At 39.1% G+C, this 57,671-nt stretch carries 36 protein-coding genes (2 of these 36 only partly in view); 14 read left to right on the plus strand and 22 right to left on the minus strand.

Features of this window, described 5'->3' with window-relative positions:
* From LH29_RS23750 to LH29_RS09650, 3 genes are all read right to left on the minus strand, one after another.
* Positions 1–446: the 5' portion of an alpha/beta fold hydrolase gene (locus LH29_RS23750; RefSeq protein ID WP_052670713.1), read on the minus strand. Its footprint begins 424 nt before the window's first position; the window shows 446 of its 870 coding nt (coding positions 1–446); the start codon lies at positions 444–446; the stop codon falls past the left edge of the window.
* 298 nt (positions 447–744) lie between these two features.
* Positions 745–1,755 (minus strand): aldo/keto reductase, encoded by a 1,011-nt coding sequence (locus tag LH29_RS09645; protein ID WP_045029109.1) that lies wholly within the window; start codon positions 1,753–1,755, stop codon positions 745–747.
* A gap of 371 nt (positions 1,756–2,126) precedes the next feature.
* Positions 2,127–6,149: a hybrid sensor histidine kinase/response regulator transcription factor gene (locus LH29_RS09650; protein ID WP_045028192.1), complete on the minus strand. Its 4,023-nt coding sequence runs from the start codon at positions 6,147–6,149 to the stop codon at positions 2,127–2,129.
* 220 nt (positions 6,150–6,369) lie between these two features.
* Between LH29_RS09650 and LH29_RS09655 the strand changes: the two genes are divergently transcribed.
* The 7 genes from LH29_RS09655 (at position 6,370) to LH29_RS09685 (ending at position 17,460) form a co-directional block, all read left to right on the plus strand.
* The gene (locus LH29_RS09655; protein WP_082063517.1) at positions 6,370–8,031 is read left to right on the plus strand and encodes a carboxylesterase/lipase family protein; all 1,662 of its coding nucleotides are present in this window, start codon (positions 6,370–6,372) and stop codon (positions 8,029–8,031) included.
* Between the two features lie 40 nt (positions 8,032–8,071).
* Entirely contained in the window at positions 8,072–11,194 is a 3,123-nt protein-coding gene (locus tag LH29_RS09660) for a SusC/RagA family TonB-linked outer membrane protein (RefSeq protein WP_198152391.1), read from the plus strand.
* Between the two features lie 24 nt (positions 11,195–11,218).
* Positions 11,219–12,778: a RagB/SusD family nutrient uptake outer membrane protein gene (locus tag LH29_RS09665; RefSeq protein WP_045028196.1), complete on the plus strand. Its 1,560-nt coding sequence runs from the start codon at positions 11,219–11,221 to the stop codon at positions 12,776–12,778.
* A 41-nt stretch (positions 12,779–12,819) separates the two neighbouring features.
* A complete protein-coding gene (locus LH29_RS09670) occupies positions 12,820–13,761 on the plus strand; it encodes a hypothetical protein (RefSeq protein ID WP_157493627.1) in 942 nt (313 codons plus the stop codon).
* Positions 13,762–13,819: 58 nt separating this feature from the next.
* On the plus strand, positions 13,820–15,016 hold the full coding sequence (locus LH29_RS09675) for an esterase (protein ID WP_045029115.1): 1,197 nt from the start codon (positions 13,820–13,822) through the stop codon (positions 15,014–15,016).
* 72 nt (positions 15,017–15,088) lie between these two features.
* Positions 15,089–16,258, plus strand: a complete 1,170-nt coding sequence (locus LH29_RS09680) for an esterase (protein ID WP_045028199.1) — start codon at positions 15,089–15,091, stop codon at positions 16,256–16,258.
* A 167-nt stretch (positions 16,259–16,425) separates the two neighbouring features.
* Positions 16,426–17,460: an alpha/beta hydrolase gene (locus tag LH29_RS09685; protein WP_045028200.1), complete on the plus strand. Its 1,035-nt coding sequence runs from the start codon at positions 16,426–16,428 to the stop codon at positions 17,458–17,460.
* A 170-nt stretch (positions 17,461–17,630) separates the two neighbouring features.
* Here the strand turns inward: LH29_RS09685 and LH29_RS09690 are convergent, their stop codons facing one another.
* The 19 genes from LH29_RS09690 to LH29_RS09780 all read right to left on the minus strand — a co-directional run bounded on the left by LH29_RS09690 (position 17,631) and on the right by LH29_RS09780 (position 45,299).
* A complete protein-coding gene (locus LH29_RS09690; RefSeq protein WP_045028201.1) occupies positions 17,631–20,768 on the minus strand; it encodes an efflux RND transporter permease subunit in 3,138 nt (1,045 codons plus the stop codon).
* Positions 20,769–20,927: 159 nt separating this feature from the next.
* Entirely contained in the window at positions 20,928–21,440 is a 513-nt protein-coding gene (locus tag LH29_RS09695; protein ID WP_045028202.1) for a hypothetical protein, read from the minus strand.
* Between the two features lie 2 nt (positions 21,441–21,442).
* A complete protein-coding gene (locus LH29_RS09700; protein ID WP_045028204.1) occupies positions 21,443–22,489 on the minus strand; it encodes a 6-bladed beta-propeller in 1,047 nt (348 codons plus the stop codon).
* Positions 22,490–22,565: 76 nt separating this feature from the next.
* On the minus strand, positions 22,566–23,612 hold the full coding sequence (locus LH29_RS09705) for a 6-bladed beta-propeller (RefSeq protein ID WP_045028206.1): 1,047 nt from the start codon (positions 23,610–23,612) through the stop codon (positions 22,566–22,568).
* Between the two features lie 22 nt (positions 23,613–23,634).
* On the minus strand, positions 23,635–24,864 hold the full coding sequence (locus tag LH29_RS09710) for a 6-bladed beta-propeller (RefSeq protein WP_045028208.1): 1,230 nt from the start codon (positions 24,862–24,864) through the stop codon (positions 23,635–23,637).
* The gene (locus LH29_RS09715; RefSeq protein WP_045028210.1) at positions 24,861–26,135 is read right to left on the minus strand and encodes a 6-bladed beta-propeller; all 1,275 of its coding nucleotides are present in this window, start codon (positions 26,133–26,135) and stop codon (positions 24,861–24,863) included. The genes LH29_RS09710 and LH29_RS09715 overlap by 4 nt, the downstream gene beginning before the upstream one ends.
* A gap of 14 nt (positions 26,136–26,149) precedes the next feature.
* The gene (locus LH29_RS09720) at positions 26,150–27,319 is read right to left on the minus strand and encodes a 6-bladed beta-propeller (protein WP_082063519.1); all 1,170 of its coding nucleotides are present in this window, start codon (positions 27,317–27,319) and stop codon (positions 26,150–26,152) included.
* 188 nt (positions 27,320–27,507) lie between these two features.
* On the minus strand, positions 27,508–28,647 hold the full coding sequence (locus LH29_RS09725; RefSeq protein ID WP_045028214.1) for a 6-bladed beta-propeller: 1,140 nt from the start codon (positions 28,645–28,647) through the stop codon (positions 27,508–27,510).
* 13 nt (positions 28,648–28,660) lie between these two features.
* Positions 28,661–29,914: a 6-bladed beta-propeller gene (locus tag LH29_RS09730; protein ID WP_045028216.1), complete on the minus strand. Its 1,254-nt coding sequence runs from the start codon at positions 29,912–29,914 to the stop codon at positions 28,661–28,663.
* 89 nt (positions 29,915–30,003) lie between these two features.
* Positions 30,004–31,215 carry a 6-bladed beta-propeller gene (locus LH29_RS09735; protein ID WP_045028218.1) on the minus strand — a complete coding sequence of 404 codons (1,212 nt, stop codon included), beginning with the start codon at positions 31,213–31,215 and terminating at the stop codon, positions 30,004–30,006.
* 66 nt (positions 31,216–31,281) lie between these two features.
* Positions 31,282–32,094: a carboxypeptidase-like regulatory domain-containing protein gene (locus LH29_RS09740; protein WP_082063520.1), complete on the minus strand. Its 813-nt coding sequence runs from the start codon at positions 32,092–32,094 to the stop codon at positions 31,282–31,284.
* Positions 32,095–32,149: 55 nt separating this feature from the next.
* On the minus strand, positions 32,150–33,319 hold the full coding sequence (locus tag LH29_RS09745) for a 6-bladed beta-propeller (protein ID WP_045028221.1): 1,170 nt from the start codon (positions 33,317–33,319) through the stop codon (positions 32,150–32,152).
* The gene (locus tag LH29_RS09750; protein ID WP_045028223.1) at positions 33,316–36,351 is read right to left on the minus strand and encodes an efflux RND transporter permease subunit; all 3,036 of its coding nucleotides are present in this window, start codon (positions 36,349–36,351) and stop codon (positions 33,316–33,318) included. Before LH29_RS09750 ends, LH29_RS09745 begins: the two co-directional genes overlap by 4 nt.
* A 54-nt stretch (positions 36,352–36,405) precedes the next feature.
* Positions 36,406–37,545 (minus strand): 6-bladed beta-propeller, encoded by a 1,140-nt coding sequence (locus LH29_RS09755; RefSeq protein WP_045028225.1) that lies wholly within the window; start codon positions 37,543–37,545, stop codon positions 36,406–36,408.
* A 125-nt stretch (positions 37,546–37,670) separates the two neighbouring features.
* On the minus strand, positions 37,671–38,759 hold the full coding sequence (locus LH29_RS09760; RefSeq protein ID WP_198152393.1) for an efflux RND transporter periplasmic adaptor subunit: 1,089 nt from the start codon (positions 38,757–38,759) through the stop codon (positions 37,671–37,673).
* A gap of 343 nt (positions 38,760–39,102) precedes the next feature.
* Positions 39,103–40,305 carry a 6-bladed beta-propeller gene (locus LH29_RS09765; RefSeq protein WP_045028229.1) on the minus strand — a complete coding sequence of 401 codons (1,203 nt, stop codon included), beginning with the start codon at positions 40,303–40,305 and terminating at the stop codon, positions 39,103–39,105.
* A gap of 45 nt (positions 40,306–40,350) precedes the next feature.
* Positions 40,351–41,643, minus strand: a complete 1,293-nt coding sequence (locus LH29_RS09770; protein ID WP_045028230.1) for a DUF4934 domain-containing protein — start codon at positions 41,641–41,643, stop codon at positions 40,351–40,353.
* 203 nt (positions 41,644–41,846) lie between these two features.
* Complete coding sequence (locus tag LH29_RS09775; RefSeq protein WP_198152394.1) at positions 41,847–42,407, minus strand: CHRD domain-containing protein; 561 nt, start codon at positions 42,405–42,407, stop codon at positions 41,847–41,849.
* Between the two features lie 390 nt (positions 42,408–42,797).
* On the minus strand, positions 42,798–45,299 hold the full coding sequence (locus LH29_RS09780; RefSeq protein ID WP_157493628.1) for a Kelch repeat-containing protein: 2,502 nt from the start codon (positions 45,297–45,299) through the stop codon (positions 42,798–42,800).
* Between the two features lie 317 nt (positions 45,300–45,616).
* On the opposite strand from LH29_RS09780, the gene LH29_RS09785 reads away from it, so the two are divergent.
* The 7 genes from LH29_RS09785 to LH29_RS09815 all read left to right on the plus strand — a co-directional run.
* Positions 45,617–47,134: a glycoside hydrolase family 76 protein gene (locus LH29_RS09785; protein WP_052670717.1), complete on the plus strand. Its 1,518-nt coding sequence runs from the start codon at positions 45,617–45,619 to the stop codon at positions 47,132–47,134.
* 308 nt (positions 47,135–47,442) lie between these two features.
* Positions 47,443–49,953, plus strand: coding sequence for a glutaminase domain-containing protein (locus LH29_RS09790; protein ID WP_045028232.1), 2,511 nt, complete (start codon positions 47,443–47,445; stop codon positions 49,951–49,953).
* A 183-nt stretch (positions 49,954–50,136) separates the two neighbouring features.
* Positions 50,137–50,730, plus strand: a complete 594-nt coding sequence (locus LH29_RS09795; protein WP_045028234.1) for an RNA polymerase sigma-70 factor — start codon at positions 50,137–50,139, stop codon at positions 50,728–50,730.
* 134 nt (positions 50,731–50,864) lie between these two features.
* The gene (locus tag LH29_RS09800; protein ID WP_045028236.1) at positions 50,865–51,842 is read left to right on the plus strand and encodes a FecR family protein; all 978 of its coding nucleotides are present in this window, start codon (positions 50,865–50,867) and stop codon (positions 51,840–51,842) included.
* Between the two features lie 239 nt (positions 51,843–52,081).
* The gene (locus LH29_RS09805; protein WP_232302830.1) at positions 52,082–55,396 is read left to right on the plus strand and encodes a SusC/RagA family TonB-linked outer membrane protein; all 3,315 of its coding nucleotides are present in this window, start codon (positions 52,082–52,084) and stop codon (positions 55,394–55,396) included.
* A 17-nt stretch (positions 55,397–55,413) separates the two neighbouring features.
* Entirely contained in the window at positions 55,414–56,889 is a 1,476-nt protein-coding gene (locus tag LH29_RS09810) for a RagB/SusD family nutrient uptake outer membrane protein (RefSeq protein WP_045028239.1), read from the plus strand.
* 104 nt (positions 56,890–56,993) lie between these two features.
* Positions 56,994–57,671, plus strand: the start of a protein-coding gene (locus LH29_RS09815; RefSeq protein WP_082063525.1) for a sulfatase. 792 nt of this gene lie beyond the right edge of the window; 678 of the gene's 1,470 nt are visible here — the first part of the coding sequence; the start codon lies at positions 56,994–56,996; the stop codon falls past the right edge of the window.

Raw genomic sequence — 57,671 nt, forward strand, 5'->3', positions numbered from 1 at the left:
GGATTCTGCATATTGTCAACAATTACCACTCCTTTTACTTTTTCCGGAATTTGATTGGCCGTTTCAACAACAACGGCAGCTCCCATCGAAAATCCTACAAGCACAACCTCATCCAGTTTTAATTTGTCGATTACCGCAATTACATCGTTTGAAAATGCATTCATTGTCCATTCAGAACGGTTATTGCCCGATTCGCCGGAGCCGGCCAAATCAATGGCAACAGCCCTGTATTTTGCAGAGAACTGTTCCATTTGATCGTCCCAAATCGTTCGGGGATTTGTCCATCCATGAACGAAAATAATGGCGGGTTTTCCTTTTCCCTTACTGCTAAAAGCTATTGAAACGCCATCGTCTGATGTTGCGATTTTTGGTGTTTCATTCCCGCAACTGATTACCAGAAAAATTGCCGGAAGGAGAATGGTGAAAATGAAGAATCTGTTTTTCATAGTTGTAGTTTAGTCAGAAACAATTGAGTATTGTGTCTAATTCGTTAGATTTCAATGGTAACAAGATAATAAATTCAGTTCAATTTATAGTCTTTAAGAAATAAACCAACATCAGGGAATGAAGGAGAAATACTTTTGTTTGCTTCTAAATTGATGGGTCGATAATTTTGAAAATGCTGCGGGGGAGGAAATAAAAAGAGGACTTGGCAGCCCTCTTTTTTTATTTTTCTGAAGTATTATCTATTCTGCAACTACACTACTAAACACTATGTTGCGAAAGTAGCTTATCTAAAAAAGTTTACCTGCCGCTGCCCTGACGTTCGATCATCCAACCCGGGTATTCAGGAGCCAGCTTACTTACTTCGTTTAATTGGTCGAGTTCTTCGGCTTCCAGTTTTACATCTACGGAACTTAAGTTATCGGCAAGTTGTTCGGATTTATTGGCGCCAATAATTACCGACGTAACAGCAGGTTGATGCAATAGCCACGACAAAGCGATTTGAGCCACAGTAACGCCTTTGTTGTCAGCAATTTTTCGTATAACATCCACAATGTCAAAAGCTTTTTCTTTGTTCACGGGCGGAAAGTCGAAATTTACCCGCCGGCCTTCTTTTGTTTCTGCATCGCGGCTGTATTTGCCACTTAATAATCCTCCTGCCAGCGGACTCCAAACCATCAGGCCCACTTTTTGGTCGAGAAGCAGCGGAACCAGTTCGCGTTCCAAATCGCGTCCGGCAATGGTGTAATAAGCTTGCAACGATACAAATTTGCTCAGGTGTTGCTGTGCCGAAATGCCCAGTGCTTTCATCAGTTGCCAGGCGGCCAGGTTGCTGCAGCCAATGTACCTTACTTTTCCGCTTTTAACCAGCGAATCGAGTGCTTCTAGCGTTTCTTCCAAAGGCGTGAGTCTGTCGAAGCCATGAATCTGGTAGAGGTCGATATAGTCCATGTTTAAACGCTTTAAACTTTCGTCGGCTTGTTGCAGAATATGTTTTTTACTCAGCCCCACTTCATTGGGGCCTTCGCCCATTTGTCCGCGTACTTTTGTGGCAATTACCAGGTTGTCGCGTTTTAGGCCGAGGTCGCGGATGGCCTGTCCGGTCATCTGTTCGCTCAGGCCCTCACTGTAAATATTAGCGGTATCAATAAAATTTATTCCGCCGTCAACCGATTGTTTTACTAAGTTGTTTACCTGGTCTTGTGGCAGTGTTCCAATAGCTGTCCACATGCCGCGGCCACCAAAAGTCATGGTGCCTAAACAAAGTTCTGACACGTATAATCCTGTGTTTCCTAATAAATTGTACTTCATGATATATGTTTTTTGTATTAGCAAAATTGTCATCCTCTATCGAAGGCTTTCATTTTTGTATGAGCATTAAATAAAGAGTGACAATGATAGCAGATTTCGACTTCATGATTTGTTGGTTTTAGTTCTACTGCAAACAGGCCTATGTCTGTTCTGATTCATCTTGCAATTTTCACTGCTTTTTGAATTTAAATTCCGAAAACAAAGAATTGCATTTGCAAAGAATTTTTGAGTAATAAACTCTATACCTGTAATTTAATACTTTGCCTTCTTTTTTGCAAGGGATAGTGGGGAATCCTTTAAAATTGACTTTTCCACGGGGCGATGTTGAATAAAATCATCCTCGGGTTTAATGATGTAAAGTCTATTATTTGCTAACCGTGATAATTTTTAGGCGACACACCAAAATGTTTTTTAAAACTAACCGAAAAGTGAGATGGTGTGCTAAATCCTGTAATATCTGCAATCTCCGAAATATTCATGTTGCCTTCCAGAATTAGCTCGGCAGCGCGGTTTAACTTGTAAGTTTTAAACAGCACACCCGGATTTTCGCCAGTCAATCCTTTAACTTTATAGTAAAATTTTGTTCGCGAAATCTTCAATACATCAGTCATCATGTTGATATTCAATTCCGAATTTGAAAGTTCATTCTCCATCAGCTTATACAATTCGCTCATAAAGTTTTTGTCTTGTGGAGTTAGAATATCCTGTTCAATTTTTTCGGTTTTTGTAACACCAACCAACATGCGTTGCGTTTTCTTTCGGTTGCTTAGTTGAGAGTTGATAAGTGCCAGCAAGTAATTCGGATCAAAAGGTTTGGTCACATAAGCATCGGCGCCGCTGTTAAGTCCTTCAACCTGGTTTTCTACTGTGGCTTTTGCCGTAACCAGAATAATCGGAATATGGCAAAACGAAAGACTCTCTTTAACTTTTCGGCTAAATGTAAAACCATCGGTTCCCGGCATCACTACGTCGCAGAGAATAAGGTCAGGCTCGGTTTCATTCAGTTCCTTAAATGCCGAATCGGCATCAAACTTATAATTAACATCGTAATAGGGTGATAACAATGCTTTCAGGTAATGAATAATTTCCGATTCGTCATCAATAATCAGCAGCTTTTGTTTTTGCTTGCTATCATTGGCAGACTCAAACTTATATTCTCTCTCAGCCGGATAGGGTATATATTCACTTTGCGGACTTTCCGTCTCGGGTTGTCTTTCTTCGGGAGAATATGCCTGTTTTGATACCGGAAGAACAAATGTAAATGTTGCTCCTCCTTCATCGTTGTTATGGGCCTTAATAAAACCGTGATGTATTTCAACCAAACGACGCGAATAGTAGAGCCCGATGCCGGTTCCCCAGTTGTAATATCCTTTTGTTTGATTATTGAGTTGATAATAACGTTCGAATATTTTCTCCATTTTATCTTCCGGAATACCTTTACCTGTGTCGCTGATGGCAACCTTTACCCATTGTGTGCTGGCATCCTGCACCGTTAGCGGGAAAATATCTGCTATTTTCTCTCGCGAAACAACATCGAATGCGATATTTATTTTTCCCTTTGATCCACTGAATTTTATAGCGTTGATAAGAAGGTTATTTACAATCTTTTCCAGTTTATCCAGATCAAGCCACATCACAAACCGGTCTTCCAAACCATAGGTGTTTATATCAATCTCTTTTTCTTTTGCGTTCAGTTTAAAAATATCGATGGTACGATTGAGTTCCGCTATAATATCAATGGTTTTTACCTTCAGTTTAAGGGTATCGTTCTCCAGTTTATTAAAATCCATTAACTGATTTACCAGCCGCAACATTCGGTTTACACTGCGTTGTACAATGTATATCATTTGTTTCGATTCATCTTTCAAATGGTCATCGTTGCTCAAAATGGATATCGGCCCGCTTATCATTGTTAATGGTGTTCTGAATTCATGAGATAAATTGGCGAAGAAACTCATGTTCATTTTATTCACCTTATGTTCCTGTTCAATTTCTATCTGGGCTTTTAAAGCTTTGTCTTTATTTGTTTTAATACGACGTTGCATGCGAACAACAAGTACTACAATAAATAAAAACAGGATGGTATAAAGCGACAGGGCCGGCCAGCTCAACCAAGGTGCCGGTTTAATCCTTACAAAAATCTCGTTCTGGGTTTCGTTAATGGTATTTTCGTTATTAAATACCTTTACCCGAAAGGTATATTTTCCGGCCGGCAAGTTGGAATAATAGGCCTGTCGGCTGCTGTTGGCTTCTATCCAAACATTGTCGTAACCGTCCATTTTATAGGCATATTTCAGGCGTTCGTATTCTCCGTAATCAATAGCAGAAAACGAAATGGCAAAACTATTCTGGTTATGATTCAAAGTTATATCGGGGTTGTACGACAGGTGTTTATCAATACTTTTGCTTTTGGCCGGCTGTTCAATTTTGTTGTGTATTTTAAGGTTTTCGAAGACCAGGGGAATATTTTGTTTGTAATTAATATCAATGGGGTTGAAAAAAGTTAATCCGTGCGTTCCTCCAAAAACCAGCGTATTATCCGAAAGCCGGCAAACACTCTTTTCGTTGAACTGATTTCCTCCAATTCCGTCGGTAGCATAATAATTAATAAAGTGTTGGGTAGTTCTGTCGAATTTACTTAACCCAAACAAAGTACCAACCCATATATTACCGGCTACATCTTCAGTAATACTGCTGATATCGGTACATCCAATACCAGTCACCTGTTCAATGGTGTTTGTAGTAGTTGAAAGTCGGTAAACGCCATTGCTAATTGTGCCAATCCAAACATCGCCAATAGCGTCTTCAAAAAGACACACCGGAACAAAGGCTGTTTTTTTATTTAGATGTTTGATGGGGATGGGGGTAACTTCTCTTGAAGCTGCATCAATTAATTGTAATTCGTGATTAAAGGATGCAACCAAAATATTTCCCGACGACAGCGTTAACAAAGCCGGGGTAAAACTATATTCTTTTCCATATAAGTGAAATGGCTCGAATTGCTCTTCGCCTTTGTTGAGAACGAATATAGATTGGTCCTTGCCGCCCAGCCAGACAGCACCTTTGGCATCTTCGGTAATCGATATTAAACCCGTGGGGAAATAGTAATATTTTTTAAGCGTCAACTTATGGTTTTCGAGGCGCATTTTTAGCAACATCCAATCTGATAGTACCCAAATGGTATTGTCGCTGCCAATATAAATGCTACTGGCCGTATGTTGAAACGAATCCCAGAATGAATACAATTCCTGGTTCGAGAAATGTTGGATTTCGTTGTTGTCGTGTCGGTACAACATAATACCATCTGAGCGGGTGACAATCCATAAATTTTTGTCGTGGTCGGTTGCCACCGACAGTACGGATTTGCCTTTTAATCTCGACTGCAGGAACTGGTTGTTGTTAAATCGTTCTTTATAGTGGTAGATCACTTTATATCCCTGATCGTAAGATCCCAGCCACAGGTTTTTTTGCGAATCGGTAAAAATGGAAATGATATCGAAGTCGGGCACGATAAAGGGAAATCCACTTTCCGATTGGTGAATTATGGTTTCAGTAAATTTGTTGTAGATGAAAACCCCGTCTTTTTGGGTTAGAATTAATACCGATGAGTTATTATAAAGATGCATTCGGTAAATAATGGCGTCTTTTAATACCGGATGCTGAGCAATAGCTTGCGGAGCTTCCTCATATTTTCCGGTTCGGGTATCATAAATCTCCAAATTTTGCCAGGAGGCGAGCCAAAGTTTTCCATTTTCTTCGAGGTACGAAAACGTAGTGTACTTATCGCGTTTCAACTCTTTTTTTAACTGGTAATTATGACTGTTATAACATTTTACCTGCCAGGGAGTAACCACCCATATATTGTTTGATTTATCGACGAGACAGGAGGTTACCAAATTCTGCGGATCCAGCTCCCTGATCACCGGTTCAAACTTATTCTGCTCTTCGTTGTAAACACAAATTTCAAAATTCATGTTCAAAAAAAGCTTGCCGTCATTGTCTTCAAAAAAATACAGGGCATTGCTACTTACACTTTCAATCGGAATACGGTCAAAACAATCCTGGTCGTTATACCTGCAAACACCATCAACCGTTGCTATCCATAGTCGTTTTTTCGAGTCGGTATAAATTTGCTGTATTCGGTTGTTCGAAATGCTTAATGAATCATCAGTATTAAAATATTGATGATACTCGTTAATATTGTATTTGTTCAGTCCCCGAATTGTGGCAATCCAAATATGCCCGAAACCATCTTCCGCAAATGAGCTTACCTGCTGATTGGAAATTTCGTTTGAGATAACCAAATTCATTTCAGTCTGACTAAGCTCGTTTGAATTTCCCCAAACAAAAACCGCGATAAAAATACTTAGTATAAAAAGGCTTGTCTTCTTCATTCGAATTCAATCTGGAGGTTCAAAAATAGCAATAATCGCCACCTACCTTCATGATTTATGTTCAGTGCTGCCGGGATTGAATAAATAGATAAGAATTTGAACAAATAGAAAAGTGGAATTGAACAGATACTAAAGCACTTAGTACAAAACGGAAAATTGCTTGCCACGGTAATGCCTAGCATTGTAAAGTCAAATTTTAACGACGTTGAACCAATAACTTATGGGACCAGTAAAACTAATCAGTCGAACTTTTTTAGTTCTGATTCTTTGGTCGTGTACTACGACTAAGGATAATGTGAAAGTTGCTTTCAATAATCATGAAATTACAACATCGACCAATTCCACAGTTGTTTCAACCGAAGCAGGTGAGGTTGCCGGGTATATTGAAGATGGCATTTATATATATAAGGGAATTCCTTATGCCGAAGCCGATCGTTTTATGCCTCCACATTCGCCTGTTCCCTGGGAAGGAGTCAGGAGTAGCCGCGCTTATGGTCCGGTTTGCCCGCAAGGAAAACGAATGGGTTGGTATTCGGATGAACAGTCTTTTGCTTTTGACTGGGACGATGGTTACGCCGATGAGAACTGTCTTCGTGTAAATGTTTGGACACAAGGGATTAATGACAGGAAAAAACGCCCGGTAATGGTTTGGTTGCATGGTGGTGGATATTCTGCCGGATCGGGGCAGGAGTTGCCGGCCTACGATGGAGCAGCACTGTGTAAAAAGGGCGATGTGGTTCTGGTTTCGTTAAATCATCGGTTAAATGTTCTGGGTTTTCTTGATTTATCAGCTTTTGGCGAGAAATATGCAAAATCAGGAAATGTTGGTTTGCTCGATCTTGTAGAAGCTTTAAAGTGGGTAAAAAACAATATTGAACAATTTGGTGGCGATCCGCAGAATGTTACCATTTTCGGCCAATCGGGTGGAGGAGGAAAAGTTAGTACACTAATGGCTACCCCGGCTGCCGCTGGTTTATTCGATAAAGCAATTGTACAAAGCGGTTCTTTATTAAATGTCATGGAAGCCAAATATTCCCGAAAAATCGGTTTGGCCACGATGCAGGAGTTGGGTTTAAAAGCCTCGCAAATCAATGAATTGGCAAAAGTACCTTATGAAAAATTGCTTGAAGCTGGAACCAATGCGGTTTCAAAAATACGGGAAGAGGCAGGAGCAGAAGGGCTTGATGCTTTACTTTTTGGCTGGGAACCAACGGTTGATGGAAATGTATTGCCCTGGCAGCCTGCTGATTTAAAAGCTATTGAACAATCAAAAGACATCCCTTTGCTGTTGGGAACTACCCTACATGAGTTTACGGCAAGTACCTATAATCCTGCATTGCGAAATATTGATCAAACAGGAGCAGTAAACGAACTAAAACAACGATATGGTGAAAAAACGGATGAATTTATATCTGTTTTTGAAAAGGCCTATCCAAATTATGAACCTAAAGATTTACTTGATGTAGATTTTCTGTTCAGGCCAAAGGCCTTAGAACAAGCATCATTGAGGTACAATACGCAGGGTGCACCAGTATATACCTATCTGTTCTCCTGGGAATCGCCGGTGTTGGATGGTATGTTCCGCTCCACACATTGTATGGAACTTCCCTTCGTATTCAATAATATTTCGCGTTGCCGGGAATTAACCGGTGGCGGAGAGGAGGCCCGCAATCTTGCCGATAAAATGAGCTCGGCCTGGATAAATTTTGCAAAAACAGGAAACCCAAACACAAGCAATCTTCCCGAGTGGGAACCATTTACTACCGACAATGGCGCTACCATGCTTTTTGATAACAAATGCGAACTAAAATACAACCATGATAAGGAATTAATTGAAATGGTGAATTCATTTCAATATCAGCTGACTAATTCAATAAACTAATATGATCTATTCAAATTTAATAGTAACTAAAATTTAAACTATGAAGTACTACAATTTAAGCCAAAAGCGGTATCGATTTATATCGCAACGGCTTTTCTCAAAAATGCTGATCGTTATGTTTTTAATGATCTCCTCGTTGGCATTTTCGCAAACAAATATTGAAGTAACAGGAACTGTCGCTGGCAGTGATGGGGAGTTGCTACCCGGAGTTACGGTTGTTGTAAAGGGCACAACAAACGGAACAATTACCGACATTGATGGAAACTATACACTTAAAAATGTTCCTTCGGATGCAACTTTGCAGTTTTCATTTATCGGAATGAAATCAACAGAAGTTGCAGTTGGTGGGCAAAGCATTATTAATGTAACACTGGAAAGTGAAAACATCGCTCTTGAAGAGGTGGTTGCTATTGGTTATGGTGTTCAGAAAAAAAGCTCGGTTACCGGTGCTATTTCGCAGGTAAAGGCGGAAGATATGGAGAACCGTACCATTACAAATCCACTTCAGGCAATAGCCGGTAAAACTGCAGGTACACAGGTTTATTCCAACTCGGCAGCGCCAGGTAGTTCACCAACAATCCGAATCAGGGGGATTAACTCCAATAACTCAATCTCGCCATTGTATGTGGTTGACGGACGTATTGCCGCGTCAATTGCAGGTATCGAACCTAACGATATCGAGAGCATGGAAATTTTGAAAGATGCTGCATCGGCAGCAATTTATGGTGCTCAAGCCGGTAACGGAGTAGTTTTAATAACCACGAAAAAAGGTAAAAAGGGAATGGGTACCCTTTCTTACGATTTTCAATACACCATACAAAGTTTAGGCAAAACCCCTCAGGTAATGAACTCGGAACAATTTATCGATTATTGGACCGAAGCCGGCAAATTCAGCATGGACCGTGTTTACCAGTATTGGGATTTTGAGCAAAATACCGATTGGGTGAACGAGATTTTTGAATCGTCCATTATGCAGCGTCACAACATCAGTTTCCAGGGAGGAAACGAAAAAGGAAGTTATTATTTGTCGGGCAGTATATTGGATAACGACGGTATGGTTGTTGGCGATGCCGATTTTTACAAACGGTATACAGGTATGATAAATACCAATTACAACATTAAGCCCTGGTTAGAAGTTGGTACGAACAATCAGTTGGAATACTACGAAAGAAGATCGGTTTCGGAAGGATCGGAATACGGTTCGCTAATTCTGAGTACGTTACAGCTCGATCCGATGACGGCAGTAACCTACACCGAACAAAATATGCCGGATAATATGGCAACAGCACTAGCCAATTACCGGGCTAATGGTGTTGGCGAACTGTTGAGCGACGGAAACGGCAACTACTACAGCGTTTCGCCATTTCTTACCAGCGAAAACCTCAATCCGCTAATTATGCGTGATAATTCATACTCGAAAAGTTCAGGTTTTAATATTAACGGAACAGCCTTTTTAAACCTGAAACCTATTGAAGGGCTTGTAGCAACAACGCGTTTTTCGTACCTGCTTAGTGCCGGTGAAAGTTATGGCTATTCGCAGGATTATTACGCGAACTCCATGTCGTATCAGAATTACATGGGGTTAAACGCATCCAGTTCGAATAACATTCGGGTTCAGTGGGAAAACTTCGCCACTTACAACCGTTCCTTCGACAAACACAACCTGACGGCGATGGTGGGTACTTCGTTTACAAAAGTTCGTTCATTTGGCGTTTCAGGAAGTAAAACCGGTACCGATGACGATTTTGGTGTACAACGCGACGATCCGCGTTACTACTATTTTGCTTATGCCACTTCAGAAGCCATTAAAGATGTTTCGGGTGGTGAACCTACTTTGCGTACTCAAAACGCTTTTTTTGGCCGTTTCGGGTATAACTACGACGAAAAGTACCTGGCGGAAATTGTAATGCGTGCTGATGCTTTCGACTCGGCTTACCTGCCGTTTGATAACCGTTGGGGTTACTTCCCCGGAGGATCTGTTGGCTGGGTAGTTTCTAAAGAATCATTTATGCAGGATGCGTCATCCTGGATCGACTTTTTAAAGTTGCGTGCCAGCTGGGGACAAAACGGTTCACTGGCCGGCTTGGGCAGTTATGCCTACCGTACATCGGTAACAAGCACAGGCAGTTATCCGTTTAGCACTTCGCCGGTATACAGCATTGGTTACAAACCTTCAACAACCGGTAACGAAGAACTAAAATGGGAAACCAACGAACAAACCGACATAGGTATTGATGCCCGATTCCTGGACAGCCGGTTATCTATGACTTTTGACTATTTCGTTAAAAAAACCAAAGACCTGATTGTAACCGGAATTACTCCTTCTACCATTGTGGGTAACACAGCTTCGCCTATTAATGCGGGTAATATCGAAAACTCTGGTTTTGAGCTGGAACTTGGATGGAAAGACATGAAAGGTGATTTTTCTTACGATGTGAGAGGAAATATCTCATCAATTAAAAACAAAGTAACCAATATTCACGAATCGCTGGACTATATCCCCGGAGCAAGTTTCCATACCACCAGTGGTATTACCCGTTTTGAAGTTGGTAAACCAGCCTGGTATTTTTATGGTTACGAGTTTGAAGGCATCGATGCAGCTACCGGAGATCCTGTTTTTGTGGATCAAAATTCAGATGATATCATTAACGATGATGATAAGGTTGACCTCGGAAAAGGTATCCCTGATCTGACTTACGGTATTACTTTAAATGCAGCCTATAAAGGATTTGATGCTATTGTGTTTGGTCAGGGATCGTATGGAAATGATATTTACTCTTGTTTGAACCGTACTGATTATGCCGTAAACAGTTTAACCTATTTTACCGAAAACAGATGGACTGCAGATAACACGAATGGAATCAGACCCCGCGCAGGAGCTAATGATATGGATAAATATTATACCTCTTCGGCCGCCGTTTTTGATGGTTCGTATTTCAAAATCAAACAAATTCAGTTGGGATACACTCTGCCTGGTTCAGTGCTCAATAAAGTGGGAATGAAAAGACTGAGGGTTTATGCATCGCTCGAAGATTACTTCACCTTTACAAAATATAAAGGGTTCGACCCGGAAGTTACAGGAGTTGGAAACGCTTTGGGAGTTGATAAAGGAAGTTATCCTAACTCAAAGAAAATCATATTTGGTTTTAACGTGTCATTCTAATCTTAACCAAAAAATCGAATAAAAATGAAACGAATAACAATAATATATTTAGCCGCCATAGCAATGGTTTTTACCATGCTTTCGTGCGAAGATGAATTGGAGATAGAACAAAAAGGTGCTATTAGTTTGGAAGAATATTATGGCAGCGACGAAAGTGCTGAAGGAGCAGTAACCGCAATTTACGGCGAATTGCGCGGAATGATGTACAATTACAAATTCCTGAAAAATATTTGTTCAGATGATGTTTGGGCTGGTGGCGCTGACCGTGGCGACAACAACGACCTGGAAAAAATGAACGAATTTACCTTTAGTGCCGAACACGGTTTTCTTTCAGGATGTTTCCAGAGTTATTACAATATCATCTACAATGCCAATATTGTAATGCAATACATCCAACCCGATTCTGATGTTAAAAAGCAAATGATTGCTGAAGCAAAAGTATTTCGTGCTTTGGCTTATATCGATCTTATTTCAATGTGGGGAACGCCTCCTTTGGTAGATCATCCGCTTGATCCGTCGGAATATCAAAAAACAAACGGCGATCCGGCAGAACTGTGGGCACTGGTTGAAACCGACTTGACTGAAGCTATTGCCTCGGGTAGTTTATTGGAAAAATCGGGTGTAAATGATGATTCAGTTTACCGTGTTACCAAACAATTTGCACAAAGCTTATTGGGAAAAGCTTACCTGTACCAGGGAAAAAATTCGGAATCGGCTGCGGCTTTCGAGTCGGTAATCAGCTCAAATCTTTACGCTTTATATCAGGGTGAATATGATGATGTTTTTGCTTTCTCAAACAAGAACAATAGCGAATCGATGTTTGAGGTGAACCGTGTTGTAGACGCAAATAACGTTTGGAGTAACTTCGATTTTTGGCACTTAATGATCCATTTCCGTACCGACCGTTTTACCGCTAAGCCGGTTACAGCTTTGGGATTGGCCGATCTGGGCTGGGGCTTTTGTTTACCACAAAAGGATCTGTACGACGCATTTGTTGCCGAAGAAGGTGAAGACGGATATCGTTTAAACCGTACACTGAAAACCTATGAGCAAATTCAGGAAATGGGAGCCAGCATGGATGCCGGAAAAACAATTATCGCTGAAGGTTATTTTTTCTGGAAAACAAGAATAACCAAGGATGCAGTGCCGGCTGCCGGTTCTAACTTCACCTGGGATCACAACGTGCGTATTATGCGCTATGCCGATGTGCTTTTAATGGCTGCAGAAGCCAACTTGCTGGCAGGTAATCAGGACAAAGCCGATGCATACCTGAACAAGGTTCGTTCGCGTGCTAAACTTGGCAATAAAACTGCAACAATGGATGCCATTAAAACAGAGCGCAGACTTGAACTGTGTTTCGAGGATGTTCGCTATCAGGATTTAATTCGCTGGGGCGATGCCGAATCAGCACTGTCAGGTCAGGGTAAAGAGTATCCGGTTATGTCTTCAAACGGTGTCGTTACTTTAAAATCAACCGGAAACAGCGAAGGAAAATACGGATTTCAGGAACGGAATACCCTGTTCCCGTTTCCATCAACCGAGATTCAGTTAAACAAAAATATTGTTCAAAATCCGGGTTGGTAATTTTACCGGTTTACAGAACTAAAAAATTTAAAATAAAACATATGAAAACTATATGGAAATTATTTATGTTCCTCCTTACCGCCACTTTTGCGCTGGTTTCGTGCGAGGACGATTCGCTTGATCTACTCACCGGGAAATATTCACCTCCCGAGGTGTATGATCTTACTGTACTTGGAACACAGGATAGGGTAAAAGATGGGCCGCTTTATACATTTTCTATAAATTTGACGGACGATGGATCGAATACTTTGAGTATGACACTCTTTTCAACCGAATATATATTGCCGGCTTCTGACTTTACGCCAAGTAATCAGGCCGCAAATAAAACCTATTTGCTTGGAGCTGATGGCACTACTTTTAACGGACAACAAATTATTGACGGCACAATAAGTATTGCAGCTCAGGACAGTAATTACACTGTTAGCGGAATTCTTTACCTGGCCAATGAAACCGTGCTTAAACTTACCGGAGCATATACTTACGCCTATGAGCCCGATCCGTACACGCCAACTTACACTTACACTGATGAAACAGTATCTCCGGCAATGGGCGGCGCGCAAGGTGCAACCCCTATTGATGGAAGCACTATGCACAAAATTACGGTTTATGCCGATGATGTTTTCTATGCATACCTGGAACTTGTTGCCGATGAAAATGCAACATCTCTTTCAGGAACCTATTCGGTGAAAGATGGAGTTAATGCAATTGGACAGTTGTCAAATGGATATTATGTTGATCTTACTTGGTATGGTATGGCTGGAGTTATGGAAGGCGGCTCGTATTACATGAAAGGTGAAGAGAAGATGTTTATCCGCGAAGGTGATGGTGCCATTACCATTACAGATAATGCCGGAATAGTAACAATTACGGGAGATAATCTTGCTATCTTAGATCTTGAGGCATTGATTGGCTCCGGGGGTGCAACATGGTCGGTATTGGAAACACCGGGAGATGTGAATGTTACAGATGCTACGAAATTGTAGAGCGCAGTAATCGGTTGTGATACAGGAAAATAACTCACTAATAAATATGTATACAAAAATGAAATTAAAAATCTCAATTACAACTATTCTGGTCTTAATCCTTGGCCTGAATATTTATGCCCAGCAGGCTTTATTTGGAGGACAGAACATTGTTTCGCCGGAAATAAACAGCGATAATAGCGTTACATTTCGCTTTAATGCACCAAATGCCGATACAGTGAAAATTACCGGTGATTTCTTACCTCCAGAGAAAATAAAAACGCAGTGGGGTATATTTGATGGCCCGGGAAAGGCATTGTTGAAAAAGGATGCAAACGGAATCTGGAGTTTTACTTCACAGCCTTTGGAATCTGATCTGTATAGCTACTCATTTATCGTTGATGGCGTAACCAATACCGATCCGAATAATGTTTATATGATCCGCGACGTGGCATCAATCACTGATGTGTTTATTGTTGGTGGTGGGAAAGGTGATTTGTACAATGTTCAGGATGTGCCACATGGTTCGGTTACCCGTCGTTGGTACGATTCGCCCGGAAATGATATGAAGCGCCGCGTTACCATTTATACGCCTCCGGGTTACGAAGAAAGTAAGGATAAATATCCGGTTTTGTATTTGTTACACGGAATGGGTGGCGACGAAGAAGCCTGGATTGCTTTGGGAAGAACTTCTCAGATTTTGGATAACCTGATTGCTCAGGGAAAAGCAGAACCAATGATTGTTGTGATGACCAACGGTAATGTTGCTCAAAAAGCGGCTCCCGGAGAATCGCCAAAGGGATTGTACAAACCAAACATGCAATTGCCCCATACAATGGATGGTAAGTTTGAAGAAACATTCACTGATGTTATAAAATTTGTTGAAAAAAGTTATCGTGTACAAGCCAATAAGGAAGGTAGGGCAATTGCCGGACTTTCTATGGGAGGCTACCATTCGTTGCACATTTCACGCTATCATCCAAATACTTTCGATTACGTTGGTTTGTTTTCAGCTGCAATTATGCCGAATGACGGAGTGAAGTCGAAAGTGTATGAGAATTTCGATGAAACACTAAAAGCACAAATGGATAACGGGTACAAGCTGTATTGGATTGGAATTGGCAAAACCGATTTCTTGTATCAGACCAACACAGACTATCGTGCAAAACTTGATGGTATGGGAATGAAATACACCTATGTGGAAACTGAAGGTGGTCATGTTTGGACCAACTGGAGGATTTACCTAAGTGAGTTTGTTCCATTACTTTTTAAATAAAATAAAGATCCGGGTGTTCAGCCCGGATCTTTATTACCTGTTTTCAAATAGTAACATCATAAACTAAAATAAATGAAGAAGATATTTTTAATAGTTCTTGCTTGTCTTGCAATTATGGTAGATGTAAATGCGCAGGAGCTAACTAACTTTATGAATAGGGAACCAATCGTTTCACCCGAGATAGGTGAAAGCCAGGTGACCTTTCGGTTTCTGGCCCCCAAAGCTGATACTGTAAAAATTACCGGGGGATTTACGCCTACCGTTAAAATGAAAACTTCGTTTGGCGAAATGGATGTTCCGGGCAGCCTTGATCTTACGAAAGATGAAAAAGGTTTATGGTCGATAACACTTCCATTGCCAGAGCCTGAATTGTATACCTACAGTTTTATTGTAGATGGCATCTCCGTAAATGATCCGACTAACACTTTTATGCAGCGCGATGGTTCGCGTTACCTAAGTGTACTGCTGGTGCCGGGAGAAAAAACGGAAAACTACTTTGAAGCCGAAAAACGCGGAAATCTTCATCAGGTGTGGTACGATTCTCCAACATTGAAAATAAACAGGAGAATGTTTGTTTACACACCTTATGGTTACGAATCAAGCAATAAAAGTTATCCGGTTTTATACCTGCTACACGGTGCCGGTGGCGACGAAGATGCCTGGAGTTCTATGGGACGTACCCGTCAGATTTTGGACAACCTGATTGAAAAAGGACTTGCAGAACCTATGATTTGTGTGATGCCAAACGGAAATCCAAATCAAATGGCAGCGCAAACTACACAGTTGCCTGTAAGCGATATGGATTACAGAGATCCATCGAACAGGAATAACTATGTTCACAGTATTGTTAAGGATATTGTACCCTACATTGAAAAGAACTATCGTGTTATTGCCGATCCTGATCATCGTGCTATTGCCGGTCTTTCAATGGGCGGTGGTCATACCATTGCAGCAGCTAACGAATATCCCGGAACATTCCAGTATATCTGCCCGCTAAGCATGGGGATTTGGGGCGAACAACCCGATATTGATGAGAAGCTGCAAGGATTAAAAAAAGCAGGTTACAAACTGTATTGGCTGGCTTGTGGTAACACTGATTTTGTTTATGAAAGTGCACAAAAGCTGGATGCCAAATTGACTGAGAATGGTTTGGAACACACTTTCTACGTTACTGAAGGAGGGCATACCTGGGCAAACTGGCGTATTTATTTAAACACCTTTGCTCCGCTTTTATTCAAATAGTATTATTTATACATAAGTTAAATGTGAAGGCAACAACGCTCAAATTTCCTTAAACGTAAAACTTTAACGAAATTGTTGTTGCCTTTTTGTTGAATCTAAATGAACAAGGTCATAAGTCACTCATCTTTTTTATTTTTATTCTTTTTAGAAGAACCTAAATTTTGACTATGAAAATCCAATCTCTATTACTTATTGTATTTCTCAACGTTTCTATACTGTCTATTGCTCAAAGCGATAAAGGAACTGTAGTAACCGATACGGTTTATTCTCAAAATCTGGAAAATGATTTTGGCGAGAATCCAAACCGTGCTGTTTCGGTTTATCTTCCTCCGAACTATCAAAACAGCGATCAACGTTATCCGGTTATCTATTTTCTGCATGGTTTTATGGGCGATAATAAAATGATGGAGATGATGTCAGGTCTTCTTGATTATGCAATTGCCGATAACAAAATCAAACCTTTTATAATGGTTATTCCCGATGAAAAAACCACTTACCAGGGAAGTTTCTACAGTAATTCTGGTGTATTTGGGAATTGGGAAGATTTTACGGCTTTCGATCTGGTAAAGTATATGGATGAAAATTACCGTACTATTCCGAAAAAAGAAAGCCGTGGAATTACCGGCCACAGTATGGGCGGTTATGGCGCTTTAAAAATTGCCATGCACCATCCCGATATATTTAGTACCGTTTATGCCATTAGCCCGGGAGCTTTAACCATTGTTGCCGAGTATGGGCCAAACAGTAATACATTCAGAGAATTGTCGGCAATCAAAACAATTGAAGGATTAAAAAAATCCTATTTCGGAAGTGTGATGATGGCCTTTGGTCGCTCGTGGTCACCAAATCCTGATAACCCTCCGTTTTATTGTGATTTCCCATTTGTTTATAACGGAGATGAACTTACTGTTAATCAGGAGGTACTGCAGAAATGGTATGATAATATGCCGGTTCATATGATTGATGAAAACTTCGAAAACCTGCAACAACTAAAAGCTATAAAACTCGACTGGGGCCGAAATGCCGGCGACCGGTTTACACTGCAATGTGATATGTTCAGTCAGCGATTGGAAAACGTTGGAATCACACATTTTGCCGAAGAATATATTGGTACGCACGGAAGTGGAATTTATACCAAAGACGGGCGTATTCCGCAGCAGGTTTTACCGTTTTTCGACTTCTATCTGGAGTTTGGGGAATAAAATAACCCATTTAAAATACGATTAATCATTTTTTTTGCTGTGGGTGAGTTAATTATACGGGGTTGGGTGAACTCTCTCCTTTTATCTAGTAAAACCGTGTTCAGTGTTGGAAATTTTAAAATCAACGGGTTTGGAATTCTTCCTGGAATTTACCTCTGATCGTTATTGGTTTAATCTGAATTTAATTTTAAGAACAGCGGCAAATAAATCAATATTGCCACCATCGAAAACAAGAGTCCGCCCATTGCGCCAACGGCAAAAGCAAACCAGAAAACTTCTTTTTGGCCGCCCCAGATAAATGGAATCAACCCTAAAACCGTGGAAAGTATGGTTAAGGCAATGGCGACAATTTTGTTGTTAAAAGCTTTCAGGTAATTTTCAATGCTGTAGGTTTTGTTTTTCCCTCTTACCAGGTTATTAAAGTCGTTGATAATGTATATGGCGGCATTCACCACCAATCCGCTTAACAGAATAAACGAAGCAAATCCTCCCTGGTCGAAATTAAAATCGAAGAGGTCAAAAGTAAGGAAAACGCCGATAAACGAGATGGGAATCAGGCTGATTACTGCCAACGGTTTTAACAGCGATTCGAATAAAATTGCGGTAACAAAATAAATGATCAGGATAATAAGCAATAACAATCCGTATTGTTTTTTATCGTTTTTGTCCCAGCTCCACCAGTTACGCTCCGGTTTTTGGGTTTTATAACCCAGCGGTAATACTTGGTTAATGGCTTCAATTTCTCGTTCTTGAACCATTTCGGCCAGCGGCCCGGGACCAATAAAATTGTAGTTCAGATACATCTGGTAAACCTGGTTCTTTTTGAAAATTGATTTTCCGCTTAGCCGTTTTTCGATGTCTCCGGCTTGCGACAATTTTTTCTGTCCGCGGCTGGTTTGAACGGGAATGTTGTAAAAATCCCAGTTATTATACTCGCTGTTTTTCGATGAAACCAATACTACAGGCTGTAACTCGGTTTGGTTGTAAAAAGCATCAAGGTTGCGCGAATAAAGCTGGGTAAACAACGACCCCGTATAATCCGAGTAACGCAGGTTATAAGCAGCCAGCAGCTCTTTATCTACATTCAATTTGTATTCGTAACGGGCATTCGAGCCCCAGCTGTCGGAACTGGTTATTTCCGTTTTCTCCACACGCGGATTTTCAAGCAGTTTGGCTTCCAGTCGTTCGGCATATTTATACAGCTGGTCGTAATTGTATCCGGTAAGCAAAATATGACTGTTTTTGTAATCCATGTTCAGCGAATTGGAAAAACCTTTTCCCACACCGTAAACACTCCAGTCCATTCCGCCCAGGGAAATTGCTTTCGATTCAATCTGACTTTTAAGCAAATAGGGGAACGATGATCTTTCGGCTTCATCTGTAAATTGTATGGTAACCGACGAGTTTTTGTAACCCGTTATTCGTGTTTCAAATTGCGCCACCTCATCAAAAAGGCTAATGTATTGTTCCATTTTCCGTACAGCATCATTCAACTGATGAATGGTGCAACCTTCCGGCATTTGCCCTCTTACGTATAACGTGGTTTTTCCCGGATCGGAATAAAAGCTTCCCTCAAAAACGTGCTCGGTAAACAGGCGTAAACTTCCGCCCATTACCTTGCTGAGAATAGGTTTAATTTCCGATTTAAACAGGTCGCCACCCAAGGTTTTATTATAAAGTTCAGCTGTTTTTTTAGTGCTTTCGATTTCATCAGGCAATTTTCCAATTGGTATACCAAAACCAAGTATGGCGAGTATAAAAAAGGCCCAGCGGAAACGTTTTTCAAAACGAATAAAACGAAGGTAGAAGTGGTTTGAGCGGCTTATTCTTTTTAGTGTTTTTACCGGTATCGGTTTGGGTTTGGTGTGATAAAGTTGCTCCATTAATGCCGGAACCAGAAACAAAGCTATAACCAGCGAAACACTTAGATTGATAAGCATTACATAGGTAAAATCAATGAGCATCAACTTCTGGTTTTCTTTCAGAAAAAATATCACTGATAATGCTCCAAGCGTTGTGAGCGTAGCCGCCAGTAAAGAAATAAAAACACGCAGCCCTTTCTGCCGCTGCAGGTGACTCACCATTATTATGCTGTTATCGATGATGATACCAAACGAAACGGTGATTCCTGCGAGTGAATAAATATGGATCTCGACTTTAAAGAGGTAATAAAAAACTGCAGCTATAAGCAGGTTGGCGGCCAGTGCAATAGATAACACCGCCAAAACGCGAAACGACCGGCTGGCAACTAATACAAAAAGTAAAAGAATGAGCAACGAAAAAAGGGTGCGATACCCGATTTTTTCCAATTCTTCTTTTATGTATTCGGTTGAATCGGAAGCGATCATTACCGAATAACCCATCGGAAGTTTTTCCTGAATTAGCAGAAGCTGGTCTTTTATTTCGCCGGCCAGTTTTAGCTGGTTTTCTCCCTGTGCAGCATAAACCACCAGGTTAATGGTGTTTTTGCCATTTATGCGGTAGTAGGAGGTAGGTGGTTTTTCCTGCAATTTAACTGTGGCAATGTCGGAGAGGCGGATAATGCGGCCATTTTTATTGGCAACCGGCAAACTGATCCATTGCGAAGGTTCGATAAACTGCGTGGAAGCCAAAACCGGGACCGAAACATTGGCTCCATCGTTTTGGTTGCCTAAAAAGTTTTGATCGCCCAAACGGTTGATAACGGTGCTGATTTCGGCAGGTGTAATTCCGTAAAGTTTTAGTAACTCCGGATTGTAACAAATTTCCCACTGGTTAGGCGAGGCTCCATAAAGCGAAATATCGGCAATACCTTTAATTTTAAGCAGCTCGGGAATAACCAGCTGCTCGGCTTTGTTTTTTATGTAATAAGTCGACGAGTTGGCGTTAAGTGTAAGCACCATAAACGAAACCTGGTTGTCGTCATCAGCGGCGTTGGTGGTAATTTCCGGATAGCTCATTTCGGCAGGCAGATTACTGCGCAGTTGCCGGATAAGCGTTGATACCTCGTAACGTTTCTGGTTCAGATTTACCGATTTATCAAACTCAATAACTACGTTGCCTGAACCCACCGAAGAAGTGGATTCGATGGATTTTATCCGGCTGACTTTCCCCAAAACACCTTCAATTTTTGATGTCTCCTGCTCAATAACTTTTGGCGATGCATTGGGCCAGTAAAAGCTAATGTTTAACTGTGGTAAACTACGGCTGGGCTTAAACCGGATATCCAGCTGCGGTATAAAAGCCATACCGATTATTATAAAGGCAAGAAACACCACAATTATGGAGAAGGATGAAAAGGCTGACTTCCTATTAAATTTAGATTGCATTTGTTTGTTTCTGAAAGTTTTAAATTTAACAAAAATCAGACCTTATTTTGTTATTTCATCTTTTTGAGTAACGTTTGAAATGGAATTTTTTGTACTGAAAAATAAATATTATTTCTCTGATACATAATATCGTTTCATCTAGCGATAAACCTATATGATTTAATTACGTGTGATCATCTGCTTGATAATATTAATATATTCTTTTTGTTCCTTATCATCATTGATGAAATCACCTTCAATAACTATATTCCCAGATTTGTCGATTAGAAAGCAAGTATTTATGGCTTGATCTATTAGATTATAATTCTGATCCCACAAAATTTGGGTATCTATGTTAAATTTATCTCGATAAAAATTAAATGTTATTGTATCACTTGTTTCAACGATAAAGAATGTTTTTAGATAATCATTTTTGTGTTCTTGATAGAATAAATCGGCTTCTTGCATTTTGTTTAGACAAAGAGAACATTCACCGTTGAAATAGAAGACATTTATGTACTGATAATTCAATAAACGACTAATATCTAGAGAATCTGATGGATATAATGGTGTATAAAAAGAATTTAATGAGTCAATCTCATTTTGTGTAAAAAGTTTATTTGCTTGCCCTTTAACGTTATTGGCTAATCCAAGGATTATAAAAAGAAATAAAATCCTAAAAAATGTATTCATGTTTAAAAATTAAATTTATAGATACAAGGTTCAAGGTCTTTATTTATTCCATATATAATATTGTTTTCCCAGTCCACAGCGATATTTGTAACAGAGTGATCGAGTTTAAAATGCTGTAATAGACTTCCATCGAAACCAAAATGGAAAATGTGATATGCTGGTGAATGAGCAAATTTATACCTGGTTCCATCATACGGAATCATAAAACTTTCCGAATTAGAACTAGGAAGGTTATAAGTACAGGCATTTTTGTTTGTAATAGCAGTCCTGCCGTTTTTAAATATTAAATCAAGGTTTTTATAGTCAGGACCTTGGAATTCTATAGTTTTATCACCCGCAGCATTATAAATACTAATTCGGTCAGAATGCAAATATGGCATAATAACCCTGTTTCGATCTGAAGAAATCGCAAGACGAGAACCAAAGATATTTGAACCTTCTTCAGGATTAAAAGGAAAATCTATTTCAGGATACGTATCCAGAAATTTAATTAATTCTCCATCACGTGTTAGCAAACAGTTCATATACCCGTCTTTATGTCCAATCAAGTTACAGAATAAGTTACCTCCTTCAAGTTCCATTACTTTTCTTACCCAAGTTTCATTCTTGAAAGTAATTGAACGGGTATATTTTTTAGGGGCATTTGCTAAAATCATATCCAAATCAAAAAATACAATCTTCCTTCCTATAATATCTTGTACCAAAATTCTCTTTTCATTTTCAATGTATTGAATGCAAAATGGACTAACTAACTCCCCTGGTCCTCTTCCTCTTTTACAAAATTGGGAAATTATTTTTCCTGAATTCAGACTGATTACATCTACTGCAGGATTGGCCTTGTCATTTTTTAAAAACATCAAGGTATCTGAAATTATTATCTCCAAAGGATTCATTAATGGATCTTCGATATGCAATTTTTCTCCTTTCAGTTCAATAACTTCTTCAAAATCATCAAAACCGAAATTGACTGTTTTCTGGCCGGTTGCAATTTTTGTTGTGCTAACTATAACTGTGGTGCTGATAAGGATTATAAAGAGTAATTGTTTCATCTTTTATTCATTTAAGAAAGGTTGCCTTGAGTATTTGCAAAATCTCCATTAACTAGTAACTGAATGGTATTTATAACTAAAATCTGAATTTGTAGATGCAAGGTTCTAAATCTAAGTTGGTTCCATAAATAATTTGATTTTCCCAATCTACGGCAATATTGGTAACAGAATGATCGAGTTTAAAATGATGTAGCAGACTACCATCAAACCCAAAATGGAAAATTTGAAAAGCCCGCGATTCGTTATATTTATTTATGGTGCCGTCATAAGGAACCATAAAACTTTCGGAATTAGCACAAGGGAAATTATACGTACTAATATTTCTGGTGGTCAGCGATGTACTGCCATTTCGATAAACAAGATCGAGTTCTTCGTAATCGGGGCCTTTAAATTCCAGAATTTTCTCGCCGGTGTAGCTGTACACACTTATTAATCCTGAATAGTCATAAGGCATGATAATTTTATCAAGAGAAGAAGATACCCCAAGTCGGGGACCAAAAATATTAACTCCTTCTTCAGGATTGAAAGGGAATTTGATTTTTGGATATTTGTCGAGGAATTTAACCAGCTCTCCTTCCGGGCTGAGGAGGCAGTTCATATACCCGTCTTTATGTCCGATGAGGTTACAGAAAAAGTTACCGTCTTTCAACTTTACAACTCTGTGCACCATTATTGAATCCTTGAAGTGAACCACTTTGCTATATTTCTTGGGAGCATCTTTCAAAATCTGATCCAGGTCGTAAAAAACTACTTTTTGTCCTGCAGCATCCTCAATCATGCATTTTTTTTCATTGTCAATGTATTGCGTGTCAAAAGGACCAATTACCTCACCCGGTCCTCTCCCTAGATTGCAGAATTTCGATATTGTTTTTCCGGAGTTTAAGCTGATAACATCTAAATTTGGACTAACTCCGGTGTTTCTAACAAACAGCAGAGTATCAGATAAAATAATACGCCAAGGATTCATAAGGGGATCTTTCAAATTCAATTTTTCCCCCTTCAGTTCAATAACTTCTTCAAAGTCATCAAAACTGAAATTAACGGTTTTCTGGGCATTTGCAGTTTTTGTTGTGTTCGTTGTGAAAATAACACTGATGAGGATTAGAAAGAATAATTTTTTCATCTTTTAAGTATTTACAAATATTCTACATTTTACAAATTGCCAACACAGGATTATCATCAACTTCCAAGCGATCAATTATTTCCGGATTTGTAATGGCGAGTTTTTTAAATGCTTCTTTGTCACTTAAAATCATATGCGGATAAATCAGGAATACAATTTCATCATTCATAGAGCCAGTTACCGGGTGTTTAAAAAAGTCCTCCGATCGCATTTTATAGGACCTTTTAAACAATTCATTTGTCTCTTTATTTAAAATAAAAATGTAGTCGATTAATTCTTTGCCATTGCCTTGGCGTTTTGGGCTTTGCCTGATACTGAAAAAAGCATAAGAAGGAGTTTCAAAATAATTCAATACTGAAGCGAAAGCACTTCTCTTCAAAAGCTGAAACGCCTGTAGTGGTTCACTTTTATAAAACTCATCAGGAACCCGATATTCTCTCAAATCAATAGTATAGGCCGGGAGTAATTTACGATCAATCGTTTTATATAGTATATCGCAGTAACCTTCATGGTAAAATGCTTCTGATCCTAATCCTGAGAAATGATTTCCGGATATAGCCATTGAAAACCCAGTTGTATTTGGCAAATATTTACCTGTTACTTTTCCGTTTACATCAGTGGTATAAACTCTGAAAGGATAAGCTTTGCTGTAACTGGTTTCGAGAATATATCCCGGAGACAACCACTCAAAGGAATAGGCAATTAAATTTATTGATTTAGAATAAAGAAATGTGCCGTCATTTTTATACCCCACTATTTTTACTCCGTTTGCCGATCTGGAAAGAACATCAATAATATCCCCATGAACGCAAATGTCTGCAATTGAAGGATATTCTTTAGGTCCACCACCTTGCTTCCCGATCTTGTTTAGAAATTTCCCTTCTTTATTAAAACGAAATATTTCTTTCTGGTTTGTATTGCTTGAAATATAGAAATCATCTCCTTCAAAATCTATTTTTAACTGCAAAAAATCTCCAATAAGCACATCGGGCAAAGTTTCTATGGGAATAAGTTCAATCGATTTAAATGATAAATCGGAATGCCCGGAACCAAACACATCTATTACTTTTGTATTCTCATCGGCTGGGTTAAGAGCTGATTTGCGGTTTGGCTCATTATTATAGCCGGCTTTCGGACAATCGGTTTTAAACGGAGATGTTAGAAGTGTGAGTGTAATGATTAGTAGAATTGTTTTCATAATTGGAATTTCTAACTTATTTGATAGGTTATTGGAGTTGTTTCGACAACTCATATTTTTAGTTTCACAAGCACTAAAAAAGAGTTGTCATCTTCCTTTAGGGTTTGGTTTAATTCCTTTAATGTTTCTTTCTGTTCAGGAAATTTTACTTCCCGGTTTTTAAATTCATCAGAATCTAGAAATAGTTTCAAATCCAACGCAGAAACAACCATTACAGCCAGCGTGTCGTTTGTATATTTTGGCTTAAAATCGGGTCCACCATTAATGTCGTTTATAAAACCTCCCAATTTGGATTCTTTAACCGCCATTCCCTGTTTGGCCTTCTTATCATACAATACACAACCTTCATCCTCTTTCATAACCTCGCGGGTTTGTATGTTGTAATGGTATCCGTATGGAATAAAAATGAAATTTTCAGTTTCATGAACACCTATCCAGCGGGCATCTTCGGGCATGGGGCGTGTCGACTTTCGTTCGTAAACCAGGTCATCGGGTATTTTGTGGTTTCTTAAGTCGATAAAATATTTGGGTACAAGCTTGTTGGTGGTATCATAAGTGTACACGGTATCGTTGTACCAGGCTTTCATATGCAGTTTGTTATTCAAACGGTAAAAACTGTTTTGTCCCCAAAAACTAACCATCGAATGACTCGTTTCATCTCTATCCCAGAACAGATGCTGGGCAATGGTTTGCAAGGTATCGCCCTGCTCGTTGTGTTCGATAAAAACAAAAGGATCGGAACCGGAATGCTGGTCGCTAAAACTGACCAGCAGACTATCTCTGCTCCAAACATTATACAAACGTTCAACGGCCTGGTACTTGATGGTTTTAATGTATTCGCCATCAAAATTGTAAACCAAAATTTTACGTGTCCAGTTGGTATGAATATAAATTCGCTGGTTTTTCTCATCGATTGAAAATAAACGGCAAAGGGCGTATTCTTTCGGACCTCGTCCTAATGTTCCGATGTGCCGGATGTATTTCCCGTCGCGCGAAAATTGAGTGATGAGCTTGTTACCCGAGTGTTTAACAAAAATATAATCGTTGGTAAGTTGAATATTCTGAACTCTTCCAAGCAAAGCTTTGGGGGTATTCTCAAATTGAATAATTTCGACTTCCGATGCAAATTCGGACAAATTAATGTCACGTTTGTTTTTTATGATCTCAGCAAAGGGAATGGTATAAAAGGCATCGGTTTCAACTGCTTGTTCTTTGGTAGTTTCCTCGTTTTGATCGGTTTTAACTTTTGACTGGCAGGCGAAAAAGATAAGCAGACCGCAAATGCCAACAAGTTTCGAATAATAAAGGGAGTATTGGTTTTTCATGTGTTTACCATTGGTTATTTCATCTTTCCCACAAAAAGAACTTCATTGTCGTTTTCATCCAGTTGAGCCGTAATACCTTTGATTTTCTCTTTTTCTGCCGTTTTCAGATCTCCGTTTTCCAGCAATTCGGTAAATTTGGTTTTAAGCTCATGTGCCGGCATTGTTGCTACAAACCAGCCGTTGTTACTCATAAAAAACTTGTACAGCTCAATTCCTCCGTAAAAATCATTCTTCAGTTTAAAGAAATCCGATTTTAATGTTTTTTTGTCGACAATAATTTTGGCGCCTTTGTACTTATCTCCAAAAATCACCGACCAGTAATGATTTTTGAATTCACGAACCCAGGTACCATAATTTTCTCCGGTAAACGATGTTACAAATTTTGGAACCATTTTGTTGGCTTCGGCATTGTAGTAGTAGAGTGTATCTGGTGTTTCGGCTCCCCAGCTCAATTTAAAATAATCGAATGCGCCGGCATTTCGTGCCGACGAAAGTTCGTTGTTAAATCCCACGTATTGTCCTTTGCTATTTCGCGGGTTAGTTACCAGGTGTTTCGGTTCGTAACATTCTTTTATCAGTTTTCCATCAATACTTTGTTGAAAGGCAATTGGAATTGGATCGCCCTCAAAAGGCATTGATAAAACGGTAAGTATGTTATTATCGATATAAAACTGGAATTTAGTTTGTGTGTACAATAGAGGAACATCGGGGAGACTCTCGTCGTTGAGTGAATAAGCAATTAGTTTTGTTGCCCGGGCAAAAGGAGCGAGATAGATTTTATTTGTTTCTTCACTAATTTGCATGCCGTATAGCGAATTAAATTCTCCGGGGCCTCTACCAATTTTACCAATATTGCGAATAAAATTTCCTTTTCGATCAAACAGTTTTATGGGCATTTGGCCATAGCTGTGAATAGCAATATAGTTTTCGGAAATGCCAATATGGTAAACACTTTGAAAAAGTGATTCTTTATTGGTTTGCAGTTGTATTAACTGGCAGTTATCAACTATCTTACTCAGAGGAAAGTCAATGGTGTCGGTTATTTCACTAATGTTACAGTCGATAACTTTGTTGTCGTTTACTTCGATAATTTTTGCATGCGAACCTTTTTCGCGGGGTTGGCACTGGGTAAAAAATACAATCACAAGTACCATTAGGAAGGGAGTGAAATTTAGTTTTTTCATGGGTAAAGCTTTATTAGTTTTTTGATTTTTTGTTAACCAGCAAAAACTATACCTAAAAGGTTAGTTGATTTTTTTACCTTGTTGAAAAACAGAGGAGTAGTTGCCCTGCTTCCCGTAAAACAAGGAAAACCGCTTAGTTGAGTTTTGCCAGTACAAAAAAGTGGTTATCGTTTTCGTTAAGTGTTTTATCAATTAAACTTGGTTATTTCAATTACCGGATTGTCATCAATTTTCAAATGAGAAGCAACTTCTTTTAGTTCTCCTTGTAGTAATCTTAATTTGTAACGTTCAACCAGTTTGTATGCCTGCCAAAGTTTTACATTGGTGTTTTCAGGCGCATCAATCTCTTTTGCTATGTATTTCCAGTTTTTCAACTGAGATAACTTCCCGGTTTCAATATCGAATAGAATAAATCTAACTTCATAATTCATCGGTTCGTTGTTGTCGGCTCTCTCTTTTTCCACTTTAAGGTCGTACGGATAAATGGATATAACCATAAACTTATCAGTTTTAGTCACGATTCCGCATATTTGTGGAGAATCAGAAAATACAGTCGGTTTCTGTACAAAAAGAGGGGTGAGGGTTTTATTCTCACTTAAGTAATAAATGGTGTCGGATGACATGTTCGACAGTATGAATTCGTTACCAAACTTACAATTTCCATTTTCGTGAAAATACAACGAATAGCAAATATTATTGGAGAGTAAATAGCGGGGATTGGCATTTTCCAAATGAATATTTAGTTTGGATTCCAAAAGACCATCTTTCTTGGAGATTAGCATGTATGGATTCTTTTCTTCGGGAAGTACCGTGCCCATCGCATGCTCATGGAAAATAAGCAGTAATTCATCATTAAAATTATCAATCCGTACAATTTTCAAATTCTTTGGCATTCGAAACGACCGCAAATAAGTTCCGTCTTCCGAATAGACAACAACTTTCTGTCCTATTTTGTCCAGAACAAAAATTTCGCTGTTCTTTTCATCGTAAAAAGCATAGGCAAGTCTGGTGTAACCCAATCCGCCTTTACCATTAAAATGGGAAATGGCTTTCCCGTTCATGTCGAACAGAAAGACATCTCCTTCAAGAATATCCGCAATAAAAATGTGTTTATCAGTTAAGGTATAAACATCTGCTCCGGCACCAAGGATAATATCTTTGCTGGTTTCTAATGGAATATATTTTGTTTCTACCTGTGGTGTAAAATCGGTTTTCGGGTACGATTTGTTTTTATCGATAACCGGAATCGATTTTGTAGTTGTTTGAGCAGTAGTAGCCAAACAAATAAAAAGGCTCAAAATTGGGAGGTATATATATTTGAATACCATCGTAAATAAGGATTTAATCTTTTAGTTTCACAAGCACTAAAAAGTGGTTATCGTTTTCGTTAAGTGTTTTATTCAACTGAATTAGTTTTTCCTTTTCCTCCGGGAATTTTACCGCTTTGTTTTTAAAGGCATCTGATTCGAGGTACAATTTCATATCAAGTGCTGTTACCAACATTATAGCGGTATTTCCGTTTGTTGTTTTTGGTCTGAAATCAGGGCCTCCGGTAATATCATCAATAAGTCCGCCTTGTTTTGTTTCTTTTATGGCCAGGCCTACCTTTGTATTTTTTTTATACAAAACCAATCCTTGCTTTTCATTCCGCAACTCCGGTTTCTCAATATCGTAATGGTAGCCATAAGGAATAAAAATGTTATCGGAGGTTTCGTGCACGCCAGTCCAAATTAAATTGTCAGGAACAGGTCGGGTTCGTTTGCGTTCGTAAATTAAATCATCCGGGAGCTTATAGCGACCTAAGTCTATACAATATTTCGGGACTAACTTATTACTGTTATTATACGTGTAGATGGTGTCATTATATGCACCTTTTAAATGAGATTTACCATTAAAACAATAATAGAAATTCTGTACGCCAAAGAATGGAGTTATACTTCCGAATTCTCCTTTTGAATCCCAAAATATATGATTAGCAATAGTTTGTAACGTATCTCCTTTTGCATCGTGCTCAATAAAAACAAAGGGTTCGGTACCGTCTATCGGTTCAAAATAGCTGATTAAACAACTATCGCGCCCCCAGATCCAGAAACACATGAAATTCTCAAGGGCTTCATAATTATAGGTTTTCAGGTAGTCTCCCTTAAAATTAAAAACCTTCACGTCAAGCTCTCCTGTATGAATATAAACTTTTTCATCTTTTTCATCTATCGACAATTTCATACAAGTGCCATATTCACCCGGTCCTTTTCCTCTTTTTCCGATGTCTCTGATAAATTTTCCATCGTGCGAGAATTGCAACACAGGATGTTCCCAGAATTTTACAAAGATGTAATCCTTTGTTAGCTCAATGTCCTCAACGTCTCCCAACATTGCTTCCAGAATATTTTCAAACTGAATAATTTTAGCTTCAGAAGCAAACTCCGATAATTTTACCTCTCGTTTGTTTTTTACAATTTCGTCAAACGGAATGGTGTAAAATGAACTGGCTGCTTCGGTGTTTTGTGTTTTGTTTTTCTCCTGGCACGAGTTGCAAATACCCAGCACCATTAAAAGAATAATAAAGAATTGCAGTGCTTGTTGTTTGATTTTCATTGTTCTTTTTTTTTGTTTGATATGGTTTGAAGTTGTTTGATATTGTTTGAAATGGTTTGATTTGTTTACAGTAACTGGTCAGGGGCAACTTATTCTTTTAGCTTGACCAGCATCAAAACCGGATTGTTATTTTCATCCAGGCGATTTGCCAGTTTTTCCATCTCTTTTTTCTTTTCAGGATGGAGAGGGGTGGAGTTTTTAAATGCTTCGGAAGTAATATGAGCTTTAATTTCAAAAGCGTTTATCCATGAAATGAGGTATTCAGCGCCATCGATGGTTACAGTATTTTGAATTTTAAAGTTTGGGCCATTGTCCAGGTCGTTAACCAGGCCTAATTCGTTATCGATTAGATATTGAGTCGAGTTCGATTTGTTCTGAATAAAACAGTTTTTCCTGTTTTTCCACTTGTACTGATAAAAAAGATGGTTTTCTGATTCAAAGAAATTCTTTTGGATAATAAACTGATTGAGTTTTGCAGAATTGCCTTTTTCCCTTACAGCGGTTGTATATTTCGCTTCGCCTTGTTTTAAAATGTATTTGGGATTAAAAGTGCCGTTATCAAAAGAAAAAATAGTATCGGAATTAAGTTCTTTACAGTGCAAAATTCCGTCGTACTGATAAAATATACACTCAGGATTGAGAATAACAGCACCTGTTGAAACATTAAATTTATACTTGTTTTTATACTTATTTGTAGTCCGACCGTTTTCATCGAATAGAATAAAGCTATACTCGCTCTGGCCATGTCCATTATAGACAAATCCAAGTAGCCGATTGTTGGAATAAGCTAACGAAGTCAACTCGTCGCAATCAAGAGTTGTATTTTTTATCCATGTTCCATCCAATGAGAATTCTTTGATTTCGCCAAGGGAAAAAATATCCACTGTATTGTTACCTTTATTGTACAAAAATTCTTCAATGAATCGGTATTCAGAAGGTCCTCCTCCCTGTTGACTTATCTGGCAAATAAATTCTCCTTTGTTTGAGAACCGGTATACAGACCTTTTTGGCATCATTGGAGGTGGTGGTGGGGCATTCTTATCGCGCACTGCGTTGTTAGGATTTACTGATCCTAAAATAAAGCAGGATCCGCCTTCATAAATCAACTTGTCAATTTGTGACAGTAAAAAATCCGCATTTGTTTCGAGTGGGATGTAAATGATTTCCGAACCCAGCTCTGATATATTGGTAACACCGGGTTCGGTGAGTGCGGTAAGGTCAACAATATTTTCTGCTTCTTTTTTTTGTGTGCAGGAAAACAAGATTGTAATAAGTGTTAGTAAAATGGACAGGTTTTTCATTTGGTTTTAATTTAAGTTTCATAAGTGTAAAAATCGTATTATCTAAATTCATAGTCATTTGGTTTATCATTCCTCAACATCAGCCAAAACACTAATACTGATTGGCACCGGTGAAGCCTGCCAGTTTCCCTGGCTGGTAATTCTGAAAAAGGTTAATTTTTGGCTTCCTGTGTAAAAATAAAGCTCTCCTTCGCCTAAATCTTTTACATGTTCCAGACTCACCAGGAAGTCGCCGTTTACAACAATATTATAGGGCTTTAAATTGATTGTGAGTTCGTTGTTTAGCGTATCTTTTGACATTTTTAAATAGATAGGTTCTTTAAGAATATTTGTAAATGTCATATCATCTTCAGCGCTGTAAACGTTTAAGCGGTAAAAAATGCTATCGTACGAGCAGGTGGAGATATTTATCTTAACCTGTTTTAAAAGGGCAGACTTTTGTATAGCCAGCCGTATGCCGCATTCGTAGCCCCGGAGATTATCTTTAAATCCCGCAATTACCTTGCTGTTTCTATCGGTTACCCCTAATGTTTTTTCGGTAAAGTTTCGCGGTTTTATTACTACTTCTGAAATGTCGTAAGCTTTCTTTTTTAGGTAAATTTTGTGGCTGGTTTTATTTCTGAGGTTGGCTATTTTAATCAAAAGTGGTTCGTATCCGATGGCTGAAAACAACAAGGTATCAGCATCCATTTCCGAATCCAGAATAATATTGAAAACGCCTCTTGTATTGGATACGGTGCCAACATTTTTGCCTACGATTCCAATATTTACAAACTCAATTGGTTTTTGGTGTGCTGAATCCATAACAATCCCTCTTATTTCCTGGCAATACGACAAATTGCAGTAGCATAATAGTATGATTGTACAGAAGCGGATCATTTTATTTTTATCTGGTTTTTAGATAATTGGAGTACATGATTGTAAGTGTTTCGTATTACTTCTCCGTCATCACCATAATCACTGGATTTGATTCTTCATCCAGTTCCGCTGCAATTTCTTTTAATTTACCCGTCAATTCGCCATTTTTATAAGCCTCAACAAGCTGAAAAGCTTCGATGATTTGAAAGGCCGCAAGCTCGCCGTTTAACGGGTGCGATATCATGTCAACTGTTTGTCTTTTTTGGTAGTCGGCATTGATGATTACCGGCTCGAATACAGCATTTTCCTGCTTGTCGTACAGTAAGTCACCGATTGGAAAACCTCTTCCGGTAGAAAAGTTGAATTCCTTTTTTACGGTTGAGATAAAATAGTATTGGCCGGTAAGCGTACCCATTTTCAAGAATACCTCAGGATCTGTGGTCGGTTTTTTCGCTAGAAACGCTTGTAATTTATTCTCGTGCGAATTAAAGTTGTAAACGGTATCGGACGATGGCTCAACAAGTAGCCAGTTCGCTTGATTTGGAATAATTGCCGGCACCGAAGTGGCAACCACTGCATCTCCTTCCTGAATCATCGGCGCCTTAATCACATCAAAAGGAATTGAAATATTCCGGATAATACTTCCGTTTTGTTTCGATAGAATCATATGATAAGGTTCGTCGCCTTTATTTTGCCCAATATTATATTTCGCCATCTCATTGTAGGCAATCAGCTTGTCCGAATCATAATTGAAAACATCTGTATATCTTACGTTTTCTATATAATTGAAACTTCGTTTGAAGTTCCCAAACAGGTCATACACCAATACCTTTTTCGATGTAAGACAGTTGACAAATAGTTCGTTGTTCTTCTCGTCCGCGACAATATTGGTCAGATGACTATATTCTTCCGGTCCTTTACCCAGCATGTTTAGTTTTCGTAATGCTTTGCCTGTTTTTCTGTCAAAAACATAGATATTACCATCGTTGCTCCAGTTTTTTACAATTATGATTTTCTTACCAAGTGCCATTACAACACCGCTGGTAACAAACTCATTATTTGTTTCCAACGGAATATATTCTACATCCATAAAATCCTGCAGAATCAGTTCTTTTTCCGGATAACTTGCTGTTACGTCAATTTCTACCAGACTATTGTTTGAGGCAGGTTGTTTGCATCCCCCAATTACTGCCATTACGCCCAGTAGGATTAGAAACGTTGTAATTTCTTTCTTTGCAATTTTCATAAGGTTCCGGTTTTTTTCCTCAGCAAATAGTACATCATCGGAATAAAATACAAACTAACCAGTGTGCCCAGCAGCATTCCTCCTATGATTGCCAGTGCCAGTGGTTGTTGCAATTCGGCTCCCATACCTTTCTGAAAAAGGAAAGGCAACATTGCCAGGATGGTGGTTAAACTGGTCATTATAATCGGTTTTAAACGCCGGTGTCCGGCTTCCATTACTGATCGGATCAAGGAATAACCTGAGTCGTGTAACTTGTTCATGGTGTCGATTTTCAGGATGGAATCGTTGATGATAATCCCGGCCATTACAATAATTCCGATGGCCGACATAATATTGATTCCGACACCAAAGAGTTTAAGCGCCAGAAAAGCGCCAAACAGGTCGATCGGAACTTCAAGCAATACAATTACGGGTAGAACAAACGATTCGAACTGTGCGGCCAGAATGAAATAGAGCAGGAGTAAACTAACTCCAATAATCATCAGTAATTCTGTAAGCATGGCTCGGTTCGAAAGTATGGAGCCCCGAAACGTAAGGTCGAAAGAGGAGTGATTTGCCGCAATGGTTTTTATATCCGCCGAAACCGTTTTAAAATCACCCGGGTTGATCTCAAATTCCACCGGGAAATATTCGTTTTCCTTGCCGGCAACAATGGATTTTAGCCCTGAACCACTATTTACTTTTACCAATCCCGACAGCGGAATTTCCTCATTGTTCTGATTTCTTACCTGTATATTTTGAATGATTTGATAAACCGATTGGTAGGAGTTGCCGATGCTTACCGGAACAAACATATTGTTGTTGTTAATGGTAAACACCGTATTGACGTTAAAAGCACTTTTTACTTCGCGGTAAAGTTCGTCGTTGTCTACCTCGTAAAACATTAGTTTCTCCGGATCGGTTTCGAGCAAAATCAATTGTCGTGTTATCAGTTTCGATTGCAAACTGTTGTGATAGTTTTTATCCAGATCGGCTAACAAGGATGAAAGCTCATCGAGGTAATTTTTATTGCCCGGATTAAAGTGTGAAAAACGTGCAATTAGCGGGGCATCCGATTTGCCAAAGGCCAGGTTAAACAGGTTGTCGGCTTCCGCAAAACTAAAATCGGCAGCGGGGAAATTTCCGGCGAAATACGTGCTAAACTCCTTAATCATTTTCGATAACCCGGCCGGTGATTCTGCTTTTACGATCAGTTTGTTTTCTGTTGTTCCGGCATCCTCTCCGCTGTTTAACAGGTATTGTTGTTTTCCTGCTTCTTCAATAAAATAAAGTGGTTTTGTAGTTAAAGAAGCCATTAATTCATTTACCCGTTTGTTATTTTCTTCTAGCGTAAGTGGTTCATTCCAGTCGATTTTTAAAACCATTTCATCCTGGCTTACTTCCGGGAATCGCGAGGTGGTTAACATTCGAGCTAATACAGCTGCTCCGGCTAATAAAAGGATTACAAACACAATAGTGGCAGCCTGATTTCGGAGCACAACCTTTAATCCGTGTTCGTACCAGCGATAATAACCGGGATCTTTCCGGCGCTTTTGTTTTTCCTGTTTCGCTTTTGAATAAAACAGCCTGTAAAGGGTAGGGAGGAGGGTGATTGAAACCAGCAACGAAATACTTAAGCCGATAGTAACTGCAATTGCCTGATCGAAAAACAAGGCTCCTGCCATTCCTTTCATAAATATTAAAGGAATAAAAACAGCACAGGTGGTAAGTACCGAACTGATTAAGGGGCGGATAACTTCGTTTGTTCCCACCTCGCACGCCCGTGACAATGTAAAATGCCGGTCGCGGTATTGCGTAATATTATCGATTACAATAATCGAATTATCGATCATCATTCCAACGCCAAGTATCAATCCTGAAAGCGAAATAATGTTGATGGAGAGTTTAAAGAGGTAAAAGAAAAAGAGGGACAGCAACAGCGAAACCGGAATGCTGATACCGATTAGCCAGGGAGCTTTTCGTTCGCGCAGAAATACAAATAGTATCAGAAAAGCAAGCATTCCGCCGATTAACAGACTTTGCCCCAGGTTATTGATAGAGTACTCCAATAGTTTCGACTGATCGCGGGTAATCGTAAATTCCAGTTCGGGGTAATCTTCTTTAAAATAACCGACCAACTCACTCAGCTCGTCCTTTAAGTCAGCCATTTTTGCATCCGATTGTTTAATCACTGCCAGGCTAATTGCACTTTCTGAGTTGATCTTTATGTTTCCCTGTGGTTTTTGTGGCTGAAGACTCACATCGGCAATTTCCGATAGCGACACCACTTTTCCGTTCAGGTTTACCGGAATCTCGGCAATCTCTGAAACATCACGAAGCCGGGTGTTGAAGCGAATGTTGTACTGGTATTGTCCATCGCGTATTAAAAGGTTTCCCAAATCAATATTGTTATTATTCAGCTCCTGCTCCAGTTGCGAAATGGTAAACGTGCCGTTTGGCAGGTAGGCAGCGTGCGGTGTTATTTTAATTTCGGGGTATTGCAGACCGCTCATGTCAACCAATGCAACTTCAGGAAGCTGCTCCAGGCGTTTTCGTATCACCTGGCTGGTGAAATTACTTAGTTGCAGAAATTCCTCTTTGTTGCCGGTTATCAGTTCCTGCTTTTTATTCACCATCAGGTAAAAAACGGGTATATCCGAAGCGCTGGCTCTAATCACTTCCGGGCGTTTCATTTCGCGAGGAAGATAGTTCATGGCCTTATCCACTTTTTCGTTCACCTCAATGGAAGCCAGATCGATGGAAGTTCCGTGTTTAAAGCGCAGTTCGATCCAGGCTGTTCCATCACGTGTTTCGCTTTTCATTTCCTCAATGTGGTTCACTTCTTTTAGCACACTGCGGATTTGTTTCACTACCGAATTTTCCAGCTGGCGGGCCGGCATTTCGTTCGATGGCACCCGGATGGAGATAACAGGAATATCGATGTCGGGCATTAACGAAACCGGAATTTGCACAGTGGTGGCTATCCCAATAAGTAGGAAAGCTAAAAATGCCATTGTTACAGCTATCGGTCGATGGATCAAGAATTTTACCATGAGAATGTTTGTTTATAATTCCATTTTATTATATAATCAAACCTGTAAGGTATGCTAGTCAGTCGCTATTATTAAGAATGGATTTTGATCATATCTTATTTCAATATTAAGGTCGGCTATACTGATCAATTTCGTTTCTTCCTGGATATCATCATCGAAAAATTCGAGAGGCGAACATGCGAACGTTATTTGTTTTTCTTGAATTCCGGTAGGCAACTGTAAAGACTCCAGTTTTGGTAGGTTAAAATAGTCAGACAATTGACCATTCATATAAATTTTACTCCTGTCTTTTTCATCTATTACAAAGCAACTTCCTTTTTCGTCATCAAGAATACTGATATAGTGCTGGTTATAATAAAATGAGGCAAGTAGATAAGGAACATAGCCGTTTTCTCTGCATGCTTGTCCAAAACGTGCGCGTTTTCGTTCGTTAACGTATGGTGAGTAAAAGTTTTCCGGAACTGATTTAGGACCTAAATCATAAGTTATATTTCTTCTAAACGTATCTGCCTTAGCTTCGAACAGTCCAAAAATGTTAGGACTTGAGAAAAATAGTCTGTCACCGATTTTCTGAAAGTTATTTGCATTTCCCATGGTAAGAATTGCATATGGGCTTTCTTCTTCTGAAATAAATTTTTGTGTAATTTCTTTACGCTGAAGATTGTAGATCCCAACAAAGAATTTTTCGTTTCGTCCCACATAATTACAGTATAGGAATACATTCTCCTCATCTTTTGGATAGATATCAAAACTTGGAAACGCAGTTATTTTTTGAGTTTCAATTATCTCACCGTCATAATTAAAGATGTGCAGGGTGTTTCCCATATCGAGGGCATAAAAACGTTTGTTTTTGGCGTCTGCGCAAAACGCAACAATCATATTTATTTCCCCCGGGCCATTTCCCTGTTTTAGTTTCGACTGGAATTTCCCTTTTCGGCTAAAGGTATATACATTGAAATTAGCCAATACAAAAATTTTGTCATTCTCATCGTCTATAAACGTTTTATAAATATAGTCGAGCGATGATTCTTCAGTTGTTTCCAGTTGTACTATTTCAGTGGGTGTGCCAAGATATAATTCATCGGAAGTGGTTGGCTGAAGTGTTACGATATTGCTTTTAGGTTGCTGAGAACAGCCCCAGATTATTAAAACGTCTATTAGGCTTATTATTAAGGGTAGTCTTTTTTTTATCATAATTGGTGGTTATAAGTTAGAACATAAATTATTATCTTATTTGCTTTAGTTAAATTAGAACCTGAAAGTTGTAGTCCGTAGTTGAAAAATCGTTGGATCTTGTGCAACCCTCTCGAACCTTCAAACTATTCCTCTATTTCCACTTCTGATTCATGTGCCAGGTTTAGATTATTCGAAACGATAACCGTATCGCCGGCAGAAAGTGTTGCCCCTTCAGCTGCTTTCACTGAATATTCATTTTCGTTTTCGTTGAGTACGTTAATGTATGTCCAGTAAGCAATACCGTTGGTGTAGCGGAATAGCACCTCGCGGTTCTGTCGTAACACAACAGCATGTTTGGGAACAACCAATTGATCGGCTATCGCCTGTTTTATACTTACTTTTACATTCATTCCCTGCATATATTCTCCGGGATTTTCTACCTCTGCTTTTAACCAGATCAGTCCATTTTCATCGATATTCGGGTCAATTTCACAAATTCTACCAGTGGTATTTCCGGCTCCGGAAATAGGGGAGATGCTTACGTTTTGACTTAATTTTACTTTTGAGATTTCGGTTTCAAGCAGAGGAAAATCGATGTAGAATCGTCGGTCATTGATGAGTGTACAAAATGGTTCTGAAACATTAGCCTGCTCAAATGGTTTTTGTTTAATACCCGAAACTTTCCCGGTAAAAGGAGCTTTTAACTCTGTTTTATCCAATTGCAGCCGGGCTTCTTCAAAAGTTACCAGTGCCTGGTTATAACCCGACCGGATATTCGCAATTGCTTCATGTTCTGTAGTATAAAGTGTGTCGGTGGTGGAGTAGCCCATACCTATTAATGCATCCAGCTTGTCAATTTTTGCCTGCTCCAGGGTAATGTTTGCCTTCTTCATCGTAAGACGGTATGTCTCATTATCCAGACTGGCAATAACATCATTTTTATTAATGATATTCCCGTTCTTCACATCAATGGTAGCCAACGAACCGGAAACTTTGAAATAAAGTTCAGCTTGTTGCGAAGCCGATAATTTACCATTACTAACTATTTCTTTTAGAAAATCTTTTTCTTCGAGGGTGATTACTTCTACTGTGTTTTTTTCTTCAGGAAGGGCTTCCTTGGTTACCTCTGCAGAGGCATTAGGTTTGTTTGTACAAGCTGTAAATAACAAAGAAGAGACGTAAAGAAACAAGATAACTTGTCGTTTTATGGAAGGGAATTTTAGCGTATTCACGGTATACAGGTTTTTTGTTGAGACTATAAACTTAACAAACAGATTATTATATCCAATAACTTTTAACGTTTATTCTTGATGTACACGATGTTACTCGATTAGTTCATGGTTTTTTAAAATCATATGTTTAGCTTTTTAGTGATTTACTTTTTATCTGGTCTTTTTTGTTTTGCGAGAAACGTAAAATTGAAGATAGAAAAGATGAAAAATTGGTTTATACTTATTTGTTTGTTAGCTGGTAGCAAAAATTGTACCCGGATTATTGTTTAATTGTTTGAGTTTGTTTGAAATGGTTTGAAATAGTTTGAAATTGTTTGAGATGGTTTGATGGTTTGAGATTGTTCTATTTTTCATCTGGTTGACTTTGTTTTAGTTCTACAAGTATCAGCACAGGATTATCGTTTTCATCTATTTTGTTAAGCATATTTTTCAATTCAGGCTTTAGCGACTTTGCTGCTTTTAAAAGCTCTTTAAACTCTAAGGCAGTGTAATAGGTAAAGAACTGAGAATTCTTGAGTCCGACTCGTGGAAAAAGTGGTAATCCTCCATATAAATCGTCATGAAAACCATACAAATCAAAGTTTGTATCAAACAGATTAAAAAATGTTCCGTTGCTTTTATCAAAGACTCCGAGTTTTCGCCTTTCCTGGTGACCGTAACAGATAAACAGATACGCATCGGTTTCGCTTAAACCCAGTAAGCTGATTTTTTCAAAACTTTTCGGGTTCGATCGGTTGGTACCAATACCGTTTTTTACCTGAACTTCAACATCGTCAACATCACTGTATTTTTCATATTTTCCATAATCCAACTCGTAAACCGGTGTAGTTCGGCCTTTTTCATCCAATTCATGAATTACATTTTCGTATGGATTTTTATATCGGGTTTTTCCTTTGTAATGGTAAAAAAGGGCCGGGTAAACCATTAAACCATACCTTTTGTCCGTTTGTTTTTTAAACCTGTTTTTCTGAATTGTTTTAGCATTCTTATCCAATAGGTAAAGATCATGCCACGGTTCTTTTTCGTAGGTAAAACTCATGTTGTAAACTACAATGTCTCCATTTCCATTCCACTCCACCGGACCTGGGAAAAAATCAACTTGTACTTCTCTTAAGAAATTAGCATCGAAATCATACTCCATCATCTTTTGGTCAAGCAGATCAAAACCAATCAGTTGCTGTTTATCCTTATCGACAAGAAAAGTTTGAAATCCTTTCGCATATTCACCTGGGCCTCTTCCTTTTTTCCCAATTCTTGTTATGAAATTTCCATTTAGGTCGTATTTAAAAATGTAATTGTAATCGCTCACAAAAATCGTGTCATCAACAAGAACAATTTTCGAAATGTCGTTCCCAAACAAACAGTTTTCGTTGGTTTCCAGCGGAATAAAACGAATGTTTTCAGCAATGTTGCTGATTGCTAGTTCTTTTGATTTACCGATATTTTGACCCATTGGTATTTGAACGACTTTTTGTGCATCAGCCACATAAGAACAGATCAGTAAAAACAGAGTTGTTATTGTATAAAACTTTATCAAAATGTTCATCTTCTTAGCGTTTTAGGTTTAATACAGTTTCTGTTTTTGTGGTACTTAGTCTTTCAATTTAGCTATCATTACCACCGGATTATCCGATTCTTCCATTGTACTGAAAGCTTTTAGCTTGTCGGGCAATTTCCCGGCGGCTTCCGGGTTTGTCTCAAACCACAGTTTTACTTCAAAAGCTTCGAGTAAACCCGCTACTTCGTTGTTTTGGTTTACCGATTTAAAAGGGAAGGGGAGAAAGCCGTTTACATCGTTTTTTATGCCCAAATTGTTTTCTGAGAGTTTGGTGGTATTTGTGGCTTTGTCGTAAAAACCATAAGAAGAATCGCCATTAAATTTTTCGTGTGGCTGTCGTATTTTGAAAAAGAGAAAACGCCCGGCCCCAAACAGATCATCGATTAAAAAATAAGGTACATCGCCCTTTTGGCCGGTTAAATTGCTAGCACTTGCTTCTTCTGTTTCGCCTCTGTGCAGCACGAATTCTGGCTCCAACTTCTCCATAGAAACTGTAAACACGGTATCGGTAAACCGTTCAAAAAAATGAAGCTGATCTTGTAAAAAATAAAATTTGGCGTTCCAATCGAATACCGATATCCCATCTCGGTTGATGTCGTAATCAAAACGTTTGTATTGCGGAAAGACCTTTATTCGCGGATTGTTATTGTTGAACACAATTAGTTTTGCCTCTTCTTTTCCGTTAAGGTTCCATACATATCCAATATGGCAGGTATCGTTTAAGGGAACTATGGATGTTATTATTTCACTGAAAATATTATTTGCCATGTCTTCTTCGCGTTCAATTGGTTGAACGGTAATCTCGTTGGCAACAGTTCCGTCCAATGTATAGGTGGCGTAGATTTTTGAATCCCAGCTTTTCGTATAAACCTGGTTACGCTTTTCATCGAAAGTAAAGGCTTTAAGTATATTTCGATAACCGTCAGGATCTTTGCCGTAGTGCCCGATTTCGCGTATAAATTTTCCGGTTTTTCTGTCGAATAAATATGCTTGTCGGTGTGTTACAGCTATAATGTAGGACTCATTCGTAAATACCCTTGGCGAATTTCCTAATAGGATTTCCTTTTTCGTTTCAAGACGGACGTATTCAATATTTCCATCAACTATTTCGCTTAATTGTGCCTTATCCTCCTTGTTAAATGCGTCGATAATTTCAACATTGTAGATTTCTGTTTGCTGTTCAGTCTTATTAGTAGAACAAGATGCAATTGTTACTAAAAAGAATAGAATTGCCGAAGTTTGTGTGCCCAATGAGTAGAAGGACTGTATCCAATTTGCAAATGTTGATAATCGATTTTCGGTTTGTCTGAATTTGTTGATTTTCATGTGTTTTAATCATTTGTGTGAATGGAGCTAAATTTACAACTGATTATTCAGTTGTGCAACTGAAGAAACAGTTATTTAATAATAAATATTTATTCAGAAAGGTTCAGGCTGGTTTTAGGGGGCTGATTTTAGTAAAAAATGAAGGGCAACCATTATGGTTGCCCTTCATTAATCAATTGTATGTTTTAGAATTTTGCCTTCTTTCAGTCATTTTTCTTGTCCGACTGGGGCATATTACCTTTTATCTGTCCCCTAAGCTCACCTCCCGGATTTTGTAACGTATGTACATTTACATAGGTTTTTCCTGCATAAATTTCATTGACCAAATCCATTACAGTTGCACCTGCAAGTGGCCCCTTTAGATCGGAGTCCATAATTACACCTTCGGCCAAAATCCCACTGAAATAACCTTCAATTAGCATTGGTGGTGGTCCTGACGGATACAACCATGCAACTACCGAGCCGTTTTCCCCCTCTGGAGCCCAATGGATGTGTGACATTGTAACATCCATAATACTATCAACAATAAGTTTGTACGACAATTCAGTTCCATCCTTACTCAGTTGGAAAATAGCTTGTCCCGTTGCCATCGTTTCTACCGGAACCACTTCATTATCTCCTGATAAATGCGTTCTGAAGTTCAGAACCTTTTTAGCACTTTTGGTAACTAGTTCCTGCTGATCTTCAGGTATAAGATCAGACTTTTCGCATGATACAAAAGCAAAGATGCTTATTAGTATCATCAATACTGAAAGCTTTTTCATAATGTTTAATGTTTTAATTAATATACCTCAACTCCTACAATATCCCCTTTTACTGAGTTGGCAATAGCTTTATGATCGTCCCCGATCCTTTTTACTCCATCAATTAATCGCAGTCCTTCACAAAGTGTTTTACTTTTGTCTGTTTCATATTGTTGGTTCTAGTAATTTACGAAGTATTTGAATAAAAGACAAATATGTCCTTTAAATAAATATTACGTTAAAATGAACGGAAATCGGAGTGCTACGAATAAATTAGACCATAAGAATGCCGGTTAATCGGACACTTGAAAAATATAAATAGAATGATAACTAATAAGGGCTTAGAATACTTATCTGTTGGGAGATTGTATGAAGATGTAATTCTGTCCGATTGAAAAGGGGATGGCGCTTTTAACCCAATAGTTTATTCGGATTTGGGTAGTTGTTTCCCATTACCTTTTTGTACTCCAGCGTATAGGCGTTGTATCTTAATTTTGCTTCTTCATTCAACTTGAGTTTTTGCAAAGCTTTTACCAGGAAAGTAAGCGCCACTTCGTTCAATGGATCAATATTGAAAATAACCTCAGAGAACTCGATGCTTAATTGATAGGCTTCCGCATTATAGGCATTTTCCATTTCCAGTAATAATGCCGGTTCAAGTTTGTTCTCAGCTTCCTGTTTAAACGAGTCGTAAACCGAATCATCTGCGAGTTTTAAAAATTTTCCTCTGCCTAGCAGTTCAAGCAGTTCGAGCTGGTTTTCGCCAGGTTCTTTTCCTGAAATAAGTTCTAAGCACCTGGTGTAGTCGCAATAAAATTCATCCGATAGTACAAGCTTAAAACAACCTTTTTCGTACACCAGTTCAACCCCATCAAATTCACTTAAAGCCTTCCGCAAATGGTTAATAGTAACACCTCTCAGGTTTTTAACTTTTTGTGCGGGTTTTCCGGGCCATAAAATACTACCCAGTTTTTGCGACGAGATGCCATCTTTTTCTGCACTGTGTTGCAGTAAAAGGATAAGCATTTGTTTTAACCTGGTGCTAAACATGTAAGTGATGTCTTTATTGTTGCGATCGTGTGCGGCAAAATCGCCAAAAAGGTAAATTGAATTAGGTTTTACAATAACTTTCCTTTTGTTTCTTAATCTGCTTAATCCTCCTGATCCATTCCGTTCGCTGCTGTATTTCAATTTTATTCTACGATAAAAAATAAAAGCTATTACAAGGATGATTGACGAAAGAATGATTATTAACCGCGCTGTTCCGGGATTATTTGGCTTCGAATAATTCACCAGTTCCTCTGCCGTAATCGGAGGAAATGCCAGCGAATAAACTTTCAGCTCAGATGCGATATCATCATCAAACTCTTGTATCAAAGCATAAAGTGTATGTAGCCCTTCATCGAAATATAAGTTCGCATTAGTGGTAATTTTATCGGAGCGTATTGGAACCGAGTCTCCCAGTATTTCATAACTGCCATCGGCTATCGCAAAGCGATACAGTCTGAGGTACGATTCTGAATAGTGTTCCGGATAACAAAAGGTGTAAAAACTGGAATCGTTAAGAATAACCATTCCCCGAACCGGAACAACATTGTCGCCTTCCCATGGTATTTCCCAAAGTTTTGTAATGTTTTTGGTGTTCAGGTCAACTTTGTATAAATCGTAATAATACTTTCGTCCTACAATTTGTTCTCCCGATTCGTTTCCCATGCCGCCAAAAATGTAGGCCGAGTTTGTCTTTTTTGAATAGCCAACCGATGAGAAATAACGGGGCGACAAAAAATCGCCCGTAAAACCTGCAAGCGTCTGCCATCCCTTATTTTCAAGGCTATACGAAAAGAAGTCGTTATTGTAGAACATGTTCCCAAAGCCCCCGAAGATAGTGTACTGTCTGTTTTCAGGATCGAAAAAGGAACCGTGATGGTGCAGCTGTATCGGAAGTTCCTGAGTTGTTTCGGCTGTCCAGTTATGAGTCGACAAATCGAGGCTGGCAACCGTAGGAATATCGTTTTTCCGCTCAAAAAAAACTTCGTAGGAATATAACTTGTTATTCGCCGGATCAAGAAAATTAGTGCCCAAAAACAGATTTACAGGGCACGGTTCGTTAAACGCAATAACTTCTGTTTTTTCGGTTCTTACATTGTATTTATGAATAGTATCGCGGTTAAAATAGTAGATCTCTTTTTTTTGAGGATTGTAATTGGCACCTGCAACAGAACCCGATTGAAATGAAATTTTGTGCCTCCAGTGATAGGCATCATTAATCAACCATTCCGGATTACTCACATTGCCAATTGATTTCCCATTTATATCATGAACAATGCTGCCTTCATTTTCATTCAGATCAAAGTGGTACTTGTCCTTATTTCCTATAGAGAGTTCTTTAATGGCAAAAGAAGGAACATCAATTATATAATCGCTTTTACCAAATAAAATTACAGGATGATATTTTTTGGGGAGGCCAACATTGGCAGCACTAAAAGTTTGGTCATGGATTTTCAGCGAAATAGAATCGTTTTTCAGATCGAAAGAAATTTTCATGTTAAACCAGTAGGTGTTAAGCAAATATTCCTTACTCATTCTTGCAATAATCAGGCTGCTTTTTCCTTCCTGGTTAAATCGAAACACCAAATCAGGACCTTGCCCGTCGTAAAATAAATTGAAAATTTTATCGCTTTCGGTATTTTTTATTCGGATGATGTATCCAATAAGCGTTGGTGGATATAAGGATAAGTCAAAATCAATGTCAAAGGAATCTGAAAATGCGATGTTGGAATCATCGAATACATTGTAAGAAGTACGCTCGGCTATTGGTACTTCTCCTCCGTTGAATTTTAATCCCCTTAGAAACGAGCCCTGAAAGTTTAATAAAACTATTATAAGTGTTATGTAATGTAGCTTAATCAACATTGTTGTTAATACTAAACTTGGATTATCATTCTTTTATCTTTAATTTTTTACTTCGTTTAGAATATTGCAAACGTTAAGAATATTCCAATTCTCGTTTTTACAACGAAAAGAGACGTTTTTTTTGAAAAGCAACAAATATTTGTATCAATCCCCCGGTTAATTGCGCAAGATTAATGTTTTTTTTTTGATTTTAACCCGATTTTAACCCATAATTTAATCACTGTCTTTCAATATTTGAGGGCTGTTCATTTAGAATATCCCTGTTAGCGGAATTTTTAAGAACAGTTGAATTAAAACTTTATCAAACTATTGGGACAATGAAACTAATCGGGTTTTTAACCACAATTATCCTTACCTCTATACATTGTTTTGGTACATCTGTATGCGAAGGGAAACATAAGGCAAATTCGGAATTGCAAAATACTGAAGAAGCAAAACAGAGCAGCAGTTCGCCTTCTTTCACTTCTGTAAATTGTACTTCATTCGAAAATCAAAAGGATTTATCTGATCAAAATCTAACCCGTGCAATGACTCTGGCAGATGCGGCCTTTGAAGCTCATTTTATTGGAGAGGAAATGGCTATGGCCCGGTTTTTTAATCCATATACCGGAGCTGTTTCTGACGAAAAAGGTAGTATTTGGATGTACACCAGCGCAATTGAAGCTGTTAACGCCATTCTTCATGCTCTGAAAGCGCAAAAGGAAAACGGAAATACGACCTTATACGATGCACATTTTAAGCGATACGCCGATTTGCTTTACGAATTATACGAGAAAGCAGACTATTACCTCGGAACATTCGAATTAGTGTCGTACACACAAACCAAAGAATGGACAGTATACGGGGTTAACCGCGGAGCTGCTACAGGGCAGGCCGAAGTTGCCGGCATAATGAATGTGTATGATGATCAAATGTGGTTGGTTCGCGAATTTATTGAAGCCTATAAATTAACCGGTAAAAACGAATTCCTTGAAAAAGCCGAGTATCTGACCGAGTATGTGCTCGATGGATGGGACTGCACTTTTAATGATAAAGGTGAAGAGAACGGTGGTATTACCTGGGGACCCGGCTATGTGTCGAAGCACTCATGCAGCAATGGTCCTATGGTAAGTCCGCTGGTGTGGTTGCACGAGATGTACAAAGGAAAGAAAGATAAAATCGTACATCGATCTATTGATCCGTCTGACCGGAAAACCAGAATTGCAAAAAAGGTTAGTAAAAGCGACTACTACCTTGATTTTGCACAAAAAGTTTACCACTGGCAAAAAGAACATTTGTTGCGGGCCGATGGTGTTTACGATGATATGATGGGAGGTTGTACGCCACGAAACCCGCAAACAGAGCTTATTAACGGAGTTGAGTACCGTAAAGGAATCGACTGCCGCGACCAGGTGGGGCCGGCATTTACTTACAACAGCGGAACAATGCTCTCGGGAGCGGCCGATCTGTTTCGCGCTACCGGAGATGATTTATATCGAAGAGATGCACAACACTTATCGAAATCGAGCTTTACCTATTTCGCTCAAATCGATAAGGACATTCCCGGTTACTACTCTTTTGATGTCAGGGGTTTCCGTAACTGGTTTAATGGGGTATTGATGCGGGGTTATGTTGATGTTCATCCTTCCTGTGAGGAGGTGTCGGGATACATCAACAGTTTTCAGCAGAATCTTGATTACGCCTACGAAAAATTCCTTTACAACGGTTTCCTGCCAACCAATCTGCTAAAAGGATGGGAAGAAGATCATGAAAAAAACAAAACAGAAGGGATGTTCAATTTCGCATTTGCGGCTGAATATGCTGTTCTGGCAAAATATGAATTAGAAAAACAATAAACTGAAAATCACGATTATGGATAGATCTCTTTATAATCTGATTCAACCACGGGTTTATTTTGAAGATCTTTTGAAGAAATTTTTTTCTGTTATTGTAAAGGGTTAAATGTGGTTCATGTGTACAATAACCAGCAAAAATGATACAGGCTTCACTTTGATATATGATACGGAAATACCCGCAGGGAGAATTATGTAGAGAATAAAAAGAGCTACTAATGAACTGGTCGGAAGATCCCGAATTCTTTTTAAAATGAGTTCTGGTTTATTGCGTGTGGAGAATAAATAATTTTACAATTTAAATAATAATTATGCTTAAATCAACTGTCAGCAAAATCCTGATTGTGTTTATTATTGCCGCTTTTTTAGGGGCTTGCAATTCGCAGTCGGAAGTTACACAAAAAGAAGAAGCAGGGGCGGAGTTTCGTGCGCCTGCTTATCCGTTAATAACAATCGATCCGTACACCTGTGCATGGTCCATGTCCGATCAGTTGTTCGACACACCGGTAAAACACTGGACGGGCAGAAACCACTCGCTGATTGGCGCCGTTCGTGTGGATGGAGAAACCTATCGTTTCATGGGTAAGGAAGAGATTCCGCTTGAACCGGTTGTTCCGAGTGCAAAATTTGAAGCTTGGGATGGAAAATACCTGACAAATGAGCCGGCTACAGGTTGGGAAAAACCGGGTTTTAACGATGCTTCATGGAAAAGCGGAAAAGCAGCTTTTGGTACGCCAAATATGAGTGAAACTGCTACTCCGTGGACAACGCCTCATATTTGGGTGCGTCGCGAATTTACGATGCCCGAAGTTAACGAAGCAAGCGATTTGTTCCTGGTGTATTCGCACGACGATGATTTTGAATTATACCTTAACGGGAAAGAAATTGTAAATACCGGAAACCGTGCAAAAAGCAATGTTGTATTAAAGCTGGATAAAAGCCTGCTGAACATTGGTGGCGAAAATACCATTGCAGCGCATTGCTGGGATCGTGGTGGTTTGGCCTATGTTGATTTCGGAATCTTTAAAGAGAGCGATATTCAACCTGTTTTTGCTCAAACAGCTGTTCAAAACAGTGTGAAAATAACAGCTACACAAACGAAGTACGATTTTACATGTGGCCCGGTAGATTTGCATGTTGAATTTGTTTCACCGCTGTTGATGGACGATTTGGACCTGCTTTCGCGCCCGGTAAATTATATCAACTACGAAGCGGTTTCAACCGACGGAAAATCGCATGACGTAGAGGTGTATTTCGAGGCTACTCCCGAGTGGGCAGTAAACGAGTTAAACCAGGAAGTAAAAGTTTCAACCGGAAATACCGGTAACATCAACTTCTTGAAAACCGGAACAATCGAACAGCCTGTTTTGGAAAAGAAAGGCGACAACATTCGTATCGACTGGGGCTATTTCTACCTAGCATCGCCTGAAGCTGAAAACAAAACACTTGCAATGGGTGATTTCGCGGGTATGAAAAAAGTATTTGTTGAAAGAGGAAAAGTAAACGCAAGAGACACTAAAACAACAGCTGTTCTTTCACAAAATATGCCTGTTTTGGCTTGTTCTGAGGTGCTTGGAAATGTTTCGACAAAACCGGCTAAAGGTTATGTAATGTTGGGCTACGACGATGTTGAATCAATTCAGTATTTTGGCGATAACCTGAAAGCATGGTGGGCAAACGACGGTGAGGTAAGTTTTGATGAGGTGTTAACTTCTGCTGCCAAAGATTACCAAAGTGTTATGGAGCGTTGTGATGCAACGGATCAGGCGGTTTACGAAGAAGCGCTGGCTGCCGGTGGCGAAAACTACGCACGTTTGTGTTTGCTGACTTATCGTCAGGCAATTGCCGCACACAAACTGGTAAAAGACACTAAAGGAAACATTCTTTTCCTTTCAAAAGAAAACTTCAGTAACGGTTCAATTGGTACCGTTGATGTTACTTATCCTTCGGCTCCGATGTTCCTGAAATACAATCCTGAATTGTTAAAAGGTATGTTAAACCCGATTTTCTACTATTCAGAAAGTGGAAAATGGACCAAGCCTTTTGCGGCACACGATGTTGGTACATATCCAAAAGCCAACGGCCAGACTTACGGTGGCGATATGCCGGTTGAAGAATGTGGTAATATGCTGATTCTGACAACTGCCATTGCCGATGTTGAAGGAAATGCCGATTATGCAGCCGAGCACTGGGAGGTATTAACAACCTGGGCGAACTACCTGATGGAAAACGGACTTGATCCGGAGAACCAGCTTTGTACCGACGACTTTGCCGGTCACTTTGCCCACAACGTAAACCTTTCGGCAAAAGCAATTATGGGAATTGCCGGATACGGAAAACTGGCAGCAATGTTGGGTAAAACTGATGTGGCTGAAAAATACACTTCAGAAGCTAAAAGTATGGCACAGGAATGGATGAAAATGGCTGACGACGGAGACCACTATCGTTTAACTTTTGATAAACCGGGAACCTGGAGCCAGAAATACAACATTGTTTGGGACAAACTGCTTGGTCTTGGAATTTTCCCTGAAGAAGTGGCGCAAACAGAAATTGCCTACTACCTGACCAAACAGAACACCTACGGTTTACCGCTTGATAACCGCAGAACATATACGAAATCAGACTGGATTGTGTGGACAGCTACTTTAGCTGATGATACCGAAACGTTTCAGAAATTTATCGATCCGGTTTACGCTTTTGTAACCAATACGCCTGATCGTGTTCCGATGACCGACTGGTACGAAACACCAACTGCAAATCAGGTTGGATTCCAGGCTCGTTCCGTTGTTGGCGGGTATTTTATTAAAATGCTGGAAAAATAGAAGGTTATAAATACCTTGATCTAAAACAAACCCGAAACCGAAGAATCCAATTCTGACAATTCGGTTCCGGGTTTGTTATTATTGCCAATGAGGTAAAATTGTATACATTCGTAATTGATATAACGAATTAGACCATCAACTTTCTATATTGATTTGTATGGAAACAAGTTTTATCGTTAGGCTATGAGTTTTTATGACTCACGAAATATACTTTATGACCTTTCTTCATTTAAAAATGGTGAAGAAAATGCGTTTAAACTGGTTTTTGAAAATAATTACGAAAAAATAGTTGGTTTTTGCTGTCAATTTATTCCCGATCGGGAAGAGGCCAAAAATATAGCTCAGCAAGCTTTTGTAAAACTATGGACCAATAGGGAAGAGGTTAATACCTGTAATGGAATCAGAGCTTTTTTGTATACTGCCGCAAAAACAGATTGTTTGAATTATTTGCGTCACGAGAAATACAAACTGAACTACCAACAAAATATACTTGAGAAGCGCGAAAAACTCTTGAATCAGGAAATTCTGGAATCATTTAAATTCGACAGGCTCGAGTACATGGAACTCGAAGAAATGATTCAAAATGCGCTTGATAAACTACCCGAAAAATGCCGGCAGGTTTTCGTGAAAAGTCGTTTCGAATATAAAAAAAACCGTGAGATTGCCGATGAATTGGGAATTGCTCTTAAATCCGTTGAATCCAACATTACCCGTGCCTTGAAAATTCTTCGTAAAGAATTAAAAGATGTTCTTCCTTCGGTTCTGTGGATGTTCTAATCCGTAACTGCAAATCATCCTTTTGTCCCCCCATTCAACCTCGATATTATTTCAAAGAGATTTTTTTTGATTTTTTTCGCTTTCAATAAAGGGTAGCGGAGTGTTCGTGTGTACAATAGTTAACAAAGACAAATATGGACTACACTATTATACAAAAATACCTTCAGGGAAAAGCAAGTAACGAAGAGAAGGAACAACTGTTTAACTGGTTGGATGAGAGTACTTCGAATAAGGATGAATATATAGAGATAAAAAAAATATGGGCTTTAACTTCTCGTGAAGAGAACGTTGAAGGCAAAACCTGGAGTGATATAGAACCATCGGAATTAAAACCGGCAAAAACCAAAACGTTGCAACACTGGTTGGCGCGAGCTGCTGTTTTTCTGCTTCTGATTAGTTGTGGTGCGATTGGTGGCCGTATCATTTCAAAAATAGTTGAAACCCCGGTTTATTCGCAGATGTACTCCGTTATTTCTCCGGCCGGGCAAATGACCAATATTGAGTTACCCGACGGTACTTTGGTGATGCTCAATTCCGGAACAAAGATTCAGTATTCAGGCGATTTTACTGATGGAAACCGACAGGTTTATCTTGAAGGTGAAGCATTTTTTGACGTACAAAAAGATGTTGAACATCCATTTATCGTTAAATCCGAACTTCTTGGTGTAAAAGTTTATGGCACTTCATTTAATATTCAGGCGTATCCTGAAGACAGAGCGTTTACCGCAACGCTTATAGAAGGAAGCATTGGTATTTTAAATACAAGCGGAGAAGAGGTGACAAAACTGGTGCCCGGTGAAAAAGCCTATTTCGAAGAAAGTGAAACCAACATAGATATTCGAAAAGTGGATACCGCAATGTACACCTCGTGGAAGGAAGGACTGGTTACTTTCCGAAATGAAAGGTTGGAGGATATTGCCAAACAAATTGAACGTTGGTATAATGTAGAGATAGTTATACAAAAAGAGGGCTTGGGTGATGAAAGGTACTTTGGTACTATTTTGAAAAACAAACCTATCGATCAAATTCTGGAGGTGCTAAAATTAACCACTTCGCTGGAATACGAAATTGTGCCCCGAGCAAATGAGCCTAGTTTGATTTACTGGAAATAAGAAATAGAATTAACTAATAAAACTTAATGCAGACTTATGAGTAGAACAAATACTTCCTAAAAAGACGACAGGCCAAAAATACTGGAAATATTTTTAGCCTGCTCAGCTTAACAGGTACGCCAATACCTGAAAAGCACTGATAAATAAAACTTAGTATTTACCAATAACATGTCAAATTTATGAAAAAAACAGACAATTGCTCTTGTTTACATGGGCAACTAAAAAAAGTTTTAATGATTATGAAACTAACGACCTTTCTAATCTTTGTACTAACTCTGAACGTATTTGCTGAATCCTATGCGCAATCCACAAAAATTACGCTATCAATGGACAAGGCAACTGTAAAAGAGGTGATTGAACAAATCGAAAGCGAAACAGAATTCTACTTCATGCTGAAGTATGATGATCACCTTATGAATAGACAAGTGGATATTGATTTTAATGATGCCAATATCCATGATGTACTTATCCAACTTTTTGAAGCGAACAAATACAATTACGAGATTATTGATCGCTACATTGCTGTAACACCTTTAGATGCAACGGATGCAAATGACCAGACAACAGTTAAGGGAATTGTAACCGACGAAGATGGGGAAGCTTTGCCTGGTGTAACCGTACTATTTAAAGGTACAACCAATGGTACAGTAACAGATATTAATGGTTACTACGAATTGCCTGTTGCCGAAGGAAAAATTCTTGTTTTTTCGTTTGTTGGAATGAAATCTCAGGAAGTAAGACTGGAAGGACAGACAAAGATTGATGTAACACTTGAAGTTGATGCTATTGGAATTGAAGAGGTGGTTGCCATTGGATATGGGGTTGTAAAAAAGAGCGACCTGACAGGGGCTGTTTCATCGTTAAAGAAAGACGATATGAATACAGGCGTTACGGCAACTGTTGATGATCTTTTATTGGGTAAATCAGCAGGTGTACAGATTACACAGGCAAGTGCCGAACCCGGTGGTGGTATAACCATACAAATCAGGGGAGCCAGCTCGATTAATGCTGGCTCAGGACCGCTTTATGTTATCGATGGACTACCCATTTCTGCCGGATCGGTTGTTTCGGGCACGGGAGCCGAAATTGCAAATACAAGAACTCCCCGAAATCCGCTTAACGATATCAACCCATCAGATATTGAATCGATTGAGATTTTAAAAGACGCATCGGCAACCGCAATTTATGGTGCTAGAGGTGCTAACGGAGTAATAATAGTAACTACTAAAAAAGGTTCTGCCGGTAAAATTCGTGTAACATACAATGGGTACACTGGTGTTCAGCAATCAACAAAAACAGTTGATGTATTAAATGCACAAGATTATCAACGGATTTTAAATGAAATCTTGGATACGCCCGGATCGAATGTTTCAGAAAGCGAACGCGTTACAGAAATTATCGATGGAGGAACAAACTGGCAGGATGAATTACTTCGTACAGGTGTTGTTCAAAGTCATGCACTTTCATTTACAGGAGGAAATGATGCAACCAAATATTTTGCTTCGTTAAACTATTTTAACCAAGAGGGAGTAATTATAAACTCAGCTTTCGAGAGGTACGATGCCAGGTTGAATATCGATCACAAATCAGGTGATTTTCACTTTGGGGCAAATTTTGCCACATCATATACCCACGATGATTTCTTGTCGTATGGTTATGATACCAACGAGGCTGCCGGAGTTTTATATTCGGCCATAAATTTCGATCCAACATTACCAATTTTTGGCGATGACGGAAGATACATGACTTCTAGTCTGATCAATACTGATAACCCACTGGCTCTTGCAAATGGTGAAATAAGTAAAGCCGAGAATTACCGCACATTCGGTACCGTATTCGGAGAATATACCATTTTGCCGGGTTGGACCACAAAACTTAATATTGGATTTGATACTCGTAATACCCGCCGCGATTCGTATGTTACAACCGACACGAAAAACGGTTATGCGAGTGGCGGTATTGGGTCGATTTTAACTGGTACTCAAAATAACTATTTAGGTGAACTTACTTCAACCTATTCTGGTCAGTTTAACGAAAACAACCAGTTTACGATTATGGGAGGTGTTACCTATCAGAAGTTCATTGGACAGAACTTTGCAGGTACCGGAAAAGATTTTCCTGCTGATGAGGCATTGACTTATTCAATGCAATCGGGTAATCCCGAATTATACAGCATGAGTAGTGGAAAGAACAACAACAAACTCATTTCGTATATCGGAAGGATAAATTATAACTTATACAATAAGTACTTGTTTACAGCCACTTTCAGGGCTGATGGGTCTTCACGTTTCGGAGAAAATAACAAATTCGGCTATTTCCCTTCAGGAGCATTTGCATGGAAAATGCACGAAGAAGATTTTATTAAAGACCTCGAAGTTTTTAGTATCCTGAAATTTAGGGCAAGTGTTGGACGTACAGGTAACCAGGCTATTGGTAACTACCGCTCGTTAACCACTTTTGGAAAAGGTCCGAGTGTAGTACTTGGCGACCAGATACTGGTAAGTCTGGAGCCGGAACGAATTGCCAACCCCGATTTGAAATGGGAAACCAGTGAGCAAATCAACTTCGGATTTGATATGGGCTTCTTTAAAAATCGTATTTATGCTAGCGTCGATTATTTCCAAAAAAATACTTACGATATGTTGTTTGCCAAGCCAATTCCGTCATCTACCGGATTTGGTTCAATTCTTCAAAATATCGGTAACATTAAAAATAAAGGATTTGAGTTTGTGATTGATACCAAAAACCTAACCGGGAAGTTTAAATGGAACACCAGTTTTAATTTAAGTACGCTTAAAAATGAAGTGGTTGATTTAGGCGGAATTCCTGAAATTGTACATGCCGGTGCAGGTTGGACAAACCAAATTGCAATTATCCGCGAAGGAGAGGCACTGAACTCGTTCTATGGCTACAATGTTTTGGGAATTTGGCAATCGGAAGAAGAGATTCAGGCTTCAGGCACAAAGGATCCGGTAAAACCGGGCGATGTTAGGTATGAAGATGTAAATGGTGATGATGTTGTAAATTCAGACGACCGCGTAATTCTTGGAAATTCATTCCCCGATTTAAGTTATGGTTTAACCAATACATTCAACTACAAACGCATTGGATTAAACATTTTTATTGATGGTGTACAGGGAATCGATATGTTGAATAACGCTGTTGTTGAAACCTATTTCCCGATCAGCCAGAGAAGGAACCGGCTTGCCGAACCTTATCTGAATCGCTGGACGGCAGATAACCCTTCAACAAAATATCCTTCGTTTGTTGATCCAACAAACCAGGGTAACAAAGGCGTGAGTTCAATTACGGTAGAAGATGCTTCATTTGTTCGGTTGAGAACGGTGAGATTAAGCTACGATATTCCGATCAAAAACAAAAAAGTATTTGATCGCTTTAATGTTTATGTGAGCGGACAAAATTTATTTGTAATTTCTGACTATTCAGGAGTTGATCCAACAACCAACTCGAACGGAAATGCAAGTTTGAAAATTGATTTTAACTCGTATCCGGTTTCCAGAACCTTTACGGTAGGTGTTGAAATAGGTCTTTAATTCAAAAAATTAGAATCATGAAAAAGAATAGAATAACAATACTTTTAATCATATTATTTTCGGGAGTATTATTTAGCTGTGAAGACCAGTTGCAAGAGGAAACTTTTTCTCAGCTAGATCCCTCCGCCTTATTTACCTCCGCTAACGGAATTGAACGCGTTTTATATGCAGCTTATTCCGATGTGCAGATAATTGGAAACCTGGGTAATAACACCGCATTTTTCGAAGAATGGACAACTGATGTAGGTTGGGAAACCGGTGGAGGGGCCAACCGAAATGCAGTTTTAATGATCAATTTCACCTGGGATGCTTCATCTCCCGGCCAGTTTACAAACGAATGGAACAGAAGATATACAGCCATTAGAAACTGTAACCTGGTATTGGAAAACATCGACGGATCGCCTGTGGATGATGATGTGAAAAGCCGGCTGATTGCCGAAGCGCGCTTTTTACGAGCAGCTTCCTATTACACCCTTTATACGTTTCACGGAACCGTTCCTTTGCGCAAAAGCAATGCCGACCCGCTTGAATTGCCAAGAGCTTCTGAAGAGGAAATGTTAACATTTCTTGAAACAGAATTTAAAGAAGCTGCTCTAGATTTACCTAAAAAGGGAGAATTAAATGGTTATGCATACGGTCGCGCAACGAAAGGTGCAGCTTTAGGTTATCTTACAAAATTTTATCTGAATACAAAACAATGGCAAAAATGTGCTGATGCCGCCAAGCAGGTAATGGATCTCGGTATTTACGAGTTATGGCCTGATTATACCACGCTATTCACAGTAGATAATGAGGAAAAGAACGATGAATACATTTGGGTATCTGCAGCAAAAACCACCCGTGGTGGCTGGGCAAACCAATATATGTGCGGCGCCTTTCCTCCAAACTTCAAAAGCACTGTTGATGGAAGTATTGTATTTACGCCAAACATGCGAAACTGGGCTCGCCAGGATCGCCTCTACGATTCGTTTTATAACTCGTTTGAAGAAGGTGACACAAGAAGAGATCTGATTATAACCGAGTACATTAACAACAAGGGAAATACAATTTCATTATTAAATAACAACAACACAAGGGCCTTTAAATTTACGCCCGATCCGAATGCAATAAATAACGACCATGGTAACGATATTCCGGTAATTCGTTATGCCGATATTTTATTGGCACGGGCCGAGGCTTTAAACGAAGTAAACGGGCCAAATCAGGAATCGATCGATCTGATAAACGACGTTAGAGAAAGAGCAGGGTTAGAAGATTTGAATTTATCTGACTTTAACACGAAGGCAGAATTGCGCAGCCACATTTTGGACGAACGTGGTTGGGAGTTCTACACCGAACGTAAAAGAAGACAGGATTTAATCCGTCATGGAGAGTTAATTAGCCGTGCAAAAGCCAGAGGTGTTACAAATGCAGAGGATTACCGCGTATTATTTCCAATTCCGCAGAATGAAATAAACGCCAATCCGATGTGTGAACAAAATCCGGGTTATTAGTACGCGCATAGTATAGTTTAGTTAGTTAAAGCATATCCTTTGTTCAGGGATATGCTTTTAATTCCGGCAAACAGAGTTTTCCGACAATAAATAATTCAGATATTATGATTCAAATTGTAATACTACAACTATTTCTCCTTTTATCAGGTTGTATAGCAAGTGTTGCCTCTGTGGAGAAAGCTGAATCCAAATCTATTAATAAGCCTAATATAATTATCATTCTGGCTGATGATCAGGGATGGGGATCAACTTCGGTGCAAATGGCTGAAAATAACCCCTTGTCGGCAAGTGATTTTGTACGAACGCCAAATCTGGAAAGCCTTGCAAAAAGAGGAGTCGTGTTTTCAAATGGATACGCAGCTCATCCCAACTGTTCTCCTACACGGGCAAGTATTCAAACCGGAAAAACACCGGCTCAGCTACGAATGACTGACATTGTTGACCGGCACAATGGCCCCTTCTTTAAAGGAAATAAGCTAATTCCACCGTATCATGTGTATGGATTGCCGAATGAAGAGATTACGTACGCAGAACTTATAAAATCGAATTTGCCTGATTACCGAACTGCTCATTTTGGAAAATGGCATCTTGCTGCCGGTGGCCCACAGGCCCATGGTTTTGATGCCAGTGATGGTGCAACCACAAACAGCGAAGGAAATCATAATATTGAAGACAATCCGAAAGATATTTTTGGTATTACCAACCGTGGTATAAATTGGATGAGAGAGCAGGTAGAAAGCGGGCATCCGTTTGTAATGCAACTTTCGCATTATGCCACACAT

Source organism: Draconibacterium sediminis (genome assembly GCF_000949475.1).
Lineage (GTDB): Bacteria > Bacteroidota > Bacteroidia > Bacteroidales > Prolixibacteraceae > Draconibacterium > Draconibacterium sediminis.

Excerpts from the sequence above, each read along its gene's own strand:
- LH29_RS09800 (WP_045028236.1), top strand. The coding sequence starts at position 50,865 with ATGGACTACACTATTATACAAAAATACCTTCAGGGAAAAGCAAGTAAC.
- LH29_RS09660 (WP_198152391.1), top strand. The coding sequence starts at position 8,072 with ATGAAGTACTACAATTTAAGCCAAAAGCGGTATCGATTTATATCGCAA.
- LH29_RS09695 (WP_045028202.1), bottom strand. The coding sequence starts at position 21,440 with ATGAATACATTTTTTAGGATTTTATTTCTTTTTATAATCCTTGGATTA.
- LH29_RS09765 (WP_045028229.1), bottom strand. The coding sequence starts at position 40,305 with ATGAACATTTTGATAAAGTTTTATACAATAACAACTCTGTTTTTACTG.
- LH29_RS09735 (WP_045028218.1), bottom strand. The coding sequence starts at position 31,215 with ATGAAAAACCTGTCCATTTTACTAACACTTATTACAATCTTGTTTTCC.
- LH29_RS09700 (WP_045028204.1), bottom strand. The coding sequence starts at position 22,489 with ATGAAACAATTACTCTTTATAATCCTTATCAGCACCACAGTTATAGTT.
- LH29_RS09810 (WP_045028239.1), top strand. The coding sequence starts at position 55,414 with ATGAAAAAGAATAGAATAACAATACTTTTAATCATATTATTTTCGGGA.
- LH29_RS09785 (WP_052670717.1), top strand. The coding sequence starts at position 45,617 with ATGAAACTAATCGGGTTTTTAACCACAATTATCCTTACCTCTATACAT.
- LH29_RS09650 (WP_045028192.1), bottom strand. The coding sequence starts at position 6,149 with ATGAAGAAGACAAGCCTTTTTATACTAAGTATTTTTATCGCGGTTTTT.
- LH29_RS09770 (WP_045028230.1), bottom strand. The coding sequence starts at position 41,643 with ATGAAAATCAACAAATTCAGACAAACCGAAAATCGATTATCAACATTT.
- LH29_RS09750 (WP_045028223.1), bottom strand. The coding sequence starts at position 36,351 with ATGGTAAAATTCTTGATCCATCGACCGATAGCTGTAACAATGGCATTT.
- LH29_RS09790 (WP_045028232.1), top strand. The coding sequence starts at position 47,443 with ATGCTTAAATCAACTGTCAGCAAAATCCTGATTGTGTTTATTATTGCC.
- LH29_RS09795 (WP_045028234.1), top strand. The coding sequence starts at position 50,137 with ATGAGTTTTTATGACTCACGAAATATACTTTATGACCTTTCTTCATTT.
- LH29_RS09685 (WP_045028200.1), top strand. The coding sequence starts at position 16,426 with ATGAAAATCCAATCTCTATTACTTATTGTATTTCTCAACGTTTCTATA.
- LH29_RS09780 (WP_157493628.1), bottom strand. The coding sequence starts at position 45,299 with ATGTTGATTAAGCTACATTACATAACACTTATAATAGTTTTATTAAAC.
- LH29_RS09740 (WP_082063520.1), bottom strand. The coding sequence starts at position 32,094 with ATGATCCGCTTCTGTACAATCATACTATTATGCTACTGCAATTTGTCG.
- LH29_RS09745 (WP_045028221.1), bottom strand. The coding sequence starts at position 33,319 with ATGAAAATTGCAAAGAAAGAAATTACAACGTTTCTAATCCTACTGGGC.
- LH29_RS09720 (WP_082063519.1), bottom strand. The coding sequence starts at position 27,319 with ATGAAAAAACTAAATTTCACTCCCTTCCTAATGGTACTTGTGATTGTA.
- LH29_RS09725 (WP_045028214.1), bottom strand. The coding sequence starts at position 28,647 with ATGGTATTCAAATATATATACCTCCCAATTTTGAGCCTTTTTATTTGT.
- LH29_RS09715 (WP_045028210.1), bottom strand. The coding sequence starts at position 26,135 with ATGAAAAACCAATACTCCCTTTATTATTCGAAACTTGTTGGCATTTGC.
- LH29_RS09755 (WP_045028225.1), bottom strand. The coding sequence starts at position 37,545 with ATGATAAAAAAAAGACTACCCTTAATAATAAGCCTAATAGACGTTTTA.
- LH29_RS09655 (WP_082063517.1), top strand. The coding sequence starts at position 6,370 with ATGGGACCAGTAAAACTAATCAGTCGAACTTTTTTAGTTCTGATTCTT.
- LH29_RS09705 (WP_045028206.1), bottom strand. The coding sequence starts at position 23,612 with ATGAAAAAATTATTCTTTCTAATCCTCATCAGTGTTATTTTCACAACG.
- LH29_RS09645 (WP_045029109.1), bottom strand. The coding sequence starts at position 1,755 with ATGAAGTACAATTTATTAGGAAACACAGGATTATACGTGTCAGAACTT.
- LH29_RS09690 (WP_045028201.1), bottom strand. The coding sequence starts at position 20,768 with ATGCAATCTAAATTTAATAGGAAGTCAGCCTTTTCATCCTTCTCCATA.
- LH29_RS09675 (WP_045029115.1), top strand. The coding sequence starts at position 13,820 with ATGAAATTAAAAATCTCAATTACAACTATTCTGGTCTTAATCCTTGGC.
- LH29_RS09670 (WP_157493627.1), top strand. The coding sequence starts at position 12,820 with ATGAAAACTATATGGAAATTATTTATGTTCCTCCTTACCGCCACTTTT.
- LH29_RS09680 (WP_045028199.1), top strand. The coding sequence starts at position 15,089 with ATGAAGAAGATATTTTTAATAGTTCTTGCTTGTCTTGCAATTATGGTA.
- LH29_RS09775 (WP_198152394.1), bottom strand. The coding sequence starts at position 42,407 with ATGAAAAAGCTTTCAGTATTGATGATACTAATAAGCATCTTTGCTTTT.
- LH29_RS09665 (WP_045028196.1), top strand. The coding sequence starts at position 11,219 with ATGAAACGAATAACAATAATATATTTAGCCGCCATAGCAATGGTTTTT.
- LH29_RS09710 (WP_045028208.1), bottom strand. The coding sequence starts at position 24,864 with ATGAGTTGTCGAAACAACTCCAATAACCTATCAAATAAGTTAGAAATT.
- LH29_RS09730 (WP_045028216.1), bottom strand. The coding sequence starts at position 29,914 with ATGAAAATCAAACAACAAGCACTGCAATTCTTTATTATTCTTTTAATG.
- LH29_RS09805 (WP_232302830.1), top strand. The coding sequence starts at position 52,082 with ATGAAACTAACGACCTTTCTAATCTTTGTACTAACTCTGAACGTATTT.